Below are 51,431 nucleotides of genomic sequence, written 5' to 3'. Positions count from 1 at the left end.
CTGATCGGGCTCGGCGCCGGCAACGACCTCGGGGTGGGCGGCGACGGCAACGACACGCTGTTCGGCGAGGAGGGCGACGACACGCTGTTCGGCGGGGCGGGCAACGACCTGCTGCACGGCGGGGCGGGCAACGACGTGCTGTTCGCCGACGGCGGGGCGGACACGCTGTGGGGCGGGGCGGGCGCCGACCTGTTCGCCTTCGGGCGGTCGTCGGGCGGCTCGGTGGTGATGGACTTCCAGGTCGGGGTCGACCGGCTGGCCCTTTACGAGGCCGGCATGGACCTCGGCGCGGTGATCCGCTCGGCCCGGGTGGAGGGCGGCAACACCACCCTCGACGTCGGCGGGGGCAACCGCATCACCATCCTCGGCCAGACCGGCAACGTCGCCGCCTGGTTCGCCTGACAACAGGAGCGACGCGCCAGCCGTAACCGGCGGGTGCCGGGGCCTTGCGGGCTCCGGCACCCGCCTTTTTTTGTCCGGGGGAGGACGCGGCGCAACGCGGTGTCGGGGTGCGCAAGAGGCCTCCTGGCCCCGACCATGGATCTTGCCGCTCAACGCTGACCGAAACGTTCCTTCCCTTCAAGGGCGGCCCAGGACGAGAGGACGACCGAAGGCGGCGAGGAACAGGAGCACCGCCACGCTCCAGGCGCAGGACGCGGCCAGCAGCCAGACGGGGCCTTCCTCACCCGCCAGAACGGCCATCGCCCGCGCGACAACGGCAAGCGCGGTGAACGCGTAACAGGCCGTCACCACCGCCGACCGTGCGAAGGCGTTCCCGATGTGCTTGCGGATCATGCTCGACATCACCGCGACCCCCATCAGCCCGAGCGCCCCGGCCGTCCAGAGATGGGTCGCCATGCCGGGTGACGCCGCCACAGCCACGAAGCCCAGGGGAATGCAGGCGTAGGCCGTGTGCACGGCGAGGACCGAAGGACGGTCGAGCGTCCGCCAGCCCCGCCATTGCAGCAGCCGCGCCGTCTGCGTCAGAGCGGCGAGAAGGCATGCGGCGGCGGTCGTTCCCGAATCCGGGGCGAGCAGCCAGCCGGCCAGCGCGCCGGCCGCGGACAGGGCGGCGGCCCGTTCGAACCAGGGACGCCCGGTGAACAGGTCCGCCTTGCCGGGCAGACCCAGATGGGTGGCGGTCAGGCTCGGCGCGATGCGGCCGCCCAGCACCATGACCAGCCCGAGCGACAGCGCCAAGGCGGACGGGACGGCGTCGCACAGCGCCGCGCCGGCCAGCGCTCCAAGCAAGGCGGCGACGATGGCGTTGCGCCGGTTCCGCGCGGCGGCAACCTGCGCGAGCACGAGCAGGGCCAGCGCGGCGAGAAAGGGCGCGTGCGCCGTTGCGACCCAGGGCGACAGCGCCCGCCCCGCCAGCCAGAGGGACACGAGGAAGCGCCAGAGGCCCGCGCCGACCAGGGGCCTCCCGGTCCAGCGCGGCAAAGCGGTGCGCAGGAATCCCGCCATCATCGCCGGCAGCGTGCCGAACAACAGCGCCCGCCCGTGCCACCCCGGCGGGTCGGCGATCAGGCCGGACACGTCCCAGCCCAGCAGAACCGGCAGCCACAGCCCCACCGCCAGCAGCGCGTCCAGGGCGGTCAGCAGGAAGAAGGGACGGAACGGCACCGTCAGGCCCCGCTCCGTCCGCTTCCGATCACGGGTGATGGCCGTTCAGCGGACCGACGTTGCAGTGCCGCCGCAGCTGCTCGACCGACCGCACCCGGACGGTGTTGCCGGTGACGTGGAGCTGGTGGGGGGTCAGCTTGGTGAAGGTGCGCGACAACTGCTCCGGAGTCATGCCGAGGCGGCTGGCCAGCACGCGCTTGCTGACCGGCAATTCGACCGTCGCGCCGTCCTCCGCCTCGTCCTGAGGCGACGGCCCGACCTGCGACAGGATGAAGGCGGCGAGCCGCTGGGTCGTCGTGCGCAGCTTCAGATTCTTGACCTCGCGCACCAGCCCGCGGCACTGCCCGACCAGCGTGCTCATCACCCGCAGCGCCAGCGCGTGGTCACGGGCGACCTGCCCACGCAGGACGGGGGCGGCCAGCATGAGAATCCGCGACGATTCCAGAGTCCGCCCCGACATCAGGTACGGCGCGTCGGCCAGCACCGCCGCCGGCACGAAGCAATCGCCGGGGCGCACGATGTCAATCACCGTCTCCTGCCCCGCCTCGTCGCAGCCGGCCAGCATCGCCGTGCCCTCGACGAGGATGTGCAGAAAGTCGGGAATCTCGCCGTCCGCGAACAGCCGTGTCTCGCGCGGAAACCACTGGAGAAGCGCGCCGTAGGTCAGCGCCTCCAGGGTCTCGTCGGCGACTCCCTCAAACAGCGGGAGGTCGCGCATCAGCGTCAGGGCGCCCTGTCTCATCGTCCCGGCTCTGGTGTCGCGGTCAGGCGTCGGCGGCGGGCTTGCGCGACGCCCCACCGTGAACCGGGGTGACCAGGACGGGGGCGGCGTCGGACTCGTCGTCCTTCAGGCCGGCCTTGAAGGACTTCACGCCCTTGGCGAGGTCGCCCATGACCTTGGGCAGCTTGCCCGCCCCGAACAGCAGCAGGACGAGCAGCAGGACGATGGCCCAATGCATCAGGCTGAAACTTCCCATGACGTTGATCTCCCGGGTGAAGGACGGTCAGGCGCGCAGCGCGAGGACGCTGCCGTCGCGGCGGGTGAGCCGGGCGGCGGTGCCCGGAAAGCGGTCGAGGAGGACGGCGGCCCGCGCTTCGGGTGCAACCGACAGGGCGGTGGACAGGGCGTCGGCGGTGGTGGCATCGGGGGCGAGCACGGTGACCGCCAGCCACTCCCGCGCGCAGCCGCCCGTCGCCGGGTCGAACAGGTGGGTGAAGCGCCCGGCGGGGTCGAAGGGCGTGCCGTAGCCGCCCGACGTCGCCACCGCGCGGTCCGCGATCTCCAGCGTGCCGGCGTTGCGGCCCTCCACGAGCGGATCGGCGAGGCCGACGGACCAGGGACGGCCCGAGGGGTGATGGCCGAGCGCGCGGATTTCGCCCAGATCGACCAGCACGTCGGTCATGCCCTCCGCCCGCAGCCGTTCGGACACGCGGTCGGTGATGTAGCCCTGGGCGATGCCGTTCAGCGTCACCGCCATGCCGCGCCCGGCGAAGGCGACGCGGCCCGGCTCGACGCGGAGCTTGCGGTGATCGACCAACTCCCTGGCCGCGCGGAGAACGGCCTCCGGCGGGCCGGCGGGATCGGCGCCGGGTCGGGCGAAATGGCCGGCGTAGAGCTGCCACAGCGGCTGCACGGTCGGGTCGAAGGCGCCGTCGGTGCGTCGGCTGACGGCCGCGGCCTCGGACAGCAGCCGCACGAGATCGGCCGGCGGCGCGTCGAGAACGCCGTCGCGGTTCAGGCGGGCCAGCGCCGAATCCGTCCGGTAGAGGCTGAAGACCCGCTCCAGCCGCGCGACCTCCTCCAGGCACAGGGCGATCAGCCGATCGGCCTCGGCGGGGTCCGGGTGCGCCAGTTGGAGGACAGAATCCGCCCCCAGCGCGACGCCGCGCCACGTCCGCACCGGCACGCCGGCCGCGCGGAGGCCGCCCGGCAGAAGCGCCAGCCCGGCGGCCACCGCGGCGATGCCGAGAAAGCGGCGGCGGGTGGTCATGGCGTGCCTCCATGCCCGGCACCGTGGCCGCCACCATGATTGCCGCCCTGCTCCGCCGGCTCATCGGCGGCGGTCTGCTCGGAGGGAAGCGTGGGGTGAAGGATCTCGTCCTCGGTCACCTCGGCGAAGCGCTTGATCGCGCCGCCGTTCTCGGCGGCGAAGCGGCGGGCGGCGGCCTCGTCGCCGAAGGGGAAGGGCTCCGCCTCGCCCATGCCGCCGCGCTGGCGGCTGCCCACCACGTACCAGGCCTTGCGCGCCTCGATCCAGACGGACAGGTCGGGCTTGCGCGGGTCAGGGGCCTGGCCGACGTCGGTCACGTAGATGGCGCGGACGTCCTTCTCCTCCTCCGGCAGCATGGTGAAGGCGAAGGTGTCGCGGACCGAGGACAGCCAGACCGGGCGGTCTCGCCCGCCGACCAGGATCTGCCCCTTCGGGCCGGGATGGTCGGCGAGATTCATGCCGCAGTAATGGCCGATCGCGTCGGCGGTGATGGCGACGGGCGGCGGCGGGGCGGTCTCCGCCTTCTGCTGCTGGCAGGCGGACAGCGGCAGCAGCAGGCAGGCGGCCAGCAGCGTGGCTCTCAGGGAGGTGTTCATCAGATCTGCCTTCTGGAAAAGAGGACGGCGGCCAGCGCCAGCGGTGCGGCGACCCAGCCGGCCAGCACGGCCAGCAGAACGGAGGCCGACACCTGCACCTGCGCGGCCAGCCCGGCGGTGCCGGCGAACTGGCTGACGCTCTTGAAGCCGGTCAGGTTGAAGAGGCGGAAGGCGTCCGCCGGGTTGGCGAGCAGCAGCCCGTTCAGCAGGCCGGCGTTCACCGTCTTCCCGCCGTCGGCCACCAGCAGCCCCAGCAGCGCCATGTCGTAGAGCAGGACCAGCACCAGCCAGATCGCCACGGCGATGCCCGCCGCCGTGCCGCGGTCGCGGACCAGCGTGGAGGCGAGGTAGCCCATGGCCGTGAAGGCGGCACCCAGCAGGACGCTCGATCCGATCATCGCGGCGAAGGCGCGCCAGCTCTCCGGCCCGATCTCGCTGCCGCTCATCGCCAGCGCCACCCCGGCGGCACCGTAGCCCAGCACGGTGGCGAAGGCGATGATCGCGGCGTGGCCGAGGAACTTACCGATCAGCACCTGCCAGCGCGCCACCGGGTAGGACAACAGCAGCGTCATGGTGCCGCGGTCGATCTCGCCCACCACCGCGTCGAAGGACAGCAGCAGCGCGATCAGCGGCAGCAGGAAGATGGTCAGGCTGGACAGGCTGACGATGGTCACCTCCACCCGGCCGACGCCGACCGTGCCGGTCGGGGCGGCCCCCAGGAAGCTCAGCGTCAGCGCCAGCGCCGCCATCAGCAGCGTGGTGGCGACGACCCAGCGGTTGCGCAGGCCGTCGCGCACCTCCTTGGCGGCGATGGTCAGAAGCGTGTTCATTCCGCAGCCTCCCGGCGCAGGAAGTGGGCGTACATCTCGTCCAGGCTCGGCTGGACGACCTCGATGTCGGCAAGCTCCGGGCCTTCGCAGGCGATCCGGCGGAGCGTCGCCACCTTGTCGTCGTTGGCGCAGGCCGTCTCCACGATCTCCCCGGACGGCAGGGTCAGGCGGATGCGCACCGGCAACTGGGCCAGCCCGCGCAGCGTGGCGAGCGAGCCGTCGGCGACCTTGCGGCCGCGGTTCATCACGACGACGCGGTCGGCCTGCCCCTCCAGCTCGGTCAGGGCGTGGCTGCACAGCAGGACGGTGGTGCCGGCGTCGCGCAAGCTCCGCACGATCTCGTAGAAGCTCTGGCGCAGCGCCGGGTCGAGGCCGGTCGTCGGCTCGTCGAGGAACAGCACCTTCGGCCCGCCGAGCAGCGCCTGGGCCAGCGCCAGCCGCTGCCGCATGCCCTTCGAATAGGTGCCGACGCGGCGCTTCACCGCGGCGGGCTCCAGCCCCACCCGCTCGAACAGCGCGTCGTTGCCGTCGCGCGACACGCGCTTCAGCCGGGCGTAGAAGTCCAGCGTCTCGCGCCCCGTCATGCTGGGATGGAAGGCGACGCTTTCCGGCAGGAAGCCGACCTGCCGGCGGATGTGCGAGGCGGCGGCGTTCGCCGGGTCGCCGCCCAGCACGCGGATGCCGCCGGCGGTCGGCGTGGTCAGCCCGAGCATCAGCTTGATCAGCGAACTCTTGCCGGCGCCGTTGTGGCCGACCATGGCCACGCATTCTCCGGCGGCGAGGTCGAGATCCACCTCGCGCACGGCGAAGGCGTCGCCGTAGCGCTTGGAGACTCCCTCCACACGGATGGTCGGTGTGTCGGTCATTGGGCGTTCCTTTCCGCCGTTTGGGTCCGTGCCGGAGACGGCGGCGGGCTCATCAGAGGGGCGCTGTCGATCACGCCGCCGGGGTGCAGCGCCGGGAACTGCTTCTGCGCCCAGCGGATCACCTGCACGCCGGGGCTGTTCATCAGCAGCTTCGCCGCCGGATAGGCCCACATCACACGGTCGATCACATCGTTGGGGCGGTAGGCCTCGTCGGCGACGCCGTCGCCGTTCAGGTCGAAGGCGGCGTTGTCGGACCAGTAGTTGCCGCGCCCCTTCTCCGACCAGTCGAGATGGCGCGTCCCGACATACTTGACCTGGGTGCGGTTGCCGATGAAGGCGTTGCCGGTCAGGGTGTTGCGCTCCGACCCGGCGGTGAAGTGCACGCCGATCTCGCAGCCCTCGAACCGGTTGCCGGTGAAGCGGTTCTTGTTGGCGTTGTAGATGAAGACGCATTTCCAGGTGCCGGTGCGCTGGCCCTCCACCGGGCCGTCGGTCGCCACCGGCATGTCCTTGTCGGCCACCACCTCCACCGGCGCCGCCTGTTCGGGCGACAGATGGCCGTCGATCACGTTGCCCTCGATGAGCGCGCTGTTGGCGTAGTTCAGCAGCAGCCCATGCTCCCGGTCGCCCTGCGAGCGGTTGTTCCGGATCACGAGGTTGTTGGAATACATGATCGCGTAGCCGACATGGTTGCCGACCGAGACGTTGTCCGACACCTCGGAATCGTTCGTGTACATGTAATGGACAGCGAAGCGCACCCGCTCGAACCGGTTGCGGGCAAACAGGTTCTTCTTCGACGTCGTGGTGAAGATGCCATCGCGCCCGTCCTGGACATTGTTGTCCACCACCTGCGTGCCCGGCGCGTTCCACAGCTGGATGCCGTTGCCGCGTTCGGAAAGACGCAGGTCGGTGCGCCCGACGACGTCGTTGCGCTGGACCATCACATCGTGGGCGCCCCAGACATAGATCCCGATCAGGTTGTCGCGCAGCCGGTTGCCCTCGATCACGCCGCGGTGCGCCTCCTTGCCGAGGAAGATTCCGGTGTTCTGCTCGGACAGGCTGATGCCGGAGTTGCGGACCTCGACGTTGCGCACGGTCACGTCGGGGGCGAAGACCGTCACGGCGTTCCCCGCCCCTCCCCCGTCGATGACGGCCCCCGGCTCGCCGAGCAGCGTCACCGGCTTGCGGACCACGACGGGGCCGGGGTGCATGCCGGGGGCCAGGACGAGCGTGTCGCCGGGCGCCGCCGCGGCGAGCGTGCCCTCCAGCCCGCCCGGCGCCACCGTCACCGTGGCGGCGCCGGCCGTCCCGGCGGCGAAGACGAGCGCCGCGGCGAAGAGGGGGAGTGGGGAGTGATGGGGCATATGATAAGTCCTGATTATGGGCCGTTGCCCCCTCCCTCCCGCTTCGCGGGTCCCTCCCTCCCCCGCCTATGGCGGGGGAGGGAGGGTTGCGGCAGTCCCCTCCACCTCGAAGAGGGGGAGGGTTAGGGAGGGGGCGAATGGCGCCTTACGACGCGCGCGGCTCGACGATCATGCGGCCGCCCATCTCCATGTGCAGGGCGTGGCAGAACCACTGGCAATAGTACCAGTGCACACCCGGACGCTCAGCGATGAAAGTGACCGAGCTGGTCTGCTGCGGCCCGATCTCCATGGCGATGCCGTGGTTGGACAGGGTGAAGCCGTGGGTCAGATCGTCCACATCGTCCATGTTGGAGATGTAGAGCGTCACCTCGTCGCCCTGCTTGACCGTGAACTCCTCAAGCCCGTAGGCCGGAGCGCGCTGCCACATGTAGACGCGGACCTTGTTGCCCTCGCGGATCACCTTGGCGTCGTCGTCCAGGTTGACGCCGTCCTTCTTGGCCTGCTGGCGGGCCTCCTCCCACATCGGGTCGTCGCGGGTGAAGATGCTCTTCGGGTTCAGCTTGGAACGGTGGACGATCAGCGTGTCGTGCGGCTCGGCGTAGGTCGGGCCGTCGTGCACCAGCTTCATCTCGTCGCCCGAGATGTCGATGAGCTGGTCGTTCTCCGGCTTGCTCGGACCGACGTTGAGGAAGCGGTCCTTGGAGAACTTGTTCAGCACCATCAGCCACTTGCCGTCGGCCTCCTTGGTCTGGCCCATGGAGGAGTGGGTGTGGCCCGGCTGGTAGTGCACGTCCAGCTTCTGGATGATCGGATCGACCTTCTCGCCCTTGTAGGCGCGCTTGGCCTTGTCGATGTTCCACTTCACGATCTGGCTGTCGAGGAACAGCGTGGTGTAGCCGTTGCCGCGCCCGTCATAGGCGGTGTGCAGAGGCCCGAGGCCCAGCTGCGGCTCTGCCACGATGACGTCCCGCGGCTTGATCTTGTCCTCGAACAGGTCGTCGAGCAGGCGGACGTCCATCACCGACACCGTCGGCGACAGCTTGCCGTTGATCGTGACGTGGATGCCGTCCGGCGCCGCGTTGACGCCGTGCGGGCTGTTGGGGATCGGAATGTAACGGGTGAAGGGCGAGCCGTGGCGGCCGTCCACCACCGGGACGCCGTGCATCACCTCGACCTTGCCGGCCTTCACCGCCTCTTCGATGCGCTTGATGTTGAAGACGACGATCCAGTCCTGCTCGTTCGCCGTCATCTCCGCGGTGGTCACGCCGCCTTCGGAGTTGTAGCAGGTCGAGAAGGCGTATTTGCCCTGGTAGTCCGCCTCGGTGTTGTCGAGGTTGCCGTCCACCCGGACCTGCCACGACACCGTCATGCTGTCGCCGTCGATGGCCGAGAAGTGCGTCCGGTAGTTCTTCGGATCGACGTTCTTGCCGTCGTTCGGCATCGGCACGAGCTGCTCGGCGTTCGCGAAGACGTAGCCGGTGCGCGGGTACTTCTGCAGGCGCAGGCCGTGGATCGCCGAGACGTTCGGAATGTCGATGATCTTGTCGACCTTCATGATGTCGCAGCGGATGCGGGCGACGCGGGTGTTCGCCTTGTCGTTCACGAAGATGTAGCGCCCGTCGTAGGTGCCATCGGTGAAGGACATGTGCGGGTGGTGCAGGTCGCCGTTCAGCCAGGTGCCGCCGTGGTTGGCCAGATACTTCCGGTTCTCCTCGGTCAGGCCCTCGGTCAGGATCTTCCGGCTCTCGTTGGTCAGGCCCCAGCCCGAGGCGCTGCAGCGGTTGAACACCGGGATGCGGTGAAGCTCGCGCATGCTGGGCAGGCCGAGGATGCGCAGCTCGCCCGACTGTCCGCCGGAATGGAAGACGTAATATTCGTCGAGATCGCCCGGCTTGACCTCGTACTTCTGGTTGCCCGATCCCGCGGCCGCGGCCGGCCCGGCGCCGAACAGCGCGCCGCCCGCCGTGCCGCCGGCCACCGCGCCGGCGATGCCGGCCAGCGCCGCCGCCTTCGCGGTGCCCCCGAGAAGATCGCGGCGGTTCACGCCCGTCCGCTCAACCTTGATGTTCGACGCTTTTGTGTCCGACATGGGTGAACTCCTTCGATGTCCCCTTACGGGGCTCTTGTTTCGACCTGGTGGGTCAAAGTCCTTCCGGCCGGGCGGACAGGTGCCCGGTGGTGGGATCGGTGGTCAGCACGGCAGCGCGGGGCTTGGCCTCGGCAACCGTGCCGGTGGATTGGGAAGCGTCGCGGCGCTCCCGCTTCAGGCGCTTCTGGATCATGACCGGGCATTTGCGGTCGTGGTGGTAGAGCACCTGGCAGTGGAGGCACTGGATGCATTCGTTGGGGTTGATCGAGCCGTCGGGGTGGATCGCCTGGACCGGGCACTCGTTGGCGCAGCGCCGGCACGGGTTGCCGCATTCCTTGTAGCGGCGCAGCCAGTCGAACATCCGCATCCGGCCGGGGATGGCGAGCGCCGCGCCCAGCGGGCACAGGTAGCGGCAGAAGAAGCGCTCGATGAACAGGCCGGCGACGATCAAGGCCACGGCGAACAGGACGAACCACCAGTCGCGGACGAAGTGCAGGATGATCGCGGTCTTGAAGGGCTCGACCTCCGCCGCCTTCTCCGCCGTCGCCAGCGAGGTCAGCGACAGGCCGAACAGCAGCAGGAAGATCATGTACTTGATCGGCCACAGCCGCTGGTGCAGCCCGAAGGGAACGGCGATCTGGCGGACGCCGAGCTTCTTGGCGGCCTTGGACGCCAGCTCCTGCAGCGCGCCGAACGGGCACAGCCAGCCGCAGAACGCGCCCCGGCCCCAGAACAGCAGCGACGCGGCGACCGAGAACCACAGGATGAACACCAGCGGGTCCATCAGGAAATAGTCCCAGCGGAAGTCGGTGCGCAGCGCGTTGGCGAAGGTCAGCACGTTGACCACCGACAGCTGCGCCGTCGCGTACCAGCCGAGCCAGACCAGCGTGAAGACGAGAAACCCGGTGCGCACCCGCTCGTAGAGGGCCGGACGCTTCACGAGCTGGTCCTGGAAGAAGAAGATGCCGGTCAGCAGCAGGATCGCGCTCGCCAGAATGGCGACGTCGAACAGCCGGTTCTCCCAGATGCGCCGCCACAGCGGGATCTCGTCGGCCGCGTCCTGTTCCGCCAGGGCGGCGGCCATCGGAGCTACGGCGGCCGTAGCCACGGGGGTCGCCGCGGCAGCGGCAGGAGCGGCCACCGGCTCGACCTTCAGGAATTTCTCCGGCGGCTGGTAGCCGAGGTCGAAGGTGACGAAGGCCTTGTCGAGCGCCGCGGTCGCGCGCTGGACCAGCAGCTGCAGGCGCCACGGATCGGCGGGGTTGAAGCCGACCTCTTCGGGGATGATGAACAGGCCGATCTCGGGGAAATTCGGCGCGCCCGCTGCGGCGAGGGAGCCCAGGCGCTTGTGCAGACGGTCGCGGAAGCGGATGGCGCCCTCGTGCTGGACCAGCTCGAACCGGTCGAAGATGCCGCCGCGCACATAGCCCGAGCCCTTGAAGGAATAGCGCCCCTGCCCCGCCACGACGATGGCCTGCTGGCCCGGCTTCAGCCGCTGCACCAGCGCCTCGTACTCCGCGTCGCCCAGCAGGGAGCGGCCGACGGCGGGAATGGTGGCGAGCGCGGCGTAGAGGTCGATGAAGCTGTCGTTCGGGTCGCCGGCCTCGGGACGAGCGGCGGCCTCGGCCTTGCCGGTGCGCTCGAAGGCGGCGTTGACCTCGCCCACCGTCAGCGTCAGGCGGCGCACCGAGCCGTCGCCGACCAGCGTGGCCCAGTCCTCGACCCCGGTCTTGGACAGGTCAAGGCTGCGGGTCACCGTCGGCGCGGCCTCTGCCGCCCCCGGCGCGCCCAGCGCCTGCAACACCTTCTTGCCGGAACGGATGATCGAATCGCCGATCACCATCACCGTCACGGTGGCGCCGGACACGATGTCCACCGGCGGGCTGGACGCGCTCTGCGAGGCCAGGGTCAGCACATTCTTGCCGACGTAGCCGTCGATGAAGGCGTTGACCTTGGCCGGCGGGATGCCGATCAGGACGATGGGCTCGTGATGGTCGACCAGCTTCGCCCCGGTCACCGTGCCGTCCGGCGCCAGCCCGACCATCACATGGATCGGGCGCCCCGAATAGCCGGTCGTGTTCACGAAGTCGGAGGTCAGATAGGCATGGCCGACCAGCGCGTCGCCCTTGTAGACGGGAACCAGCGGCGCGTTCGGCAGGGGGGCGCCGAAGCGGTCCGCCCCGGCGGCGAGATCGCCCGGCTGCACCGTGCCGAGATACCGCGCCAGCAGCGCCTCGGCGGCGTCCGCCGTACCGAAGCCGGCCAGCAGGATCAGCAGCCCCACCACCAGCGCGCGTGTTCCCCGCAAGAAGTCCGCAACCATCGCCCTTGCCTTGAAGTCTTGATCTTGATCAAGGGGCCGCATGCCCCGTTGACGCGCCCATGAGACCGCAGGTTCGGGCCGCTGTTCTTGACCATCGTCAAGTCGCGGAAAAATGAAGCCGGGCTATCCTCCTCCCCAGGGTCCGTACGATTGCTGATCGGGCGGGAATATCGATTGCATTTTAGGCGAAGTTCACTCGCGACCGGGGGTTTCCATGCCGTTGCTGCGCCACGAACCACAGGGTGGGGTCCGCTCGCTGGACGAGCTTCTGGGCATCGCGCTGGCGCTGGAGCAGGAGGCGGTGCGCCGCTACACCCAGTTGGCGGCCCTGATGGACCGCCGCGGCGAGACCGACACCGCCACCACCTTCCGTGCCCTCATTGCGGAGGAGCAGGACCATGTGCAGGCGGTGGACGGCTGGGCGCACCGCCTCGGCCGTCCCGCCCCCGACGCTCCGGCCTTTCTCTGGCGCCTGCCGCCGGAGCTTGCCGCCTCCTGGGAGGAGTTGACCGAGCGCACGCGGCTGACACCCTATCAGGCGCTGTCGCTGGCGGTGGTCAACGAGCAGCGCGCCTTCGCCTTCTACAGCTACATCGCCGCCAGCGCCCCGGACGAACCGATCCGCACCCACGCCGAGGCGCTGGCCCGCGAGGAGCTGCGCCACGCCGCCCTGCTCCGCCGCGAGCGCCGCAAGGCCTACCGCCGCGAGCGGGGCCGGGCGGAGCACAAGCCGACCCGCGCGGACACCCCGGCGGAGCTGGAACGGCTGGCCGTCGCCTTGCTGTCCGCCACCGCCGCCGAACACGGCGCGCTGGCGGTGCGCCTGCTCGCCCTGGGCGACGGAGAAGGCGCCGCGCTGCTGACCCGCATCGCCGGAGAGGAGCGGTCGCTGATCCCCTCCGGCTCCGACGCGGCGGCGTCACAGCCCGCCCTTCCCGACACCGCAGCCGCCGTCCTGCGCGCGGCGGTCGCCGCCTCCGAACGGCTCGCCGAAGCCTTCGCCGACGTGGCGGCCCAGGCGACCGACGAGTTGGTCCTGACCGAATCCCTGCGTTTTCAGGAAGCCGTGGTCGGACACCTCGCGCTGCTGGCGGAGCGGATCGACGCCGCCGGCTAGTTGTCTGATGGCGGAACGTTGTTGGGACCCGGTCTGTTGGGCCATCCAAAAGCATGGCTGGTGGATCGAAAGGCGCCTGGGCCCTGCGCCTCAGTAGGCCAGCTTTTGGCGCAGTCCCGTCCGTCGTCGCCATGACGAGCCCAAAGCGCCCGCCGCGCGACGGCCGGTCAACCCCACAGCCGCCTTCGGCGGTGGCCCGTCAGGGCCAGGGTTGACGGGCCGGCCGCGGCTGGCATCATCCCTTGTGGCGACGCTGATCCCGTTCGGCCCCAGCCGGGAGGAGCCGCCATGCACCAGATCCATCCCAACGCCCGCACCACCCCAGTGGTGCGCGCCGCCATCGCCGCCACCACGGAGCCCTCGAGCGTGCTGGCCAAGCGCTACGGTGTCAGCACCGAAACCATCCGCAAATGGCGCAAGCGTGGTCCCGAGGACGTTCAGGATCACTCGTCGCGCCCCCAGCACCTGCGCTGGCGGGCCACCGAGGAAAAACGCGCCATCGTCTGTGAGCTGCGCCGGAGCACCGGGTTCCCACTCGATGACCTCACGTTCACGCTACGCCACTTCCTCCCTCATCTGAACCGCGACGCCATCTACCGGATCCTGAAGGCCGAAGGCCTGGGGCGCCTGCCGACACCCCCGACCACCACGCCCAATAAGAGCACTAAGAAGTTCAAGGCATACGACCTCGGCTTCCTGCACATCGACATTATGCCCGCATCGACAGCGAAGTGGGACATGGAACCTCCGTGAAACTGTACCTGCCTCGCTCTCACAAAACGGAAAATCTCGGTTCCGTTCCTGTGAAGGCCCCCGATCAGCCGCAGCAGCCGGTGCCGGGAACCGTGCTGGTGGTGGAGGACGAACCGATCGTCCGCGTGGTGATTGTGGAAGCGCTCCGGGAACATGGGGCGACGGTCTTGGAGGCCGAGGATGGAAACGAAGCCTCAACCATCCTCAACTCCCCGGTGGCGATCGACCTTCTGGTAACGGATGTCGGCTTGCCAGGAATCACCGGACAACGGGTCGCGGAAATAGCCCGGTCATTGCGGCCGGACCTGAAAGTCATGTTTTTGACCGGCTACACCTGCAATGCCGTGCTGGACAAGGAACTGCTGGCGCCACACACACACGACTTTTGAGCAAGCCCATTGCCATTGACCAGTTCCTCGCCCAGGTGAATGCAATGCTGCGCGACGGCTGAAAATTCTTTGACCCACTCGTTCCTGATTACCCGGAATCCTGCTCCATCAAGCCGCAGTTGACGTCGGGCTGGTGGCGTTGGGTATAGCCGTACAGTCGGTGCATCGTGACGTTCACCAGGGAACCGATGCCGTCCGCTCCAGCGCTGTCGGCTGTGTTGCCGCGTTTTCGCAATGGCGAAGTGTGGAGAAATCCCGACATCTTTCACCAATGATGTCGGATGTCCGTTCGGGCCATTTTTTATCTGGTCTTTACACATCGTTGCGCTGCCCGGAGCGCCACAACGGCTGGGCTCAACGCCAGCCAGGCCAAAAGACAATGCCCTGTTTTCATCTCTCCTTTCTTTATCGGAACGGTGAAGAAGAACTTCTGTTAAGACCAGAGCGACCCAGCCGGAGATGACGTCATGGCGAACGATCGAGGTCCTAAAAAGTTCGGTGTTTACGACACCGCAAGCGCAGGTGGTCTAAACTGGACGTGGATCATCGTCGGGCTGATTTTGCTCGCGACCGTCCTGTACTTTTTCTTGCGCTAGGGTGCGTCATGGCCAGCGACCGCGAAGAGGTCGTTCCGCTTCATGAGGAAACCGCCTCGGTTGGCAAACGTCAGGTCGAGCGCGGTCGTGTGCGGGTGACCACCAAAGTCACCGAGCATGAGGAACTCGTCCGACAGGCGCTGAAGCGCGAGGATGTCGAGATCGTTCGGGTGCCGGTGAACCGTGCCATCGATGCCCGTCCGGACATTCGCCAGGATGGCACCACAACCATCATCCCGGTGGTCGAGGAGATGCTGGTGGTCGAACGTCGGCTGGTCTTGCGGGAAGAGATCCATCTGCGCAAGACCACGAGCACCGTCCAAGCCGAGCAGCCGATCACTCTCCGTTCGGAAGAAGCCATCGTCGAATTCATCGACGAACCTGGGGTGCGGGATGCCAGGACCGACCAACCCAACGAGGACTAGGCTCATGAACAAGACCATCATTGCCCTTTACGATACCCGCGCCGACGCCGAAGCGGCCCTTCGGGACCTCGAAGCCGAGGGCTTCGACCGCAGCGTCGGCGAGATCGTCTCGCACAGCGACACCAGTGGCGGCGGTGGCTTCCTGTCCCGCTTGAGCAATTGGAACGTCCCGGACACCGATGCTCACGTCTATGCCGAGGGGATGCGGCGTGGCGGCACGCTTCTGAAGCTGCGATTGGACGATGAGGACGTGGACCGGGCCATCGCGATTCTGGAGCGCGGCACCGTTGTCGATATTGAACACCGGGGAGAGGCGTACCGCTCGACCGGATGGACGGGTTACGACGAGACGGCCGCGCCATATGACGAAGCGTCGGCCGCCGAGGAGCGCGCGCGCTATGCGGTTGGCGGGGCGGGAAGCACTGCCCAACTCGGCAACGCAGCCGAAGCATTCCGCAGCGTAAACACGACCGACACCACGGCGGATGCCGCGATGAACACCGGGGTTGGCAGCGGTCGCGAAGAGGTGATTCCGGTCACCGAAGAGGAATTGTCCATCGGCAAGCGCGCCGTGGAGCGCGGAGTCGTGCGCGTGCGCACCTATGTCACCGAAACACCGGTCGAGGAGCAGGTTCGTCTGCGCGACGAGACGGTTTCCGTCGAGCGCCGTCCCATCATGCGCGAAGTTGGAGACGTTCCGGCCGACGCGTTCCGTGAACGCACCATTGAGGTGAGCGAAACCGACGAGGAGGCGGTGGTCCAGAAACGCGCGGTGATCAAGGAAGAGGTGGTCATCCGCAAGGACGTCGAGGAACGCGCCCAGACCGTGTCGGATACGGTTCGCCGTACTGAGGTTGAGGTCGAGGACAGCCGAACCGGAACGTCGCGCGGTGGGGTGGAGAACACCGTGCGCCGGGACGACATCGAGCGGTAACGCTCACAGTGATGTTTCACAAAGATTAAGGGGCGGCCAGTGCCGCCCCTTGTTCGGCAAGCAGACTGGTCATTAGGACGCAGCGCGTACGGAACGTCCAACGAATTTGCCAACTCTGTTGGGAATGAATGGGTGTCCGGCTGTTAAGAGCCAACCGTCCCTGTTTCCCCTGACGCAGTGTGCCATGCCTGATTCCGCATCTTTGATGCAACTCGCCCGCACCGCTTTCCGCTTGGACCGGTCAATGACCTGCGCCTCCCCGGCCGAAGGCGCACTGGCGATTGAGCTTGCCAGAAGCGCCGCCTGTTCACAGGCAGCGCCATTGGTCGTGGCCCGCAGCGACACCCGGGCTGTCCGGCTCGCCAGGGCGATCCGGGGCGCCGCGCCGGACCTTGACGTCGTGCTTATTCCAGGTTGGGACGTCCCCCTTGAGGAGCGGGAGCAGCCATCGCGGGCTGTGCTTGGGCAACGCGCCGCTGCCATCGCCGCCTTGTCCCGACCGGCCAAGGGCTCCGGGCGACTGGTTCTGGCGACCGCCGAGGCGGCGCTGCAACGTCTTCCGCCTCCCGATGCCTGGCCTGACGTCGCTTTGGTCATCGCGACGGGCACCCTCTATGACGAGGAGACTTGGCGGGGGCGCCTGATTGCCGGCGGCTACATCCTCGACGAGCGGATCGACGAACCAGGGGAGGCCGCGTTCCGCGGTTCCGTGGTGGAGATCTTTCCGGGCGATGCCGACCGTCCCGTCCGCTGCGACATTGTCGATGGCCGGGTCGCCCGGATACGGACCTTCGATCCGGCAAGCCAGCGCTCGACGGGCGACTGCGACCGGATCACCGTTCATCCGGTGACCGAAATCCCGGCGGTACCGGGGATCGTCGCGCGGCTGATCCAAGGGCTGGAGGGCCGCGGCGACCCGGCGGCCGCAGGGCTCGCGGAGGAACTCGCCGCCGGACGGCGCCCCCACGCCTTCGAGCGCCTGCTCCCGCTGGCCTACGACCGCTTGCCGAGCGTGCTTGAGCTTCTCGCCGACAGTCCCGTCGTCATGGACGAGGGGGTTGGCGACCGGCTGGAGGCGCGCTTCGACGATCTGGAGGAAGCCGACGCATCCGCCATGCACCTCGACCGCAACGCGTGGGAGAAGGCGTTGCGGGGACGCGCGGTTCTGACCCTGGAGCCCGATGGGCAAGCCTTGTCCAGCGAGGCTCCGGCGGTGTCCGAACGCACCCTCCCCCGCCTCGCCGGAGAAAGGATTGCCGCGGGTGAATCCGTGATCATCGCCGCTGCGAACGCCGACGACGCGGCCAGGATGGCGGAGCGGGTGGCGGTGGCGACCGGCCGGCCGGTGCCGGTGCTCGACCGGTGGCCGGTGGATGGGCCTCCCGCGACGCCGGCAGCCCTGGTGCTTCGGGTCGCCGCGGGCTTCACGTTCGACGGGGTTACGGTGCTCGCCCAACGCCCCCGTCCGGAAGGCGGAGCCGGCCCGGTCGCCCCGCTGGCACCCGTCGACCTGTCGTGCGACGATCTCGCGGTCCATCTCGACTACGGGATCGGTGCGGTGCGCGGGCTCGAAACGGTTGAGGCCGGAGGCCAGCCGGAAGACGTCTTGGTGATGGAGTATGCCCGCGAGAATCGGCTCCTGGTGCCGGCGGCCGACCTCGACCGCGTGTGGCGCTACGGCAGCACCGACGCCCGGGTGGCGCTCGATGGGCTCAAGGGCGGAAATTGGATCACCCGCCGCGCGGAGTTGGAGCGCGAGATCAGCCGAACAGCGAAAAGCCTCCTGCGCCAAGCCGAGCGCCGGGCCCGCACGGAAGCCCCCGTGATCACGCCGCCGGCCGGACCGATGCGGCGCGTGGCCGCCCGCTTCCCCTACGAGGAGACCGCGGGCCAGCGGCGCGCCATCAGCGCCGTGATGGCCGAACTCGCCAGCGGGCGGCCCATGGACCATCTGGTCTGCGCCGACGTCGGCTATGGCAAGACCGAGGTGGCGTTGCGCGCCGCGGCGGCGGTCGCTTCCACCGGCCGGCAGGTTGCCGTTCTTGCTCCGACCAGCGTGCTCGCCCGCCAGCACTTGGAGGTGTTCCGACGGCGGCTGGCTGGTTTGGGCCTGCGCATCGAGCCGTTGAGCGGCGGCATGGCGGCGTCGGCCGCAAAAGCCGTGCGTGAAGGCCTCGCCGACGGATCGGTGGCGATCGCGGTCGGTACCCATGCCCTCTTGTCGAAGACGGTACGCTTCGCCGACTTGGCGTTGGTTGTCGTCGACGAGGAGCAGCGCTTCGGCACCGTGCAGAAGCGGGCATTGGCCCGTCTTTCCGCCGGCGTCCACTGTCTGGCGCTCAGCGCCACGCCGGTTCCGCGGACGCTGCAGGGGGCGCTGGCGGGGCTGCGCGGAGTCAGCGTCATCGATACCCCTCCGGTGCGGCGGCGCCCGGTGCGCACGCGGGTCACCCCCTATGACCCCTCGCTTCTGCGGTCGGCCCTGCTGCGCGAAAAGGCGCGGGGTGGACAGAGCTTCTGCGTCGCCCCGCGGATCGCCGACCTGCCGGCGCTGGAGGCCGAGGTGCGCGCGCTCGCTCCCGGTCTGTCGGTCGCCGTCGCGCACGGGCGCCTCCCCGTTGCCGAACTCGATCAGGTCATGGTCGATGTGGCGGAAGGAACGGTCGACGTGCTGGTGTCAACCCCCATCATCGAGACCGGCATCGACATTCCCCGTGCCAACACCATCGTGATCCGCCACCCCGATCTGTTCGGGCTCGGGCAGCTCCATCAGCTCCGCGGCCGGGTCGGGCGCGGGGGAGCGCAGGCCTACGCTTATCTGCTGACCGATCCGGACACTCCGCTCGGCGAGCGAACCGAGCGGCGGCTGGGCTCGCTTGAGGCGATCGAAAGCCTGGGCGGCGGCTTCGCCCTCAGTGTGCTCGATCTCGACCAGCGCGGGGCGGGCGACCTGCTGGGAACCGACCAGAGCGGCCATCTGCGGTTGGTCGGAACCGAGCTGTACCAGCATCTGCTGGCCCGCGCGCTGGCCGGCGCCGAGGCGGACGATTCCCCCGACCTGCGCCTGGGCGTGCCGCAGACCATTCCCGCCGCCTACCTTCCGGAGGAGGACTTGCGCATCGGCCTGCACCGCCGCCTCTCGCGTCTGCGCGACGAAGCGGCGGTCGAGCCGTTGCGCGAAGAGATCGAGGACCGCTTCGGGCCGTTGCCGGAGGAGGTCGAGCTGTTGCTGGCGACTGCCGCGCTCCGCGCGCGCTGCCGGCGGCTGGGTGTCGCCGCCCTGGCCGCCGGACCCTCGGGTGTGTCGCTGACCCTGAACGACACGCCCTGCCGGGCCATGCGCGAAGCGGCGCTGGAGCGTCTGTGGACCGGACAGGTGCGCCGGACGGACGACCGTCTCGTCTTTGCGCTGGGCGCCGATGGACCGTCGGAGATCCTGGACAATGCGCGCGCCCTGCTCGATCAGCTTCCGCCTATCGGCACGGCCTGAGCGGACAGTCGTTCCACATGGCCACCTTGTGGAGCGACACGCGGCGATCCCCGTTATGATGGCCGGGAGTGTCATTCGATGGATGGCCCATGCCGAAGCTTGGCGAGCGCAATGGCAACGAGACGTGGCGGATCAAGTCGGCGCCCCGGCGGGGCCGGGTTCTTCATGTCCGCTCCGGGATGTCGGCGGAACAGACGCTCGCCCTTCGTGTCGGGCTTGTCGTCGTCCTGATCGCCCTGGTCATCGCGGTGTTCTGGTTCGACCGCGATGGCCTGAAGGACCAGATCGACGGCCATGTCAGTTTCCCTGACATCCTCTATTTCGCGATGATCACCGTCACCACCGTGGGTTACGGCGACATCGTTCCGGTCAGCCACACGGCGCGGCTGATCGACGCCTTCGCGGTCACGCCCATCCGCATCTTCATCTGGTTCATCTTCCTGGGCACCGCCTACGAATTCGTTGTGCAGCGGATCATCGAGGATTTCCGAATGAGCCGAATTCAGAAGCATCTGCAAGGGCATATCGTGCTGTGCGGCTTTGGTCACAGTGGGTTCATCGCCGCGCAGGAGACGGTCGCCAAGGGACATCCGGGCGAACGGATCGTCGTGATCGACCAGTCGAAGGAACGCATCCGGCTGGCGGCCGAGGCGGGGTTCATCGGGCTGCTCGGCGACGCCACCAGCGAAGAGATGCTCACCCGGGCCTGCGTGGGAAGCGCCAAGGCCGTGATCGTCAGCTCGGGCCGGGACGACACCACCATTCTGGTGATCCTGACGGTCCGCCATCTGGCCGCCGGCACCAAGATCGTGGGCAACATCAAGCAGGAGGAGAACATCAAGCTGGCCAAGCTGAGCGGCGCCGACTTGGTGGTGTCGCCGCCCAGGATCGGCGGCTATCTCATGGCCGATGCCGTGGAAACCAGCCATGCGACACCCTTCCTGTGCGACCTCATGTCGGTGGGTGGCCAAATGGTGCTGACGGAGCGCCCGGCGGCCCCGGAGGAGATCGGCAAGACTATGGCAATGGCGACCGCCGGCGTGGTCGTGCAGATCCACAGCAATGGCCACATCATTCCCTTCACGGAGCGTCACCGCCATATCATCCAGCCCGGAGACCTGCTGCTTGTGATCAGTCCGGCGCACGGTGACGAGACGGCAGAAGGCCAATGAACGCTGTCGGTCTTCGAAGGCGCTGCCCACAGCGGCTGAGCACGAGTTCCACGATTGCCGGGAACGAGCCAGGTCCGAAGGTGATGCTCGAAGCGGTGGTCATGGGGTGACGGCGGGGGGTGGGGAGCGCTCGCCACGGCCCGCTTGCCGTTTCCAAGCCTCCTCGTAGAAGCGGCGCATCGACGCCGCTCCCGCATCGGAGGAGGCGAATGACCAGCAGCCGATCTGGAAGGCGAGATAGCAGGGAAGATGGAAGGCCACCAGCCGCTTTGAAGCGTCCACCGCGCCGCACAGCCGGCCGGCTTCCGCCGCCGGAAGGCCGAATTCGACGATGGCCCCCGCCACGTCCCAAGCGATGTCCTGGCAGCCGATCAGGTCATGCGCGTCGGCATGATCGAGCGAGTCGGTCTTCAGCAACCGGCCGTCGGTGGTGCGCAGCCACTCCCAGATGTGAAGGCGGTTGTCGGTGACGGCGCGCCGGACCCCGGCGTCCAGCTCTCTCAGGATGTCCGGCGTCCAGCGATCCAAGGAGACGGTTGCCGCGGCGCCAAGCGCCTCGCCGATGTTCACGCGCGCCATCGCCAACAGGTCCGGAAGGCTGGCGCCTGTGTCGCACTCCGCCGGAAAGCGTTGCGCGCGGAACCGGAGATAGTCGGCCAAACGTTCCAAAGGCATGGTGGAGGGCGGTTGCGCGCCGTCCAACCAGCGCTCCGCCAGGAAGCCATGACGGAGCGCCATCGGTTCCGTCGTGAAACCCGCCTGATGCAACGCGCGGGCCCGGTCCAGCTTGGCCTCGCCCAGGCGTCCGAGGCCGGCGAATTTCAAAAGCCAGGAGCCGGAGGCAGTGCGCAGCAGGAACTTGCGGCGTTCCTGCTGCGCATGGACCGGCGGCCAGTCCGCCGCAACATTCGCCGCCAATTCCGCCGATGCCGTCCGCCATGCGCCGCCCGACAGATCACGCAACGGTGCGACCGCAGGGCCGAGCGTGTCCTCGAACCAGCGCTCCAACGGCGGCACCGGGCCGTGCGCAGCGTGCACCAGTTCATTGAAGTCGATCACCGGACGCACCGCCTCGGCCCAGCGGCGGCGGTGCCGGTCGGATGAGCGCGGACCCGGATCGCCCTTATGGCTGGGAAGGAACACGATCCGCCGGGGCGGCACGCCCGCCGCCTCCAACCAATCGGCAACGGCGCCGAACGAACTGCCCGACAGTCCCGGCCCTTCATCGACGATCACATAGGACGCGCCCGCGTCGGCCAGCAGGGCGGCCCGCAGGCGAGCCGACAGGCGGACGGCGCGTTGGAACGGATGACCGATCGGACGCAGAGTGACCGGAGGCGCTGCGTCCAGCGCAACCGCCGCCATCGCCGCCAGTCCGGTTCCGATGCTGCGCAGGCCAATCACGACGACCGGAGCGGGCAGGTCCGGCGGAAGCCGGGCCGCAGCCTCCAGATAGGCTTCCGGATAGAGGCCATAGAAGGCATAGCCTTCGGATCGGCGTATTCGCACGGTTTCGGGCAGTGGCTGCGCCGACAACGTTTCCAGGTCAGCCGCCAGCGCGCAAGCGCCCGGCTGCGGCTCGCCGCGCCAGGACCGGGCAACGGCGCGGGCCAGCCCCATCACGACCGCCATCGCCGCATGGCGGCACGGGGTGCAATCGTCCTCCCCCAGCGCCGCGAATTCCGCATCGGCGAGGCCCTGCGCAAGCTCCGCCGCCTCGATGAACAAGGACACCAGCATGGCATGACGGATCAGCCCGTCAGGCTTGGACGCGGCTGTATGCAGGGCGGCGGCGATCCGCACCACGGCGACGCACGGCTTCTCGAGACGGTCGCGATCGCCGTAAACCAGCATGGTTCAACCGCTCCGCGCGGCGAGATGTCCTGGTCTACCGCCTCCTAATCCATCGCCAGCAGGGGGAACGGCGCTGCCGGAGCGGTGCTGGCGTAGCGGCGGACCATGGCGGCGCAAAAATCCGCGAACTCCTCGGCGACCTGGGGCGGGCTGCTGTGGTGCGGTTCAATTCCACGATGCTCGGGCGTGAAGCAGAAGGTTATGGTGACATCGAAATCGGCCAGCGCTTCCATCTGACGGTCGAACCAGGCGAGCGCGTTCGGCCGGAAGCTGTCGGCCCAGGACAGGCCGGTGCGCAGGTGCCGGACACCCAACCGCTTCATCCAGGCCACCGCCTCGTCCAGCCGGTGATCCTCGAAGTGGAACCACTGGCAAATCCCCATCTCGGCCGCGTAGGGCGCGTAGGCGTCGAGCGCCGGCTTGGGCGTGCCGTCCGCCCGCAGCAGCCCCATGTGGAAATGACGGTAGTAGGAGGAGCCCTCCGCCTCCTTGTGGCGCGTCGTCGCCTCCCAAGCGCTGGGCAGATCGTAGAGGCTGTACCAGTGAATGCGTGGAACCCGGCCGATCAGCAGCTCCGCGGTGCGGGTGACGCCCCAGGCCTGCACCTCCTCGGCGCCGAAGGACGAAACGCCGGCCTCCGTCACCCAGACCGGCTTGCCGGTGACGGCGCGAATCTCCTCGATCTTGTCCGGCCATTCCCGGATCTGCCAAAGATTCCAGTCGAGCGGAAAGCCATGCACCGCAACCACGTCCACATGGTCCAGAGCGCCGCGTTCGTCCAGACGTCGGATGAAGGAGGGATCGATGGGCGAGATGCCGCCCAACACGCGCGTGAGCGCGCCATTCTCCGCCCGGATCGCCTGTCCGGACAGGATCGTCATGCGGGCGAACAGATCCCATTCCGGATCGAGATCGGGATTCCAGTGGGACTTGTTGTTGGGCTCGTTCCAGATCTTGGCGGCTTCGATCATCCCTGGCTTCCCGTCCTGGCGTGGTTTGCCGGTGCCGGTCCGGCGGATGGTGCGGCGGTGGATGGCAGGGCGGGATAGACGGCGCCCGCCTCCGTCGGCCGTGGAGCGCGGCGGCAGACATAGACCTCTTGCTCCGGATGCTCGACGATCCGAAAGCCGGCGCTGCGCAGCATGGCCTCGGCGCAGGCGGCGTTCGGGACCCACCAGTTCGTCCAATCGCCGGAATACTGGTGTTCGATGAAATGCAGCTTCGGATAGCCGGGCGTGTTGAAATGGTCCTGCTGGCGAAAATCGTAATCGGCGCCCACCGGTTCGACCGTCTCGGAGCCGCGCTGCATCGATTGGAAGATCATCAGATCACGGGCGGCATGCTCGTGGATCAGGTCGAGAGCCAGCAACGGGTGGCGCAGATGGTAAAGCACCCCCATGAACAAGACGACGTCGAACCGCTCCCCCAGCAACGCGAGGTCGTAAACCGACAGCTTGCGGAACTCGATGTCCTGGCGGGTCACTTCGGCGGCGAAGCGCGCCTGTGCGAGGTAACGGTCGTCGAAGTCGATTCCCACCACCCGCTCGGCGCCGCGCCGCTTCATCTCGATGGAGTAGAAGCCGCCGTTGCAGCCGATGTCGAGCACCGTCAGGCCGCTCAGATCCTCCGGGACCGCATGGGCGAACCGTCGCCATTTCACGTTCGGGTAATCGTGCAGGAAGTGGTCGGGGGCGGTGCTGACGCCGTTCAGATTGATGTTGTGGAACCAATCCCCCAGCGCGGCGACCCGGGCGCGGATTTGATCGGTCGTCAGATTCGTCATTCCGCCGCCTCGTTGATGCTGTGGACCTTCAGGCCCCATTCCCCGGCAATCAGCACGCTGCGGGATGCTGGAGCGATCTCGAAACGGGCGTGGAAATCCACGGAAAGCCCCAAGGCGTGGGACAGCGCCGCCTTGATGACGTCGGCGTGGCTGACCAGCGCGACGGTCCCGCCAGCGTACCGGCGGCGCAGCCGCTCAATGCAGCGCGTCATCCGGGTCTGAGCCTCCAGCATCGTTTCGCCCCCAGGTGGGCGCGCATGCGACCGCGCGCTGTTCCACACATTCCAAGCCGGGTGGCCGCGCAGGTCCTCGAAGCGCATGCCGGCCCAGGCGCCGAGATCAAGTTCGTTGAGATCCTCCTCCACCTCCACGGCCAAGGCCTGTGACGCGGCGATGGCGGCCGCCGTTTCCACGGCGCGTTCCAACGGGCTGGACAGCACGGCGGCGAACCGGTGACGCGCCACTGTGATGGCCAGCGCGTCGGCCTCGCGCCGGCCGGCCTCGCTGAGCGTCACGCCGGGCATGCGTCCGCACAACACGGAGCCCAGCCGGTCATGCGACGCGTGACGCAGCAGGACCAGGATCGTTTCCACGCCGCCGCTCACGCCCGGAAGCGCGGGCCGGCCGCTGCCTCGCCGGCGATGAAGCGCAATGTGCGGTCGCGCGCTTCATGGTCGGTGAACTGCTCGGGAGGCGATTTCATGAAGTAGCTCGACGGTCCAATCAGTGGCCCGGCCATCTTCCGGTCCAACGCCAGCTTGGCGCAGCGCACCGCGTCGATCACGATGCCGGCGGAGTTCGGGCTGTCCCAGACCTCCAGCTTCAGTTCCACGCTGAGGGGCACACCCCCGAAGGCGGTGCCCTCCAGGCGGATGTGCGCCCATTTCCGGTCGGCCAGCCAGGGCACATGATCGCTGGGACCAATATGGACGTCGTCCGCGTCGAGCGGCACGTCCAGTTGGCTGGTGACGGCACGGGTCTTCGAGATCTTCTTCGATTCCAGGCGTTCGCGTTCCAGCATGTTCTTGAAGTCGGTGTTGCCGCCAAAGTTCAGCTGATAGGTGTGGTCGAGCCGGATGCCGCGCTCGCGGAACAGGTTCGCCAGCGCGCGGTGGATGATCGTGGCACCCATCTGGCTCTTGATGTCGTCGCCGATGACCGGCAGGCCGTGCCGCTCGAACCGCTTCGCCCAACCCGGGTCGGAGGCTATGAAGACCGGGATGCAGTTGACGAAGGCGCAGCCGGCCTCCAGCGCCTGCCCGGCATAGAACTCCGTGGCCCGCTGCGAACCGACCGGCAGATAAGACACCAGGATATCGGTGCCTGAGCGGCGTAGGGACTCGGCGATGGCAACCGGTGCCTCCCCCGACTCCTCAATGTCATCGGCCAAATAGCGGCCGATGCCGTCCAGTGTCGGACCGCGCTCCACGTGCACCCCCGAAGCACACGGGCTTGCGAAGCGGCACGTGTTGTTCGGAGGGGCAAAAATAGCGTCGGACAAATCCCGTCCGACCTTGGTGGCGTTCACATCGAAAGCGGCGGATATTTCGATGTCGCTGACCCGATAGCCACCGAGATCGAGCGTCATCAGCCCGGGTGGCGGCTCGTTAGCGTGAGCATCGGCATAATAGCTTACACCTTGCACGAAGGATGAAGCGCAATTTCCGACACCGGCAATCGCCACCCGCAGCTTTTTCCCAGTCACGAAATTCTCCTTGTCCCGAAAATTATCTTAATGGACCGGAATGGTATTTGTATCTTGGAAAAATAATTGCTGGAAGATCGTCCAATCTGACCACGCCCTTTGGATAAGGTGCTGAAAGTTCAACGGCTATGTTAACATTGACGTGATCGCGCTTCTTTTCACGAAGCGAACATAGCGATGTCTCGCGCATGCAAGTGAAAAGCTGTATTTCTTTTCAAAGAAGAATCGTGGCAATTGATGGCAATTTTATACATACCTAGCACAACCAGAAATAGCTGACATAGACATCACTGTCCATCAGCGGAGGGGCTCGTGGGAGAATCCGTTCTTGTCACCGGTGGCGCCGGTTTCATCGGCCGCCACGTCGCCAGGGCACTCCTCGCCCGCGGCGACCGGGTTCGGGTTCTCGACAGTCTGATCGCGCAGGTCCATCCCACCCGGACGCGGCCCGGCGAACTGGACCCGGACGTCGAGTTGCTGATCGGGGACATACGCGACGAGGCCATGGTCGGTCGGGCGTTGGAGGGAGTGGATTGCGTGATCCATCTCGCCGCCGAGGTCGGTGTCGGCCAGAGCATGTACGCGGTGGACCGCTACACCTCGGTGAACGACCACGGGACGGCCGTGCTGTTCCAACGGTTGATCGACCGACCGGTCCGCCGGGTGGTGGTCGCCTCCTCGATGAGCATCTACGGCGAGGGGCTGTACCGGACCGCCGACGGCACGCCGATGGAGGATGTGGTGCGCGGCGCGCGCAACCCGGACGGTTCCTGGGACCCGCTGGATTCCGATGGACGGCCGCTGATCCCCGTCCCCACGCCGGAGAGCAAGCGCCCGGCCCTCAGGTCCGTCTACGCCATCGGCAAATACGTGCAGGAGCGGCTGACCCTGACGCTCACCGCCCAATACGGGATGGAAGGGGCGGCGTTGCGGCTTTGGAACGTCTACGGCCCCGGGCAGGCGCTGTCGAACCCCTACACCGGGGTATTGGCGATCTTCGCCTCGCGCATCGCCAACGGTCAGCGGCCGATGATCTTCGAGGATGGCCGTCAGCGGCGCGACTTCGTGCATGTCGGCGACGTGGCACGCGCTGTCCTGCTGGCGCTCGACCAGCCGACCGCCAACGGTGAGGTGTTCAACATCGGGTCCGGCGAGGACCGCACCGTAGAGGAGCTGGCGCGGCTCCAGGCCGCCTCAATGGGCCGGTCCGACCTGGCTCCGGACATCACCGGCCAAGCGCGCGCTGGCGACATCCGCCACAACATCCCCGACCTGGGCAGGGCGCGGACGGTCCTGAACTACGAAGCCCGGCAGGATTTCGCCGAGGGGCTGGCCGAACTCGCCGAATGGGTTGCCCGGCAGGAGGCGCAGGATCACGCCGCCGAGGCCCGGAGCGAACTCGAAGCGCGGGGGCTGGTGGTATGAACCGCCGGCCCGGACCGGCCTTGGTGGAGGCGACGTGATGCGTGTGGCGTTGGTCAATCCGGCCTGGAGCTTCGCGCACAGCATCTATTTCGGCTGCCGGGAGCCGCATCTTCCCCTCGAACTGGGCTACTGCAAGACGCTGCTGGAGCAGGCCGGACACGAGGTCCTGCTGCTCGACGGGCCGTTGACGGGACTGTCGAACGGCGAACTGGCGGATCGGGTCGCCGGCTTCGCACCCGGCGTGACCGTGGTGACGACCGCGCCGACCTACCTGTTTTGGCGTTGCGCCCCGCCGGAGCTGCGCATCCCCCGTGATTTCCTGCTGGCGCTGGATGGACGCGGCGGCCGGACCGTCGCGGTGGGTCCGCACGGATCGACCACCCCCGGTGCAGCCCTGGACAAGCTGGGCGTGGACGTCATCGTGCGGGGCGAATGCGAGGAGGTCGTGAAACGGCTTGCCGACCGCCTGGATTCCGGCCAGCCAGGGTTGGACGGCGTTCCGGCGCTGGCCTTCCGCGGCGGCGGCGGAACCGTCGTCACCGGCGTCCCGCACGCCGGCCGCTTCGTCGATCTGCCGGCGCTGTCCTGGCCCGCCGAATGGCTGGAGCGCCACCCCCACCATCACCACCGCTACGGCACCGAACCGCTCGGCGCGGGGGCTGAGGTCGAGGCGTCGCGCGGCTGCCCCTACTCCTGTTCCTTCTGCGCCAAGATCGACTTCCGCGACCAGTACCGCCGCCGCGATACCGCCATCGTTCTGGAGGAGATCGACCGGCTGACCGCCGTCGGCGTGCGCTACGTCTATTTCATCGACGAGATCTTCCTGCCCCGCCGTGATCTGTTGGAAGCGCTGGTGGAGCGTCCGGTCGAGTTCGGCATCCAGACCCGCATCGACCTGTGGAAGCCCGACCTGCTGGACCTCCTGGGGGCCGCCGGCTGCGTGTCGATCGAGGCGGGGGTGGAAAGCCTGACCGAGGAGGGCCGCGCGGCGCTCGACAAGAACTGCCGCATGAGCACCGACGCACTGGCCGACCGCCTGATCCACGCCCGGCGCAGCGTGCCCTTCGTCCAGGCCAACCTGATCGCCATGGCCGGCGACGACGCCGGGCTCGTCGCGCGATGGCGGGAGAGGCTGCGCGGTGCCGGTGTCTGGGCCAACGATCCGGTGCCGCTCTACCCCTACCCCGCTTCGCCCGATTACCGCCGCCTGTGGGGCGAACCGGACGACCGGGCATGGGAAAGGACGCACGAGCACTATCTGCGCCAGTTCGCGCGACTGAGCGACATTCAGGAGGAGGAGCCCCTGCCCTTGCATGAGCTGGAGGCCGCATGCGGTTGCCGGTGATGCCCCCGGCAGCAGCCCCCGCCCATCTGTTGATGACGGCGGACAGCGTGGGTGGAGTGTGGACCTACGCGCTCGACCTCGCGCAGGAACTGGCGGCAGGCGGCCTGCGCGTCACCCTGGCGGTGCTTGGGCCATCACCGCAGGAGGACCAGACCGCGGCGGCGCGCGCCATCCCCGGCCTGGAATTGATCGACACCGGCCTCCCGCTGGACTGGATGGCGGAAGATCCGGCCGCGATCCGGCGCGGTGCAGAAGCGCTGGGAACGCTCGCTCGGCGGTTGGATGTGGATCTCGTCCACCTCAACAGCCCGGCCCTGGCGGCGGACGCCGGGTTCACGGTTCCGGTCGTGGGAGTCTGCCATTCCTGTCTGGCGACGTGGTGGGCCACCCTGCGCGGCGGCGCCCTGCCGGGCGACTTTCACTGGCGGATCGAGGTTCTGGAGCGGGGATACCAAGCCTGCGATGCGCTGGCGGCGCCGAGCGCCGCCTTCGCGCAGGCCACCGCCGCCGCCTATGGTCTGCCGCCACCGGTGGTGGTGCGCAACGGACGCCGTCCTCCTCCAGGCGGTGGGCCGGGCGGACGGGAGCGTCTCGTCTTCACCGCCGGACGCTTGTGGGACGATGGAAAGAACATCGCAACGCTGGACGCGGCGGCGGCGCTGCTGACGGTGCCGGTGGTCGCCGCCGGCTCGCTGGAAGGTCCGGGCGGGAATCGCCGGACCCTGCGTCACGCCGCGGCGCTCGGGCGTCTGGATGCGGCGTCGGTCGCGACGTGGCTGGCGCGGGCACCGGTCTTCGCTTCCGCCGCGCTCTACGAGCCGTTCGGCCTGACGGTGCTTGAAGCCGCCCAGGCCGGCTGCGCGCTGGTGCTGTCGGACATCGCGACCTTCCGCGAGCTGTGGGACGGCGCCGCACTCTTCGTGGAGCCGAGGGACAGCGCAGCCCTCGCCGCCACGATCCGCCGCCTGCTGGACGATCCGGGGGAAGCCGGGCGCCTCGGCGAGGCGGCGCGGCTCAAAGCCGGGCAATACGGCATAGAGTCGATGGCCTCCGGCATGCGCGGTCTCTACCGCAACGTCCTGGCCCGCCACACCTCCACCCCCTCCCGCAAGGAGGCCGTCGCGTGAGGATCGTCTATTTCACCCATTCGCTGGCGTCCTGCTGGAACCACGGCAACGCCCATTTCCTGCGCGGCGTCCTGAGGGAGCTGATCACCCTTGGCCATGAGGTCCGCGTCTTCGAGCCGGAGGGCGCGTGGAGTCTGCGGAACCTGCTGGCCGATCATGGCGAAGCGGGGCTGGCGCCCTACCGGACCGCCTATCCGGACCTGACCTCGCTGACCTTCACGGCCGACACCGACGCGGCGGCGCTGTGCGAGGGGGCCGATCTGGTCATCGTCCATGAATGGAACGACCCGGCTCTGGTCGCGGCGGTGGGCCGAGCGCGGGCGCAGGGCGGTCGCTTTCTCCTGCTGTTCCACGACACGCACCATCGCGCGGTCAGTGATCCGAAAGCCATCTCCGCCTTCGATCTCTCCGGCTACGATGGCGTCCTGGCCTTCGGCGAAACCCTGGCCGCCGTGTACCGGCGCTGGGGCTGGGAGGATCGGGTCTTCGTCTGGCACGAAGCCGCCGACGTCCGGCTGTTCCACCCGCTGCCCGGGGAGGAGCGGCGCAGCGGAGCGGTGTGGATCGGCAATTGGGGTGATGGCGAGCGGACGAAGGAGCTGGGGAGCTTTCTGTTCGCTCCCGCCCGCGCCGCGGGTCTGGCTCTGGACGTCTATGGCGTGCGCTATCCCACCGAAGCCCTGGCGACGCTGAAGCGGCACGGCATCGCCTACAAGGGCTGGCTGCCCAACGCCCGCGCGCCCGCGACCTTCGCCCGCCATCGGGTCACCGTCCATGTGCCGCGCCGTTTCTACGTCGAATCCCTGCCAGGCATCCCGACCATCCGCGTGTTCGAGGCGCTGGCCTGCGGCATCCCATTGGTCAGCGCGCCATGGAGCGATTGCGAAGCTCTGTTCCGGCCGGGAACGGATTTCCTGGTCGCCCGCGACGGGGCCCATATGACCGCCCATCTGCGCGCCGTGGACGGCGACGCCGACCTCCGAGGCACGTTGGTCCGCAACGGCCTGGAAACGATCCGCGCCCGCCACACCTGCGCCCACCGCGCCCGTGAGCTGCTCGCCATCGCCGCCGCTCTGGCCGGCACGCCCGCCCCCTCTTCGATGCTGGAGCCTGTCCGATGAAGATGGCCTTCTACGGTTCGAGCCTGCTTTCCTCCTACTGGAACGGCGCCGCCACCTACTATCGCGGCATGCTGAGCGAACTCGCCAAGCGGGGCTGGGACGTCACCTTCTACGAACCGGACGCCTTCGACCGCCAGAGGCACCGTGACATCGAGCCGCCCGGCTGGGCCAGCGTCGTGGTGTACGAGGCCACCGCCGAAGCCTGCCGCACCGTGATCGCCCGTGCCGCCGAGGCCGACGTGGTGGTAAAGGCGAACGGCGTCGGCGTCTTCGACGACGAGTTGCTCGATGGCGTGATGGATGCCGCCGGTCCCCACGCTTTGCGTGTCTATTGGGATGTCGACGCTCCCGCCACCCTGGCCGAACTTCGGCAAGCCCCGGATCATCCCCTGCGCCGTCGGCTGCCGCGGATCGACGCCGTGCTGACCTATGGCGGCGGCACGCCGGTGGTCGCGGCCTACGAGGCGATGGGCGCCCGCCTGTGCCGCCCCATCTACAACGCGTTGGACCCGGCGACGCACCAGCCGGCACCTCCCCAACCGCGCTTCGCCGCCGATCTCAGCTTTCTCGGCAACCGGCTGCCCGACCGCGAGGAGCGGGTGGAGCGCTTCTTCTTGGAGCCCGCCGCGCGCAACCCGCAGGGGCGTTACACCATCGGCGGCAGCGGCTGGGAGACGAAGGGGCTGCCGGCCAACGTCACCCACATCGGCCATGTCGGCACCGCCGACCACAACGCCTTCAACAGCTCGGCGCTGGCGGTTCTGAACATCGCCCGCGACAGCATGGCCGAGGTCGGCTTCTCTCCCGCCACGCGGGTGTTCGAGGCTGCCGGAGCGGCGGCCTGCCTGATCACCGACGCTTGGACGGGGGTCGAACTGTTCCTCGCCCCGGACGAGGAGATCCTCGTCGCCCGCGACGGCCAGGACGTGACCGATCATCTGCGCGCCCTCACTCCGGCCCGCGCCCGCGCCATCGGCGATGCCGCGCGGCGGCGCACCCTTGCGGAACACACCTACGCACGGCGCGGCGCGGAGGTCGACGTGTTGCTGCGCGAAGCCCTGGCGGCGCTGCGGGAAAGGAGCGCGGCGTGAAGCTCGTCGTGCTGGGGCTGAGCCTGTCCTCTTCCTGGGGCAACGGCCACGCCACCACCTTCCGCGCCCTCCTCAAGGCGTTCGCCGCGCGTGGCCACGACATCCTGTTCCTGGAGCGCGACGTTCCCTGGTACGCGCAGAATCGTGATCTCGCCGATCCCGGTTATTGCCGGCTAGCCTTCTACGAGGACCTTGCCGACCTGCGGCGGTGGGCCGGAATGGTCGAGGGGGCCGACGCGGTGCTCGTCGGTTCCTACGTGCCCGACGGCGTCACCGTCGGCCGCTGGGCGCAGGAAACCGCACACGGGATCGTCGCCTTCTACGACATCGACACGCCGGTGACCCTGGCGAAGCTGGAACGCGGCGACGAGGAGTATCTCTCCCCTGCCCTCATTCCTGGCTATGATGTGTATTTCTCCTTCACGGGCGGACCGACGCTGGAGCGGCTGGAGTTCCGCTACGGCTCTCCGGCGGCGCGCGCGCTTCATTGCTCCGTGGATGCCGACGCCTACGTGCCCCTGCCTATGCCCAAGCGCTGGGATCTGAGCTATCTCGGCACCTACAGCCCCGACCGGCAACCGACGCTGGAGCGGTTGCTGCTGGAGCCGGCCCGGCGTGCGCCGTCGCTGCGCTTCGTCGTCGCCGGTCCGCAATACCCCGACGGGATCGCTTGGCCCGGAAATGTTGAACGTCGGCATCATGTTCCTCCAGCCGAGCATCCTGCCTTCTATGCGGCCAGCCGCTTCACCTTGAACGTGACGCGCGAGGACATGATCCGCACCGGCCACAGTCCCAGCGTCCGGCTGTTCGAGGCCGCTGCCTGCGCCACTCCGATCATCTCCGACTGTTGGGACGGCCTGGACGCGCTGCTGGAGCCAAATCGCGAGATCATCTTCGCCCATACGTCGGGCGACGTTCTGCACACCCTTCACCAATTGGACGAAAACACCCGCCAAGCAATGGGCGCAAGGGCCCGGCGGCGAATCCTGGAACACCACACCGCCGCGCATCGCGCGGACACGTTGGAACGGGAACTGAAATGCGCGATGCGAAGGGCCAGCCGCGGCACCAGTACGGCCCTGCCCTTCCAGTAAGGCGGCGCAAACGGTCCATCATGGCTCCCGGTCCGCGGGCTTCTTCGAAGACTTCTTAGCCTCAATCTGGTCAAGCACCGCTTCGGGGGCGACATCTTGCTTGATGACGTCCAGATCGGAGTCAACGTCCGTCTTCACCCCCATGTGATCGGCAATGGACGACACCAGGGCTGTCAACTTGGTGATTTCGTGCTCCGCCAACAGGCTGATTTGCAGATCGAGATCAGCCCGCTTGCTGGCGACCTCGGACATCCGATTCTGGCTGATGAGCACGAAGGTGGACAAAAAGATGGCCTCCACGGACGCGATCATCGCCAGGATGACGAAGGAGGGATCCCAGCGCGGAACGCCGGGCACCCACCCCAGGTTGGCGATGATCCAGAAACCAAAGAATGCCAAATGCAGATAAACGAATGTCATGCTGCCGGTGAAGCGGGTGATCGCATCAGCGATCCGCTCCTCCACGGTCGCCTCGACCTCCTCCCGTTCCCTGCGCTGGTGCAGCGCCTGGATGTTCCGTTCGAACACAGCACTCAAGCCAGGGGATGGTGGCGGGTAGGTCGGTGGGCTTGCGGACTTCTCCGCGCGATTTCCGCCATGCTGGGACGGTTGTGCGTTCATGGCGTCTGCCTTGCTTAAGTGAATCGTTTTCGTTTCGCTCCTCTTCCAAGATTGGGATTGCGGTCGACCCACAGGCTGCGCTCAATGGCGCTTTCGATGTCGCCCACCGGTTGCGGGAGGTAGTTGAGGCTTTGGCCTGGGACAGTTTCAGATCCCCCCGGGAAAAGGGATTGTGCAGCGTTAGATTGTCGGTGACCGGCACCGCCGACCGACGGACCACGGCATGGCTTTCAGCCCGGTCAACCAACCGGCGAACCGGAACTTGCTCACCACAACATCGGGCGGAGGCTGCCCCTTTTTCTCACGAGTGATCGTTTCAACGTCCGAATTTACGCCCCCTTTTCCGGCGTCAACAGCAGGCGGGGCACTTTTCGCCAGCCCGACGGCACGATATTTTGCGCCGTCGGGCTGGCGAAAAGTGCCCCACGTAGTAGCGTTGGTGCACGGAAGCGGACGGTCGGTCTGTTCGTCCTGTCCACCGCTGGTTACGCCTTGCGAACCGAGACCGGGCGTCCTGTCTCGAGCATGCGGTTCAGGGCGGTGACGCCGATCATGGCCTCGGCTTGCTGGGCGGGCAGGGTCCGGGCGTGCAAGCGGTCACCGAGGATGCCCTTGTAGCGGGCCATCGCCGTTTCGCCCTTATCAGGCTGCTGAAAAACTACCAGCGATGAGCCTTGAGCCGGATCTCGTCGCCGTGGTGGATGCTGATTTCGACCTCGAGGCTCCCATCCCCTGCCAATTCAGCCGTGCCGGTGCCGCGGATGGGCGTCATTGTGAATCGGCATGGAATAAGAGCGCCTAACAGAACCATCTCTGGACGAAGCGCCAGCAGATGAGGCCGGCCGCGATATGGTGAAAGGCAGTGAAGATGTCGGCGCGCCGTTCGTAGCGGACGGCGATGCGGCGGAAGCGGGCAAACCAAGCGAGCGTACGCTCGACCACCCATCGGTATCGGCCGAGGCGCTCGCTGCTTTCGACGCCACGCCGGGCAATCCGCGGTATGATCGCTCGTTGGCGCAGCGCCCGCCGGCAGTGAGCGAAGTCGTAACCCTTGTCGGCATGCAGCTTGGCCGGTCGCCGCCGGGGCCGGCCCGCACACTGGCGGATCGCCGGCACGGCATCGACCAGCGCCTCCAGCAGCTTGCTGTCGTGCCGGTTGGCTGGCGAGATCCTCAGGGCGAGCGGGATGCCGTTAGCATCGACGAGGATGTGGCGCTTGGAGCCCGGCTTGCCGCGATCCGTCGGGTTCGGGCCGGTCTCCTCACCCCCCTTTTTGCCGGGACGCTGGCGCTGTCCACCGCCGCACGATCCCAGTTGATGGCGTTGGCATAGCCGAGCCGGTCGAGCAGCACACGATGCAGCCGTTCCCACACGCCAGCCCGATGCCACTCGTGCAGACGCCGCCAGCAGGTCATACCCGAGCCGCAGCCCATCTCCACCGGCAGAAGCTCCCAAGGGATGCCCGTGCGCAGCACGAACAGGATGCCGGTCAACGCCGCACGATCGTCCAACCGGGGCCGTCCGCCTTTTGGCTTGGGCGGCTCCGGCGGGATCAGAGGTTCGATGATCGCCCACAAGGCGTCGCAAACAAGAGGGGCTGCCATGCCCCTACCAACCGCTCCCAGCCGGTTTTGTTACGCACTCTTATGGTCGCACATTAATCAGCCTTTGCCGGAAACACGCTGGCCGTCTTTGTGGACAACAGAGGCCTTCTTGATGAAGGTCTCGAAATTTTCCTCAAAATAATGTTCACGCAGATTTTCATCTGAATACGTGAGAAAATGCATTTCAGGAATTGTAGACAATGGCGTTGGCCACGGCAATTACCAACCGACCTCAGGAACTCACTGCGTGATCCGCTCTACGAGCCCATCCGGGAGCCCCCGCTGCAACCAAACTCCGGATGAAACCGACAAGGGCATGGCCGACCGGATCAAGAGGCCGGGCGTCAATCCGATCTCCGGCCCGTCGAAATGACGGCGGCAGGACCGCATATTCCGTGTGCCCTCAGGTTGCCATTGGAAAAGGGACGTTCGATCTCACCTGATCTCACCGAGGGTTTGGCGCCTTCCGCACCGGCACGGCGCAAAAGCCTTACCGGTCGGCCCACGCGTTTCGACGCGTTTGGGAGCTGAAGCCGTCGGAAGGACGCGGCACGGGAAGGAAGAGAGAGGAAGCATGAAAGCGACACGACGCGCCGTTCTGCAGGGTGTTCTGGCCGGGGCCGCCCTGATGACACCGCTGCGCGTCCAGGCGCAGACCGCGGAAGCGGCGGTTAAGCGCATTCCATCCTCGGGAGAGGCCGTTCCTTCCGTGGGCCTGGGCAGCTGGATTACGTTCAACGTCGGCGACGACGCCGAACTGCGCGCGGAGTGCGCAGCGGTCATGCGGGCCTTCTTCGCTATGGGGGGTCGGATGATCGACTCCTCGCCCATGTACGGCTCCTCGCAGGCGGTGATCGGCGACGGACTCAGATCGTTGGGACAGGCCGTCCCGCTGTTCGCCGCGGACAAAGTCTGGATTTCCTCGGCCTCGCGCGGACTGTCGCAGATCGAGGAGTCGCGCCGCCTGTGGGACGTGCCGCGCTTCGACCTGCTGCAGGTGCACAACCTGCTGTCCTGGGAGGAGCATCTCAGAACGCTGTTCGCCATGAAGGAAGCGGGTCAGCTCCGCTACGTCGGCATCACGACGTCGGAAGGGCGGCGCCGCGACCTGTTCGAGGAGATCATGCGCCGGCAACCGCTCGATTTCGTGCAGCTCAGCTACAACATCGTCGACCGCGAGGTGGAGGAGCGCATCCTGCCTCTGGCCGCGGACCGCGGAATGGGAGTCATCGTCAACCGCCCGTTCCAGCAGGGCGTGCTGCTCCGCCGGCTGTCGGGCCATCCCCTGCCCTCCTGGGCCGCCGACGCCGGCGCGTCGAGCTGGGCGCAGTTCGTCCTGAAGTTCATCATTTCCCACCCCGCCGTCACCGTGGCCATCCCGGCGACCAGCCAAGTCGCGCACGTGCGCGAGAACATGGCCGCGATGGCGGGGCCGATGCCGGACACCGCGATGCGACGGCGCATGGCCGATTACGTAAGAGGCCTCTGATGCCGGAATGGTGGACCTACTCGACCGAGGATTTTCTGCTCTTCAGCCCCCGCACCTACTGGCGGCTGATCGAACGGCACAACGAGACGCTCTGGCCGGCGCATGTCCTGATGATTCTGCTCGGCGCAGCCATCCTGCTGTGGCTCGTCCGCCCCCGCCCCTGGTCGCACCGGGCGATCGCGGGGATCCTTTCCGTCCTATGGGCATGGCTGGCCTGGAGCTTCCTGTGGGAACGCTACGCCACGATCCATTGGGCCGCATCCTATGTGGCGCCGCTCTTCGCGCTCCAAGCCGTCCTGCTGGCCCTGATCGGAGGCCGGCTTCGCTGGTCGTTCTCTTGGGTGGGGCGGGCGCCCTTGGGGCTTGCGCTGTTCCTCTATGCGCTTGCCGTTCACCCGTTCGCGGCGCTCCTCGCCGGACGCCCCCTGCACGGAGCCGAGGTCTTCGGCATCACACCGGATCCGACCGCGATCGCCACCATCGGACTGGTCATGATGGCGCAGGGGCGGTGGTCCTGGTTGCTGCTCGCCGTGCCGGTGGCGTGGTGTCTGGCCGGTTGGGCGACCTTGCACGGCATGGGCGCCGGGGAGCAGTGGGCGCTTCTCGGGGCGGTGCTGATCGCCCTCGTTCCCGTCCCACGCCGGCGCACCGCTTGACCGGCACCGACGCTGGTGGCTATGGCGGCCGGCCGGCCGACCGGGCTTGGGTCCACGGCCCCCGTCACAGCAGCCCGCCCTCGCGCAGCCGCCCGTCAAGCTCCTCGTTGTAGCGCCTCAGCGCGTGCTGCTCGGTGAGCAGCCCGATCACCCGCATCCGGTCGGTGCCGTCGACCACCGCCAGCACGTCGCTTTCCGCCGCGGCGAAAGTCTTCATCGCCTCGCGGACGTTCACGTTGGGCAGCAGCACGTCGGTCTTCAGGCGGATGAGGTCGGCGAGGCCCTCCGCCTCGGTCATGTCACGGTGGGCATCCGACACGAAGACGATCCCGGCGTAGCGGTCGGCGTGATCGACCACGATGACCCGCTGGGCCGCACCCAAAGGGAAGTTGCGGCGGAACTGGGCGAGCGTCTGGTCGGCGCGCACGGTGCGGACGTCCTTGCGCATCATGCGCCCGACCGTCAGCTCGCGGATCCAGCCGATGTCGGCGGCGCTGCGGATCGACTCGCCGCGCAGGTGGAAGCGCCAGGTTGCAAAGGAATAGCCGAAGACCCGCCGGACGGTGATCGACGACACCACCGCGGCGGCCAGCACCGCGATGGTCAGGGGCAGGCTGCCGGTGACCTCCAGCGCGAGGAAGGCCATGGTCAGCGGTGCGCCGAGCACCGCGGTGGCCATGGCGCACATGCCGACGATGCCGATCACCACCGCCGGGATGGTCAGCCCGACCGCCAGCATCCAGCCGATGGCGACCAGCTTGCCCAGCATCGCCCCCAGGAACAGCGAGGCGAAGAACAGCCCGCCGCGGAAGCCGGACCCGATGGAAATCGCCGAGGCCAGCGCCTTCAACCCGATCAGCCCCAGCAGCACCGGGGCCGTGTAGTAAGCATTGAACCCCGCATGCAGCGCGCCATGGCCGGAGGACAGCACCGCCGGCGTGGCAAGCGCGAGCAGCCCGATGCAGCAGCCGCCGACCACCGGACGGGCCCACGGCGGAACGCGGCTTTTGTTGAAGGCCGCCTCCACCAGCCCGACCGTCCGCATCATGGCGATGCCGAGCAGGGCGCACAGCACGCCCATCAGGCAGACCAGCGCGTAATCCGCCGCCCCGAGGCTGCCGGCGAAACCGACCTGAAGCGACGGCTGGGGCAGGATCAGCCGCATGACGCCGACCCCGGTCATGGCGGCGACGCCCACCGGGGCCAGGGTGGAGATCGAATAGCTGGCGATCACCAGCTCGAAAGCGTAGAAGGCGCCGGTCAGCGGCGCGTCGAAGGCCGCCGCGATGGCCGCCGCCGTGCCGCAGCCGACCAGCGTGCGCAGGTCGGCGCGCCGGACATGGAAGATGCGGCCGAGCTTGGACGCCACCATCGCGCCGGCCTGGGCATAGCCGGCCTCCATGCCGACCGAAGCGCCGAAACCGTTGGACAGCATCGTCTGCAGGACCAGAATCAGGCTTCCCCGGATGGGGATGCGGCCGCCATGGAGCGCGTTGGCCTCCACCGGATCGATGATGGGGACACGGGGCAACCGGCCGAGCAGCCAGCCGAGCATCGCCATCAGGAGCCCGCCGGCGACCGGGACCAGCGCGGCCCGCCAGGGGTCGACGGCGGCGGCCCCGCTGACGTCGTGCCCCTCCACCGCGAACAGGACGTGGTGGGCGGACTGCATCGCCGCCACGATGGCGGCGACGAGCCCGCCGGCGACGATCCCGATCCCGGCCGCCAGAACGACAAGCCAGATCTCGTCGCCACGCACGAAGGCGCGCAGCCAGGCGGGAGCCCTGACGCCCGGCCCCTGGTCCGGATCGGGCAGCCTGGCCCTCAGCGATTGGAACATGCGCCTCCGCGCCCCCTTGCGCGATGGGGAGTCAGGACGGCCCCGCCGTCAGCCGAGCATCGCCCGGGCGTACAGGTCGGCGATGTGCGCGGTGACCGGCCCCGGCTTGCCGTCGCCGATCCGCCGGCCGTCGACCCGCACCACCGGCGTGATACCGCCCAGCGTTCCGGTGACGAAGGCCTCGTCGGCCCCGTAGACCTCCGCCAGGGTGAAGTCGTGCTCGCGCACCGTGCCGCCGTCCTTGCGGTAGAGGTCGATCGTCTTGGCGCGGGTGATGCCCTTGAAGTTGAAGCGGCCGGTCGAGGTCCAGAGCTCCCCCTTGCGGACGATGAAGAAGTTGGTCGAATTGCAGCTCGCCACGAAGCCATGCGGGTCGAGCATCAGCGCCTCGTCGGCCCCGGCGTTGATCGCCTGGATCAGCGCCTGGATGAAGTTGAGGCGGCTGTGCGAGTTGAGCCGCAGGTCGAAGACGTCGGGGCCGCTGCAGCGGATGGTCGAGGTCAGCAGCGTCAGCCCGTTGGCCTTCGATTCCGGCTTCGGCGCCTTGTATTCGGCGATGATGACGATGGTCGCCTGTCCGAGCGCGAAGCGCGGGTCCTGGTTGGGCGTCTTCTTGCGGCCGCGGGTGACCATCAGGCGGATGTGGGCGCCGTCCGTCATGCCGTTGCGGTCGAGCGTGGCCTGGATCGCCACGACCAGCTCCTGGCGTGTCATGCCGATGTCGAGCTGGATGGCGTTGGCGCCCTCGTACAGGCGGTCCATATGGTCGTCGAGCGCCAGGATGCGCCCCTTGACCAGGCGAAGCCCTTCCCACACCCCGTCGCCCAGCACGAAGCCGGCGTCGAAGACCGAGACCTTCGCCTCGTCGCGCTTGAAGAACGCGCCGTTCACATAGATCAGCACCTCGTCGTTGCGGGTATCATCGACATAGCCCTGCGAACTCGTCCGGCTGACCGCGCTGTTCGATACCATCACATGTGTCCTTTCCCGGCGGCGGCCGGCCTTGCCGGCCCGCCCCGCGCCGCGTGTTCCCGGATGTCCGGGAGGAAGATCAATCCGAAGGATCAGAAGGAAAATTCAGTGAAGCGCTCCAGGAACGCGCGCGTGCGCTCCTGCCTGGGATGCTTCAGCACCTCGTCCGGCGTCCCGACCTCGTGGAAGACGCCGTCGGCGAGGAAGATCACCTTGGTGGCGAAATGATAGGCGAAGCCCAGTTCGTGGGTGACCAGCAGCATGGTCCTGCCCTCCTCCGCCAGCTGGCGGATGACCCGCAGCACCTCGCCCACCAGTTCGGGGTCGAGCGACGAGGTCGGTTCGTCGAACAGGAGGATTTCCGGCTCCATGGCAAGCGCGCGGGCGATGGCCACCCGCTGCTGCTGGCCGCCGGACAGGCGTCCGGGATAGACGTCGGTCTTGCCGCCCAGCCCGACCTTGTCCAGTTCGCGCAGGGCGCGCTCGCGCGCCTCCGCCTTCTTCATCCGCTTGACCGTGACCAGGCCTTCCATGGCGTTCTCCAGCACGGTCATGTGCGGGAACAGGTTGAACTGCTGGAAAACCATGCCGACGCGCTCGCGGACCTGGCACAGCTCGCCCTCGGGATAGCGCACCTCGTCCGGCCGTCCGGCGGCGGCGCGGCCGAGCGGCGTGCCGTCGAGCGCGATCCGGCCGGCCGTCGGCATCTCCATGAAGTTGAGGCAGCGCAGGAAGGTGCTCTTCCCCGACCCGCTGCCGCCGATGATGGCGACGCGCTCGCCGGCCGCTACCGAAAAATCGATCCCGCGCAGCACATGCAGCGATCCGAACCATTTGTGGAGACCGGACACCTGGAGGATGGGCGGCGGGAGGGTGGATTCTGGCATGGACAGGGGCTCCGCTTGCATGACCGTCATCCCTTGCCGGCCATGCGGCGTTCGAGGGTCATCGACAGGAAGGTGGCCGGGTAGATCAGGACGAAATAGACGACCGCCACCGTCGTGAGGATTTCGAAGGGCCGGTAGTAGGTCGAGCTCAACAGTCGGCCCTGATACATCAGCTCATGCACCGACAGGACCGAGGCCAGCGACGACATCTTGGCCACCTCGACCGCGCGGTTGGTGAAGGCCGGCAGCATCAGCTTGAAGACCTGCGGCAGGATGATCCGGCGCAGCACGTCGGCGTGCCGCATGCCCAGCGCCTTCGCCCCCTCCCACTGGCCGCGGGCGATCGACTGGATGCCGCCGCGGAAGATCTCCGCCCCGTAGGCGGAGGTGTTCAGCGCCAGCGCGAGCAGCGCGGCCGCGAAGGGCGACAGCTGCACCCCGATGAGGATCGGGAAGGCGTAGTAGAACCAGATGAGCTGGATCAGCACCGGGGTGTCGCGGAACAGCTCGATGTAGACGAGGCTGCCGCCGCGCAGGAGCCGGCTCCGCGCCAGCCGGGCCAGCGCCAGCAGGAAGCCGGCGGCCAACCCGATGGCGAGGCTGGGAAGCCACAATTGCAGCGTCACCAGGAAGCCGCGCATCAGGATCGGGAAGGTCTCGACCACCAGTGCGAAGTCGAAGCTGTATTCCATCGCGCCGCCCCCTCAGCGGTAGGCGACCAGCCGCGCCTCGGCGAGGCGGGCCAGAGCGCTGCAGGAGACCAGCAGGACCAGATAGAGCAGAGCCACCGCGGTGTAGACTTCCAGCGGCCGGAAGGTCTCGCTGTTCACCATCATCGCCTGATAGAGGAGCTCGCCATAGGCCAGGGTGGAGGCGAGCGCCGTGGTCTTGATCAGCTCGAAGGAACGCTCGACGAAGGGAGCGATCATGCGCGTCGCCGCCTGGGGCAGCACGATGCGCCGCATCAGCTGGGTGTGGGACATGCCCAGCGCCCTCGCCCCTTCCCACTGGCCGCGCTCGATGGATTGGATGCCGCCACGGAACACCTCGGCATAGAAGGCGCCGGACTGTGTGGACAGGGCGAGCACGGCGGCGACCAGCGGGTCGAGGCTGATGTTGAGCACCACCGGCAGGGCATAGAAGAACCAGAAGAAATGCACGATGGGCGGCGTGTTGCGGTAGAACTCGACGAAGACCGCCGCCGGAAGGCGCAGGTACCGCCGCGGCGACAGCCGCAGCAGCGCCAGAACCAGCCCGACCATGACGCCGAAGAGTATGGCGATGGCCGCGATCTTGACCGTGTTCAACAGACCGTCGAGCAGCAGCGGCCATCTCATAAGGACCGGCGAGAAATCCCATTGGTAGGTCATGCGGCGTCCTTGTCGCTGTCCTTTGCGCGGCTTGCGGCCCGATGCGGAGCGGGACGGCGGCGGGGCGGACCCGCTCCGCCGCCTCGGACGGTCAGCGCCAGGCTTCCTTGATCAGGCCCGGGATCTTCGACGCGTCGACGTTCTTGGACTTCAGGTAGGCGGCGAACACCTGATCGGGGACGCCCTCGGCGTAGAGGGTCTTGAGCTGCCCGTCCAGCCAGTCGCGGAAGGCCGGATTCTCCTCCTTGCGCAGGCCGACGCTGGTCGCCACCGGTTCCACCGGCTCCGGCAGGATGACCTTGCCCAGGCGCAGGCGGGTCTGCTGGACGACCAGCGCCGGATGGAACTGGACGGCGACGTCGATGCGCTTGGCCGCGAAGGCCGCGATGGTCTCGTCGTTGTTGGAGAAGCGGTTGATGGCCGCCTGCTTCACCATCGCCGTGACGTTCTTGTCGAGCGAGGTGCCCAGCGTCACGCCGATGCGCAGCCCCGGCTTGTCGATGTCCGCCCAGGCCTTGATAGGTGAGTCGGCGGCGACCAGGGCGCCCATGGCGTAGTAGAACAGCGGTGATTCGGGGAAGTCGATGGCCTTGCGGCGCTCCTCGGTCGGGTCGAGGACGAACATCAGGTCGATCTGGTCGGCCTGCAGCGCTCCCACCGCGTTGGCCCAGGTCGTCTCCACCGGAACCAGGGTGGCGCCGAGGCTGGCGGCCAGCCGCTGGCCCATCGCCACGCCGACGCCGGTCCAGGTCTCGGTCATCGGGTCCTTGAAGAACCACGGTTCGGCGGAGGTCACGCCGATGCGCAGCCGCTTGCTCTCCTTGACCCGGTCCAGCGTGGAGGGCGAAGCGGCGAGCGCCGGCAGAGCCGACAGTCCCACAGCGGCGGCCGCGGCAAGGCCGAGCAGGGTCCTGCGGTCGATGGTCCCCCGGTTGATGGTCATCGTAAGCCTCCTCTGTCTGTGCGTCGTCTTTTATGGGTCCGGTCAGGGGCCTTGAACGGCACCGGCCTCCCGGTTGCGCAGGAACGCCTCGGTCTGCTGGCCGCCGCGGGCCATGTGGTCGGTGATTTCAGCCTTCAGCGCATCGAAGTCGTCGGCGAGCGCCATCGCCACATAGCGGTCGTGGCCGTCGCGGCGCGGCCCGCGGATGCCGTGCGCCCGGTGGTGCGCCGCCCAATAGAGCTGCAGGCGTCCGCGGATGCTTTCCCAGGTCCTGATCAGCAGCTTGTGCCCGGTCGCCTCATAGACGAAGCCGTGCAGCTGCAGCTCGGCGACGATGCTGGCGGCATCGTCCTCGGCGTCGATGCAGGCGGTGAGCGCGTCGTGGCGGGCGACCAGACCTTGGCGGAACGCCGGCTCGCGCCGCGCCCAGATCTGCTCGAAGGCGAAGATCTCCAGGGTGACGCGCATCGAATAGATCTCGCGCACGTCATCGACCGACAGACCGACGACGTGCGTCCCGGTGTAGGGCACGGCAACCAGCAGCCCCTCGTCGATGAGCTGCCGCATGGCCTCGCGCAAGGGGCCGCGGCTGACCCCGAATTGTTCGGCCAGCGCGGTCTCGACGAGTTGGGCCCCCGGCTCGATGTCGCCATTCAGGATCGCGGCCCGCAACCCATCCGCGATGTGGGCGCGAAAGGTCGATTTCGGCACCCGCGCCAAAACCGCTTCCCCTGCCCTGCCCTTGGTCATTCCGTCCACCGTCATCAGTCGATTGTTGACAATCTGCCGTATGGATTGCTGGGAGTCAACCGGCGACGCCGGCCTCATCACACGAATGTGATCATCCCATCCATGGTCACCGGAACAGGCCTGCCGCTGCGGCCTTTTGCTGAACAGGGTGGAGAAGCCCGCTTCACGGCAACTTCCGACACTGGCACCCCTAGTGCCTATGCCATTGATCGAAAATAGGAATTCGGTGGTGATCGCATCGCGCGAGGCACCCTTTCCAAGCTGGCTTGGCCTCCCCCGCTTCCGCGGGGACTCATCGTCAATTGCAAAGAACAGCTTACCAGTCCGCTCAGGACAACGCGCCTTATTCTCCCGGTGGTCGCGAACCATTCTCATTGCTCTGCGATCCCACGGCCCCTGTCCCGCACGCGGCCGGCGATCACCATGATGCCATCATCGAGGGAGTTCAGATGCCGAACTCACAAGGCAAGCACCGTCTCGAAACCACCCGCCGGCGGGTTCTGAAGGCCGGGACCATCATCTCCTTGAGCGGAGCGATGTTGCCGACCACCGGGCTCGCCCAACAGGCCGGCCCGCAGCCCTCGCCGGAGAACGGCGTGACCGTCCCTGTCTCCTTCCGCGTCAACGGCCGTCCGGCGGCGCTGGACATCGATGCGCGGGCGTCCTTGCTGGACCTGCTGCGCGAACGGCTGGGCCTCGTCGGCGCGAAGAAGGGCTGCGATCACGGCCAATGCGGCGCCTGCACCGTCCACATGAACGGCCGCCGGATCGCCTCCTGCCTGACCATGGCCGCCAAAGCCCACGGCCGTGACGTGACGACGATCGAAGGCATCGCCGGGGCGGACGGTCTTCATCCCATGCAGCAGGCCTTCATCGACCACGACGCCTTGCAATGCGGGTACTGCACGCCGGGCCAGATCATGGCCGCGATCGCCTGCGTCAAGGAGGGGCACGCCACGACGCCGGAGCAGATCAAGGAGTACATGAGCGGGAACATCTGCCGCTGCGGCGCCTATGTCGGCATCGTCGCGGCGATCGAGCAGGCCGCTCCCCAGATCGAGAGGAGCTGAGCCATGAAGCCTTTGTCCTACGTCCGCGCCGGGACGGCCCGTGAAGCGATCGATGCCTTCGTCGCGGCCGGCGACGGCGCCCGCTACATCGCCGGGGGCACCAATCTCTACGACCTGATGAAGCTCGGCATCGAGCGGCCGGCGCATCTGATCGACATCGCCGATCTGGAAGGCGCCGACCGGATCGACACCGACGGCGACCGGCTGTTTTTCGGTGGTGCCGCGCTGATGGCGAATGTCGCCGAGGATCCGGTGGTGAGCCGCGATTATCTGGTGCTGGCGGAGAGCCTGTCGAAGGCCGCGTCCCAGCAACTGCGCAACATGGCGACCGTCGGCGGCAACCTGCTTCAACGGACGCGCTGCCCCTATTTCAGGAACGGCGTGAACGGCACCTACCCGTGCAACAAGCGCGAGCCGGGCTCCGGCTGCGCCGCGCTTGGCGGGCTGGACCGGTCGCAGGCGGTGCTGGGGGCGAGCGAGGCGTGCAACGCCGTGTCGCCCGGAGACTGGCCGGTTGCCCTGATGGCGATGGATGCCACGATCGAGCTGCAGGGCCGCGACGGAACGCGGGTGATCCCGATTTCCGAACTCTACCGGCCGCCCAGCCAGACCCCTCATCTCGAATTCACCATCGGCCGCGAAGAGATCGTCACCGGCATCGCGGTGCCGAAGACCGCCGCCGGCCGGAACTCCGTCTATCTCAAAGTGCGCGACCGCGAATCCTACGCCTTCGCGCTGGTTTCCGCCGCGGTGGCGCTGGAGATGGACGGAGACCGCGTGGGGCAGGCGCATGTGGCGCTCGGCGGAGTGGCCACCGTGCCGTGGCGCGCCCGCGCGGCCGAGGCTTTCCTGCGCGGTCGCACGCTCGATCGCGAGGGAGCCTTGGCGGCGGCCACAGCGGCCTTCGCCGACGCCCGCGCCGGCCGCCACAACGCGTTCAAGATCGAACTCGGCGCACGGACCCTCGCCGACGCCCTCATCACCGCCGGGAGCAAGAGTCAATGACGCCGAGCCGCAACGCCGACCGCCCCCGGATCGATGCCCACGAGAAGGTGCTCGGCCGTGCGCTGTACGCCGCCGACCAGCCCTTTCCGGGGCTGCTCCACGCGATGACCGTGCCCGCGACGATCGCCAAGGGGCAAATTCTGTCCATCGACACCGCTGCGGCCGTGGCGGTTCCGGGTGTCGTGCGCGTCTTCACCCATGGTGATTTCGCACAGATCCGGACGACGCCCGCAGCCCGCGGCGCCTATGGACAGCCGGGAAAAGGCTACCAGCCCATGATCGGCCCGCAGGTCCGCCATCGGGGTGAGCCGGTCGCCCTGGTGGTCGCCGAAACGCTGGAGGCGGCGGTCGAAGGCGCCGAAGCCGTGACGGTGCGCTACGCCGAGGAACCGTTCAGCGCGGAAATGGACGACAGCCTTGCCACCCCGGAGCCGGAGCCCGTCAGCCAGCAGGCGTCCGGCGACGCCGAGGCGGCTTTCGCCAACGCCGCCCATATCGTCGATGTGGAGTATCGACACCCCCAGCAGCATCACAACCCCATCGAGCTGATCTCGACCACCGCCGCGTTCGAGGACGGCACGCTGCGGATTTACGAGGGAACGCAGTCCGCCGCGGCCTTTGCCGGCGGTCTGGCCGGCATGATGGGGATGGAGCCGCAGGCGCTGCGCGGTGTCAGCCCCTACACGGGCGGGGGGTTCGGCCAGAAGAACGGCGTCCAGGAGCAGAGCGTGCTGGTGGCGAGCGCCGCCCTGCTGCTGCGCCGCCCGGTCAAGCTCGTCATGCCGCGGGGCCAGCTGTTCCACACCGCGTCCTATCGCCCGCACAGCCGGCATCGCGTCCGGCTTGCCGCGGACGGCGATGGCCGCCTGCTCGCCGGCATCTACGAAACGGTGCAGCAGAACAGCCGGTATGACGGCTTCGCCAGCGATCACGGCGCCAATCCACCGCGCCTGTATGGCTATGGCGCGTGGCTGGGACGCGAGCGCATCGTCCGGGTCGACACCCAGACCCCCGGGCACCAGCGCGCCCCGCACGAGCATCCGGCCAGCTACGCCACCGAATGCGCGATCGACGAACTCGCCGGGGCGCTCGGCATGGACCCCGTCGCGCTGCGCCTCGCCAACGACACCCAGCGTGATCCGCTCACCGGCAAGCCCTTCTCCTCGCGCCATCTCGCCGCCTGCCTGACGCGCGGGGCCGCGCTGTTCGGCTGGGACCGATGGACGAGCGAGCCCGGCGCCCTGGTCGCCGCCAACGGCGACCGCATCGGCCTCGGCGTCGCCTGCGGCAGCTACAAGGCGGCGATGACGCCCTCGGTCACCACGCTCCGCCTCTCGGCCAACGGCCAATGCCGAATTGCGACGTCCGGCCATGAAATGGGACAGGGGCTGCGCAGCGTCATCGCCGCGGAGCTGATCGAGGTTCTCGGCGTGGACCCCGGCAAGCTCGACATCCGGATCGGCGACACCGGCCACGCCCCCCAGCACCTCACCGCGGGCTCCTGGGGTGCCGGAAGCGCGGCGCCGGCGGCGCGGGCCGCCGCCTTGAAGCTGCGCGAGGAACTGGCCCAATTGACCGGGGCGGCGCTGACGGACGAGCCCGTTCATGCCCAGCTCGCCCGGACCCGGCGCCCCTTTCTGGAGGTGTCGGTGGACACCCTGCCGCTCGGCAAGGACCGGCAGGCGATCGAGCAGCTGCGCCGGGGCATGCCCGTGGTGACCGGTCCCGAATACCCCGACTTCCTGGCCTTCAGCTGGATCGCGCATTTCGCCGAGGTCCATGTCGAGCCGTCGACGCGGCGCGTGCGCGTTCGGCGGGTGGTCAGCGTCGCCGATTGCGGGCGGGTCATGAACCGCCGCACGGCGGAAAGCCAGGTCCGCGGCGGCGTGGTCTGGGGCATCGGCGCCGCCCTGCGCGAAACCGCCGAAAGCGATCCGCGGTTCGGCGGCGTCCTCAACAACGACCTTGCGGAGTATGTGGTGCCGGTCAACGCCGACATCGGCGCCATCGACGTGGATTTCATCGACGAGCCGGACAACCGATTGAACATATCGGGCGTCAAGGGGCTCGGCGAGGTGGCCATGGTCGGCGCCGCCGCCGCCATCGTCAACGCCGTCCACCACGCGACCGGAAAGCGCATCCGGCATCTGCCGATCCGCATCGAGGACCTGCTCTAGCTCCCCTCGCCCAACCGCCCGGGCCGGCGCGCAAAAACCCTCCGTTCAGCCGCCGGCCGTCCAGTCGTAGCCTTTCATGTGATCGAGGAACGCCCGCATCGCCGCGCTGGGAAGGCGGCGGTTGGGGTAATAGAGGAACCAATGCGGCAAGGTGGGGCTCCAGTCCGGGAAAAGCTCCACCAGCCGCCCGTCGTGGACATGGGGTTTCGCATAATCGTCCAGGACATGGGCGATGCCCCGGCCGGCCAGGGCGGCCTGAAGCTCGTTGTGCACCGTGCTGACCGTCAGGCGTCCCGCCGGCGTGACCTCCAGCTCCTCGTCCCCCTGGGCGAACCGCCAGGTGACCAGGGTGCCGCCGGGAAACCGCCGCCGGATGCAGTCATGGCCGACCAGGGCGTGCGGCGTCTCCGGCCGCCCATGCCGGGCGATGTAGTCCGGTGCGGCGATGATCGCGTATCGGAGCGACGGCCCGAAGGGGACCGCGATCATGTCCTGCGCCAACTGCTTGCCGAAGCGGACGCCGGCGTCGAATCCCTGCTCCACGATGTCGATCACCGCCGCGTCGCTGATGATCTCGATCTTCACCTCGGGATAGGCGTCCATGAAGTCGAACACCAGCGGACAGAGGAGATGGTCGATGGCGGGGGCCGGCGCGTTGATCCGCAAGGTTCCCGACGGGCTGTCCCTCAGCTCGTCGACCTCGGCGATCGCGCGCTGGATGTCGCTCAAGGCCGGGGCCAGGCGATCGAGCAGGCGCTGCCCGGCCTCCGTCGGCGACACGCTCCGCGTCGTCCGGTTGAGCAGCCGGATGCCGAGCGCCTCCTCCAGGGCGTTCATCGTCTGGCTCAAGGCCGATGACGAGACGCCCCGCTCGAACGCCGCCGCGCGGAAGCCGCCACAGCGCACGATCGCCACGAACACGTCGAAGCTGTCCAGGCGGATCGGGTTCATTGCAAAGCTGGCCTAATCAAGCTGCTCAGATTTGCCGAGCTTATCAGCGCAATCACACCGTGTCATGGTCGATCTGCGGTTGATTGTCGCGCCCCCTCCACCGCAGACGGAAGCGGCGGAGGGGCGCCCAACTCAGAAGGAAACAGCGATGAACGCGTTCACCCTGAACCGACGCACGATCATGCTTTCCGCGGTCGTCGGCGCTCCCACCCTGTTCGTTGCCGGCGGCGGAGGCGCGGAGGCGCAATCGCCGCCATCCCCCGCGAGCGGCAACGCCGGCCATTACCGGTTCCGCGTCGGCGACATCGGCGCGACGGTGTTGAGCGACGGCGTGATCGGCGGTCCGCCCCGCGTCTACGCCAGCGATGCCCCCGAAGCGGAGCTTCAGGAGGTGCTGCGCCGCGCCTTCCTGTCGACGGACCACATGACGTTGAATCTGAACACCCTTCTGATCGAAACCGGGGGACGGCGGATCCTCGTCGAGGCCGGCGCGGGCGCGACGATGGGGCCGAACGGCGGTCGGATCTTCCAGAACCTCGCGGCGATCGGGCTCGGCCCCGCGGACATCGACGCCATCGTGATCTCGCACACCCATCCCGACCACATCGGCAATCTCAGGACCGCGAGCGGCGGCAAGTCGTTTCCCTGGGCCACTGTCTTCGTGCCGCGGGCGGACTGGGATTTCTTCGTCCGCAACGATCCGGATCTGTCCTACATGCCGGTTCCGGAGGATTTCCGCCGGCGCTTCGCCGCCGCGATCAAGAGCAGCCTCGAACCGGTCGGGAAGGATGTCGAACTCTATGACGCCGGGGCCGAGATCGTGCCGGGCCTCACGACGATCGTCGCTTCCGGCCATACGCCGGGCATGGCGACCTTCCTTGTCCATTCCGGAAACGACCAGCTGCTGCTGACCGCCGACCTCGCCTATCACCCGGTCGTCAACGTCGACAATCCCTGGCGTCCCGGCCCCGATCGCGACAAGGACACGGCGCTCGCCTCGCGCCGGCGCATCTTCGACCGGGCCGCCGCCGACCGCATCCCCGTGCTGGGCTTCCATTTTCCGTTTCCCGGCCTCGGACGGATGCTCAAGACCGACGGCGGCTACGCCTGGGTCCCCGCGAACTGGCAGTTCTGACGATCCGGTGCAGCGGCGAACTCCGCCGTGAACAGCACGACCAGATGCTCGATCACCGCCCGCACCCGCGGCACGTCGCGCAGGTCCGGGTGCAGCACCAGCCAGACCTCGCGCTCCAGCGGCGGCGCCTCACCAGGCACCGGCATCAAGTCCGGTTCCCCCGCCGCCAGCCAGAAGGGCAGCAGCGCCACCCCGAACCCCGCCTTCGCCGCCGCGAGCTGGGTCTGCAGGCTGTTGGAGCGGAAGGCGACGCGGCGCCCAACCATATGGCGGGCCAGCCAGACCGCCTCCGGCAAGTCAGCCAGCGCCTCGTCATAGCCGATCACCGCGTCGGGCGCACCGGCGGCGGTGAACAGGCCGTAGCCCATGGTGGCGAGCCGCCGCGCGATCAGGTCGCCATGCTGCGGCCGGGCGAGCCGGATGGCGATGTCGGCCTCCCGCCGCGCGAGGCTGAGCGAACGGTTGTCCACCATCACCTCCAGATCGATCTCCGGATGGCGGGCGCGGAACGGCCCCAGCCGCGGCATCAGGAAGCGGTCGGCCAGGGCCGGGGTGGTGGTCAGCCGGACGGTGCCGGTCAGCCCGGCTTCGTGCCCGCCCTGGCTCGACGCTTGGCGCAGGATGGCCAGCGCGCGCTCGTCCATCCCGTCGGCCAGCGCGAAGACCGCCTCGCCGTCCGTGGTCAGGCCGTAGCCGTCGGCACGCCGCTCCACCAGACGGCGGCCCAGCCCCTCCTCGAGCGCGGCGACGCGGCGCCCGACCGTCGCGTGGCTGATCCGCAGCGCGCGCGCCGCCGCCGACAGGCTGCCGGTGCGGGCAAGCTCCAGGAAGATCCGCAGATCGTCCCAATTGAGG

General features: G+C 68.2%; 44 protein-coding genes and 3 pseudogenes (1 of these 47 running past the window's edge). 20 read left to right on the top strand and 27 right to left on the bottom strand.

Going from position 1 to position 51,431, the window contains the following annotated elements:
• Positions 1-402: pseudogene (locus FBZ83_RS32340) on the top strand (calcium-binding protein); the annotation flags it as partial.
• A 177-nt stretch (positions 403-579) separates the two neighbouring features.
• Here FBZ83_RS32340 and FBZ83_RS15140 read toward each other — a convergent pair.
• The 10 genes from FBZ83_RS15140 to FBZ83_RS15095 form a co-directional block, all read right to left on the bottom strand.
• Positions 580-1,626, bottom strand: coding sequence for an NnrS family protein (locus FBZ83_RS15140; RefSeq protein ID WP_145684254.1), 1,047 nt, complete (start codon positions 1,624-1,626; stop codon positions 580-582).
• Between the two features lie 28 nt (positions 1,627-1,654).
• Complete coding sequence (locus FBZ83_RS15135; protein ID WP_145684252.1) at positions 1,655-2,368, bottom strand: cyclic nucleotide-binding domain-containing protein; 714 nt, start codon at positions 2,366-2,368, stop codon at positions 1,655-1,657.
• A gap of 22 nt (positions 2,369-2,390) precedes the next feature.
• Positions 2,391-2,603, bottom strand: coding sequence for a twin-arginine translocase TatA/TatE family subunit (tatA, locus tag FBZ83_RS15130; RefSeq protein WP_145684250.1), 213 nt, complete (start codon positions 2,601-2,603; stop codon positions 2,391-2,393).
• 27 nt (positions 2,604-2,630) lie between these two features.
• Positions 2,631-3,617: an FAD:protein FMN transferase gene (locus FBZ83_RS15125; RefSeq protein ID WP_145684248.1), complete on the bottom strand. Its 987-nt coding sequence runs from the start codon at positions 3,615-3,617 to the stop codon at positions 2,631-2,633.
• Positions 3,614-4,213 carry a nitrous oxide reductase accessory protein NosL gene (locus tag FBZ83_RS15120; protein WP_145684245.1) on the bottom strand — a complete coding sequence of 200 codons (600 nt, stop codon included), beginning with the start codon at positions 4,211-4,213 and terminating at the stop codon, positions 3,614-3,616. Before FBZ83_RS15120 ends, FBZ83_RS15125 begins: the two co-directional genes overlap by 4 nt.
• Complete coding sequence (locus FBZ83_RS15115) at positions 4,213-5,043, bottom strand: ABC transporter permease (RefSeq protein ID WP_114857114.1); 831 nt, start codon at positions 5,041-5,043, stop codon at positions 4,213-4,215. The genes FBZ83_RS15120 and FBZ83_RS15115 overlap by 1 nt, the downstream gene beginning before the upstream one ends.
• The gene (locus FBZ83_RS15110) at positions 5,040-5,909 is read right to left on the bottom strand and encodes an ABC transporter ATP-binding protein (protein WP_145684243.1); all 870 of its coding nucleotides are present in this window, start codon (positions 5,907-5,909) and stop codon (positions 5,040-5,042) included. Before FBZ83_RS15110 ends, FBZ83_RS15115 begins: the two co-directional genes overlap by 4 nt.
• Complete coding sequence (locus FBZ83_RS15105; RefSeq protein WP_145684241.1) at positions 5,906-7,273, bottom strand: nitrous oxide reductase family maturation protein NosD; 1,368 nt, start codon at positions 7,271-7,273, stop codon at positions 5,906-5,908. The genes FBZ83_RS15110 and FBZ83_RS15105 overlap by 4 nt, the downstream gene beginning before the upstream one ends.
• A 145-nt stretch (positions 7,274-7,418) precedes the next feature.
• Positions 7,419-9,362 carry a TAT-dependent nitrous-oxide reductase gene (gene nosZ, locus FBZ83_RS15100; protein ID WP_145684239.1) on the bottom strand — a complete coding sequence of 648 codons (1,944 nt, stop codon included), beginning with the start codon at positions 9,360-9,362 and terminating at the stop codon, positions 7,419-7,421.
• A 52-nt stretch (positions 9,363-9,414) separates the two neighbouring features.
• Complete coding sequence (locus FBZ83_RS15095; protein ID WP_145684237.1) at positions 9,415-11,685, bottom strand: NosR/NirI family protein; 2,271 nt, start codon at positions 11,683-11,685, stop codon at positions 9,415-9,417.
• Positions 11,686-11,899: 214 nt separating this feature from the next.
• On the opposite strand from FBZ83_RS15095, the gene FBZ83_RS15090 reads away from it, so the two are divergent.
• The 7 genes and pseudogenes from FBZ83_RS15090 to FBZ83_RS15060 all read left to right on the top strand — a co-directional run bounded on the left by FBZ83_RS15090 (position 11,900) and on the right by FBZ83_RS15060 (position 20,561).
• Positions 11,900-12,802: a ferritin-like domain-containing protein gene (locus tag FBZ83_RS15090; RefSeq protein ID WP_145684235.1), complete on the top strand. Its 903-nt coding sequence runs from the start codon at positions 11,900-11,902 to the stop codon at positions 12,800-12,802.
• 288 nt (positions 12,803-13,090) lie between these two features.
• Positions 13,091-13,513: pseudogene (locus FBZ83_RS15085) on the top strand (IS481 family transposase); the annotation flags it as partial.
• A gap of 38 nt (positions 13,514-13,551) precedes the next feature.
• Positions 13,552-13,944 (top strand): response regulator, encoded by a 393-nt coding sequence (locus FBZ83_RS15080; RefSeq protein WP_186466087.1) that lies wholly within the window; start codon positions 13,552-13,554, stop codon positions 13,942-13,944.
• Positions 13,945-14,548: 604 nt separating this feature from the next.
• Positions 14,549-14,965 (top strand): YsnF/AvaK domain-containing protein, encoded by a 417-nt coding sequence (locus tag FBZ83_RS15075; RefSeq protein WP_103039891.1) that lies wholly within the window; start codon positions 14,549-14,551, stop codon positions 14,963-14,965.
• Positions 14,966-14,969: 4 nt separating this feature from the next.
• Positions 14,970-15,899, top strand: a complete 930-nt coding sequence (locus FBZ83_RS15070; RefSeq protein ID WP_145684231.1) for a YsnF/AvaK domain-containing protein — start codon at positions 14,970-14,972, stop codon at positions 15,897-15,899.
• Positions 15,900-16,356: 457 nt separating this feature from the next.
• On the top strand, positions 16,357-19,389 hold the full coding sequence (locus tag FBZ83_RS15065) for a DEAD/DEAH box helicase (RefSeq protein WP_211101665.1): 3,033 nt from the start codon (positions 16,357-16,359) through the stop codon (positions 19,387-19,389).
• Between the two features lie 89 nt (positions 19,390-19,478).
• Entirely contained in the window at positions 19,479-20,561 is a 1,083-nt protein-coding gene (locus FBZ83_RS15060) for a potassium channel family protein (protein WP_145684227.1), read from the top strand.
• A 99-nt stretch (positions 20,562-20,660) separates the two neighbouring features.
• On the opposite strand, the gene FBZ83_RS15055 is transcribed toward FBZ83_RS15060, so the two are convergent.
• From FBZ83_RS15055 to FBZ83_RS15035, 5 genes are read right to left on the bottom strand one after another with little or no spacing between them, the layout of a single operon-like run.
• Positions 20,661-22,415 carry a hypothetical protein gene (locus FBZ83_RS15055; protein ID WP_145684225.1) on the bottom strand — a complete coding sequence of 585 codons (1,755 nt, stop codon included), beginning with the start codon at positions 22,413-22,415 and terminating at the stop codon, positions 20,661-20,663.
• 44 nt (positions 22,416-22,459) lie between these two features.
• The gene (locus FBZ83_RS15050; protein WP_145684223.1) at positions 22,460-23,386 is read right to left on the bottom strand and encodes a beta-xylosidase; all 927 of its coding nucleotides are present in this window, start codon (positions 23,384-23,386) and stop codon (positions 22,460-22,462) included.
• The gene (locus FBZ83_RS15045) at positions 23,383-24,198 is read right to left on the bottom strand and encodes a TIGR04290 family methyltransferase (protein ID WP_145684221.1); all 816 of its coding nucleotides are present in this window, start codon (positions 24,196-24,198) and stop codon (positions 23,383-23,385) included. The genes FBZ83_RS15050 and FBZ83_RS15045 overlap by 4 nt, the downstream gene beginning before the upstream one ends.
• Positions 24,195-24,791, bottom strand: a complete 597-nt coding sequence (locus tag FBZ83_RS15040) for a histidine phosphatase family protein (RefSeq protein ID WP_247888316.1) — start codon at positions 24,789-24,791, stop codon at positions 24,195-24,197. The genes FBZ83_RS15045 and FBZ83_RS15040 overlap by 4 nt, the downstream gene beginning before the upstream one ends.
• Positions 24,792-24,799: 8 nt before the next feature.
• Positions 24,800-25,903, bottom strand: a complete 1,104-nt coding sequence (locus FBZ83_RS15035; protein WP_145684217.1) for an inositol-3-phosphate synthase — start codon at positions 25,901-25,903, stop codon at positions 24,800-24,802.
• Between the two features lie 312 nt (positions 25,904-26,215).
• Between FBZ83_RS15035 and FBZ83_RS15030 the strand changes: the two genes are divergently transcribed.
• Genes FBZ83_RS15030 through FBZ83_RS15005 form a run of 6 tightly spaced genes read left to right on the top strand, consistent with a single transcriptional unit; the run spans position 26,216 to position 33,106 of the window.
• Entirely contained in the window at positions 26,216-27,328 is a 1,113-nt protein-coding gene (locus FBZ83_RS15030) for an NAD-dependent epimerase/dehydratase family protein (protein ID WP_145684215.1), read from the top strand.
• 37 nt (positions 27,329-27,365) lie between these two features.
• On the top strand, positions 27,366-28,673 hold the full coding sequence (locus tag FBZ83_RS15025) for a TIGR04295 family B12-binding domain-containing radical SAM protein (RefSeq protein WP_145684213.1): 1,308 nt from the start codon (positions 27,366-27,368) through the stop codon (positions 28,671-28,673).
• The gene (locus tag FBZ83_RS15020) at positions 28,658-29,800 is read left to right on the top strand and encodes a glycosyltransferase family 4 protein (protein ID WP_211101664.1); all 1,143 of its coding nucleotides are present in this window, start codon (positions 28,658-28,660) and stop codon (positions 29,798-29,800) included. Before FBZ83_RS15025 ends, FBZ83_RS15020 begins: the two co-directional genes overlap by 16 nt.
• Positions 29,797-30,921: a CgeB family protein gene (locus FBZ83_RS15015; protein WP_145684211.1), complete on the top strand. Its 1,125-nt coding sequence runs from the start codon at positions 29,797-29,799 to the stop codon at positions 30,919-30,921. The genes FBZ83_RS15020 and FBZ83_RS15015 overlap by 4 nt, the downstream gene beginning before the upstream one ends.
• A complete protein-coding gene (locus FBZ83_RS15010) occupies positions 30,918-32,012 on the top strand; it encodes a CgeB family protein (protein ID WP_145684209.1) in 1,095 nt (364 codons plus the stop codon). Before FBZ83_RS15015 ends, FBZ83_RS15010 begins: the two co-directional genes overlap by 4 nt.
• Positions 32,009-33,106, top strand: coding sequence for a CgeB family protein (locus tag FBZ83_RS15005; RefSeq protein WP_145684207.1), 1,098 nt, complete (start codon positions 32,009-32,011; stop codon positions 33,104-33,106). Before FBZ83_RS15010 ends, FBZ83_RS15005 begins: the two co-directional genes overlap by 4 nt.
• Positions 33,107-33,124: 18 nt before the next feature.
• On the opposite strand, the gene FBZ83_RS15000 is transcribed toward FBZ83_RS15005, so the two are convergent.
• From FBZ83_RS15000 to FBZ83_RS14995, 3 genes and pseudogenes are all read right to left on the bottom strand, one after another.
• On the bottom strand, positions 33,125-33,727 hold the full coding sequence (locus tag FBZ83_RS15000) for a DUF1003 domain-containing protein (RefSeq protein ID WP_247888315.1): 603 nt from the start codon (positions 33,725-33,727) through the stop codon (positions 33,125-33,127).
• 485 nt (positions 33,728-34,212) lie between these two features.
• A pseudogene (locus FBZ83_RS31455) lies at positions 34,213-34,362 on the bottom strand (IS5/IS1182 family transposase); the annotation flags it as partial.
• A 163-nt stretch (positions 34,363-34,525) separates the two neighbouring features.
• A protein-coding gene (locus tag FBZ83_RS14995) for an IS5 family transposase (protein ID WP_145684205.1) occupies positions 34,526-35,331 on the bottom strand; the annotation gives its coding sequence in 2 pieces (ribosomal slippage) (positions 34,526-35,004 and positions 35,004-35,331; 807 coding nt in all).
• A gap of 574 nt (positions 35,332-35,905) precedes the next feature.
• Between FBZ83_RS14995 and FBZ83_RS14990 the strand changes: the two genes are divergently transcribed.
• Positions 35,906-36,820, top strand: coding sequence for an aldo/keto reductase (locus FBZ83_RS14990; protein WP_145684203.1), 915 nt, complete (start codon positions 35,906-35,908; stop codon positions 36,818-36,820).
• The gene (locus FBZ83_RS14985) at positions 36,820-37,476 is read left to right on the top strand and encodes a DUF6064 family protein (RefSeq protein WP_145684201.1); all 657 of its coding nucleotides are present in this window, start codon (positions 36,820-36,822) and stop codon (positions 37,474-37,476) included. Before FBZ83_RS14990 ends, FBZ83_RS14985 begins: the two co-directional genes overlap by 1 nt.
• Before the next feature lie 64 nt (positions 37,477-37,540).
• Here the strand turns inward: FBZ83_RS14985 and FBZ83_RS14980 are convergent, their stop codons facing one another.
• The 7 genes from FBZ83_RS14980 to FBZ83_RS14950 all read right to left on the bottom strand — a co-directional run bounded on the left by FBZ83_RS14980 (position 37,541) and on the right by FBZ83_RS14950 (position 44,238).
• Entirely contained in the window at positions 37,541-39,316 is a 1,776-nt protein-coding gene (locus FBZ83_RS14980; RefSeq protein ID WP_145684199.1) for a chloride channel protein, read from the bottom strand.
• Positions 39,317-39,364: 48 nt separating this feature from the next.
• Positions 39,365-40,288: an aminotransferase class IV gene (locus FBZ83_RS14975; protein ID WP_145684197.1), complete on the bottom strand. Its 924-nt coding sequence runs from the start codon at positions 40,286-40,288 to the stop codon at positions 39,365-39,367.
• A gap of 92 nt (positions 40,289-40,380) precedes the next feature.
• Positions 40,381-41,175 (bottom strand): amino acid ABC transporter ATP-binding protein, encoded by a 795-nt coding sequence (locus FBZ83_RS14970; protein WP_145684195.1) that lies wholly within the window; start codon positions 41,173-41,175, stop codon positions 40,381-40,383.
• A 26-nt stretch (positions 41,176-41,201) separates the two neighbouring features.
• Positions 41,202-41,867, bottom strand: coding sequence for an amino acid ABC transporter permease (locus tag FBZ83_RS14965; RefSeq protein ID WP_145684193.1), 666 nt, complete (start codon positions 41,865-41,867; stop codon positions 41,202-41,204).
• A 12-nt stretch (positions 41,868-41,879) separates the two neighbouring features.
• Positions 41,880-42,545 (bottom strand): amino acid ABC transporter permease, encoded by a 666-nt coding sequence (locus FBZ83_RS14960; protein WP_145684192.1) that lies wholly within the window; start codon positions 42,543-42,545, stop codon positions 41,880-41,882.
• A gap of 91 nt (positions 42,546-42,636) precedes the next feature.
• Positions 42,637-43,488, bottom strand: coding sequence for a transporter substrate-binding domain-containing protein (locus FBZ83_RS14955; protein WP_145684189.1), 852 nt, complete (start codon positions 43,486-43,488; stop codon positions 42,637-42,639).
• A gap of 42 nt (positions 43,489-43,530) precedes the next feature.
• Complete coding sequence (locus FBZ83_RS14950; protein WP_145684187.1) at positions 43,531-44,238, bottom strand: GntR family transcriptional regulator; 708 nt, start codon at positions 44,236-44,238, stop codon at positions 43,531-43,533.
• 449 nt (positions 44,239-44,687) lie between these two features.
• Between FBZ83_RS14950 and FBZ83_RS14945 the strand changes: the two genes are divergently transcribed.
• The 3 genes from FBZ83_RS14945 to FBZ83_RS14935 are packed head-to-tail and all read left to right on the top strand — an operon-like array spanning position 44,688 to position 48,490.
• Positions 44,688-45,308, top strand: coding sequence for a (2Fe-2S)-binding protein (locus FBZ83_RS14945; protein WP_145684181.1), 621 nt, complete (start codon positions 44,688-44,690; stop codon positions 45,306-45,308).
• Between the two features lie 3 nt (positions 45,309-45,311).
• Complete coding sequence (locus tag FBZ83_RS14940; protein WP_145684179.1) at positions 45,312-46,313, top strand: FAD binding domain-containing protein; 1,002 nt, start codon at positions 45,312-45,314, stop codon at positions 46,311-46,313.
• Positions 46,310-48,490 (top strand): xanthine dehydrogenase family protein molybdopterin-binding subunit, encoded by a 2,181-nt coding sequence (locus FBZ83_RS14935; protein ID WP_145684176.1) that lies wholly within the window; start codon positions 46,310-46,312, stop codon positions 48,488-48,490. Before FBZ83_RS14940 ends, FBZ83_RS14935 begins: the two co-directional genes overlap by 4 nt.
• Before the next feature lie 45 nt (positions 48,491-48,535).
• Here the strand turns inward: FBZ83_RS14935 and FBZ83_RS14930 are convergent, their stop codons facing one another.
• Positions 48,536-49,441: a LysR family transcriptional regulator gene (locus tag FBZ83_RS14930; RefSeq protein ID WP_145684174.1), complete on the bottom strand. Its 906-nt coding sequence runs from the start codon at positions 49,439-49,441 to the stop codon at positions 48,536-48,538.
• Positions 49,442-49,505: 64 nt separating this feature from the next.
• Between FBZ83_RS14930 and FBZ83_RS14925 the strand changes: the two genes are divergently transcribed.
• The gene (locus FBZ83_RS14925) at positions 49,506-50,576 is read left to right on the top strand and encodes an MBL fold metallo-hydrolase (protein WP_247888314.1); all 1,071 of its coding nucleotides are present in this window, start codon (positions 49,506-49,508) and stop codon (positions 50,574-50,576) included.
• Here FBZ83_RS14925 and FBZ83_RS14920 read toward each other — a convergent pair.
• Positions 50,543-51,431, bottom strand: partial view of a LysR family transcriptional regulator gene (locus FBZ83_RS14920; protein ID WP_145684171.1) — the 3' portion only. The gene runs 26 nt beyond the window's last position; only the last 889 of its 915 coding nucleotides appear in the window; its start codon lies off the right edge, out of view — the gene reads right to left on this strand; it ends in the stop codon at positions 50,543-50,545. The genes FBZ83_RS14925 and FBZ83_RS14920 overlap by 34 nt on opposite strands.

Source organism: Azospirillum brasilense (assembly GCF_007827815.1).
GTDB classification, from domain to species: Bacteria; Pseudomonadota; Alphaproteobacteria; order Azospirillales; family Azospirillaceae; genus Azospirillum; species Azospirillum brasilense_C.
Note: the sequence above shows the minus strand (reverse complement) of the source record. Positions and strands in the feature narration are given on the sequence as shown.

Bases quoted from the DNA above. Each gene is read 5' to 3' on its own strand.
- FBZ83_RS15055 (WP_145684225.1), bottom strand. From the start codon at position 22,415: ATGCTGGTTTACGGCGATCGCGACCGTCTCGAGAAGCCGTGCGTCGCC.
- FBZ83_RS14940 (WP_145684179.1), top strand. From the start codon at position 45,312: ATGAAGCCTTTGTCCTACGTCCGCGCCGGGACGGCCCGTGAAGCGATC.
- FBZ83_RS15075 (WP_103039891.1), top strand. From the start codon at position 14,549: ATGGCCAGCGACCGCGAAGAGGTCGTTCCGCTTCATGAGGAAACCGCC.
- FBZ83_RS15010 (WP_145684209.1), top strand. From the start codon at position 30,918: ATGAAGATGGCCTTCTACGGTTCGAGCCTGCTTTCCTCCTACTGGAAC.
- FBZ83_RS15050 (WP_145684223.1), bottom strand. From the start codon at position 23,386: ATGATCGAAGCCGCCAAGATCTGGAACGAGCCCAACAACAAGTCCCAC.
- FBZ83_RS14985 (WP_145684201.1), top strand. From the start codon at position 36,820: ATGCCGGAATGGTGGACCTACTCGACCGAGGATTTTCTGCTCTTCAGC.
- FBZ83_RS15115 (WP_114857114.1), bottom strand. From the start codon at position 5,043: ATGAACACGCTTCTGACCATCGCCGCCAAGGAGGTGCGCGACGGCCTG.
- FBZ83_RS15105 (WP_145684241.1), bottom strand. From the start codon at position 7,273: ATGCCCCATCACTCCCCACTCCCCCTCTTCGCCGCGGCGCTCGTCTTC.
- FBZ83_RS14935 (WP_145684176.1), top strand. From the start codon at position 46,310: ATGACGCCGAGCCGCAACGCCGACCGCCCCCGGATCGATGCCCACGAG.
- FBZ83_RS15110 (WP_145684243.1), bottom strand. From the start codon at position 5,909: ATGACCGACACACCGACCATCCGTGTGGAGGGAGTCTCCAAGCGCTAC.
- FBZ83_RS15125 (WP_145684248.1), bottom strand. From the start codon at position 3,617: ATGACCACCCGCCGCCGCTTTCTCGGCATCGCCGCGGTGGCCGCCGGG.
- FBZ83_RS14990 (WP_145684203.1), top strand. From the start codon at position 35,906: ATGAAAGCGACACGACGCGCCGTTCTGCAGGGTGTTCTGGCCGGGGCC.
- FBZ83_RS15070 (WP_145684231.1), top strand. From the start codon at position 14,970: ATGAACAAGACCATCATTGCCCTTTACGATACCCGCGCCGACGCCGAA.
- FBZ83_RS15120 (WP_145684245.1), bottom strand. From the start codon at position 4,213: ATGAACACCTCCCTGAGAGCCACGCTGCTGGCCGCCTGCCTGCTGCTG.
- FBZ83_RS14965 (WP_145684193.1), bottom strand. From the start codon at position 41,867: ATGGAATACAGCTTCGACTTCGCACTGGTGGTCGAGACCTTCCCGATC.
- FBZ83_RS15045 (WP_145684221.1), bottom strand. From the start codon at position 24,198: ATGACGAATCTGACGACCGATCAAATCCGCGCCCGGGTCGCCGCGCTG.
- FBZ83_RS14955 (WP_145684189.1), bottom strand. From the start codon at position 43,488: ATGACCATCAACCGGGGGACCATCGACCGCAGGACCCTGCTCGGCCTT.
- FBZ83_RS14960 (WP_145684192.1), bottom strand. From the start codon at position 42,545: ATGACCTACCAATGGGATTTCTCGCCGGTCCTTATGAGATGGCCGCTG.
- nosZ (WP_145684239.1), bottom strand. From the start codon at position 9,362: ATGTCGGACACAAAAGCGTCGAACATCAAGGTTGAGCGGACGGGCGTG.
- FBZ83_RS15095 (WP_145684237.1), bottom strand. From the start codon at position 11,685: ATGGTTGCGGACTTCTTGCGGGGAACACGCGCGCTGGTGGTGGGGCTG.
- FBZ83_RS14930 (WP_145684174.1), bottom strand. From the start codon at position 49,441: ATGAACCCGATCCGCCTGGACAGCTTCGACGTGTTCGTGGCGATCGTG.
- FBZ83_RS15060 (WP_145684227.1), top strand. From the start codon at position 19,479: ATGCCGAAGCTTGGCGAGCGCAATGGCAACGAGACGTGGCGGATCAAG.
- FBZ83_RS14980 (WP_145684199.1), bottom strand. From the start codon at position 39,316: ATGTTCCAATCGCTGAGGGCCAGGCTGCCCGATCCGGACCAGGGGCCG.
- tatA (WP_145684250.1), bottom strand. From the start codon at position 2,603: ATGGGAAGTTTCAGCCTGATGCATTGGGCCATCGTCCTGCTGCTCGTC.
- FBZ83_RS15025 (WP_145684213.1), top strand. From the start codon at position 27,366: ATGCGTGTGGCGTTGGTCAATCCGGCCTGGAGCTTCGCGCACAGCATC.
- FBZ83_RS14945 (WP_145684181.1), top strand. From the start codon at position 44,688: ATGCCGAACTCACAAGGCAAGCACCGTCTCGAAACCACCCGCCGGCGG.
- FBZ83_RS15020 (WP_211101664.1), top strand. From the start codon at position 28,658: ATGCGGTTGCCGGTGATGCCCCCGGCAGCAGCCCCCGCCCATCTGTTG.
- FBZ83_RS14975 (WP_145684197.1), bottom strand. From the start codon at position 40,288: ATGGTATCGAACAGCGCGGTCAGCCGGACGAGTTCGCAGGGCTATGTC.
- FBZ83_RS14925 (WP_247888314.1), top strand. From the start codon at position 49,506: ATGGTCGATCTGCGGTTGATTGTCGCGCCCCCTCCACCGCAGACGGAA.
- FBZ83_RS14950 (WP_145684187.1), bottom strand. From the start codon at position 44,238: ATGACCAAGGGCAGGGCAGGGGAAGCGGTTTTGGCGCGGGTGCCGAAA.
- FBZ83_RS15000 (WP_247888315.1), bottom strand. From the start codon at position 33,727: ATGAACGCACAACCGTCCCAGCATGGCGGAAATCGCGCGGAGAAGTCC.
- FBZ83_RS15090 (WP_145684235.1), top strand. From the start codon at position 11,900: ATGCCGTTGCTGCGCCACGAACCACAGGGTGGGGTCCGCTCGCTGGAC.
- FBZ83_RS14970 (WP_145684195.1), bottom strand. From the start codon at position 41,175: ATGCCAGAATCCACCCTCCCGCCGCCCATCCTCCAGGTGTCCGGTCTC.
- FBZ83_RS15135 (WP_145684252.1), bottom strand. From the start codon at position 2,368: ATGAGACAGGGCGCCCTGACGCTGATGCGCGACCTCCCGCTGTTTGAG.